We start from the raw sequence: 57671 nt of genomic DNA, 5'->3' as shown, positions 1-57671 counted from the left end.
CAAACGAAATTCAGCGCATGAAAGATTTAGCTCATATTTGTGGGCAACACGATCAAATTGATTACTCATCAGATTTACATATAAACTTTTTAACTGCTCGTACTAATGAAGAGATAAATGATTTCCTATTTTATGATAATACTCAATTAATCGGTGCATTAAGTATGTATGATTTTGAAAGACCGACAAAACTGGAGTTAATAGGGTTTGTTCATCCGAACTATAGGAAACAACATATAGGCACTACTCTTTTACAAACTGCAATGAAAGAAATACGAATCCGAAAGGCAGATGAAGCTCTTCTTATTATGAATGGGGATTCTGATTCTGGGAAAGAATTTGCAAGACATATGAAGTTACCTTATTTATATAGTGAATATAGTATGGAGTTCAAAGCAAAAGAAGTGCAAAAATCAACAAAGAATACTATACAGCTCACTCTTGCATCTTCAGGGTCACTTCTTGATCTTATTGAAATTTCCAGTAAAGCTTTTGGAGATTCAGCAAAAAATACCGCTACATGGTTACAAAAAATGATGAATTCCCCTTCCTATCAAGTTTACTGTGCTCTTATCGACGAAAAAGTGATAGGAACGATTACAGTTTCTGAGCAAGAACAATCTACTACACTATCAGGGTTCGCTGTTCATCCTTCTTATCAAGGTAAAGGATACGGAAAAGATATTCTTAGTTATATGGTACATACCCTTATTACAAAAGGAATTTCAACAATTGAATTAGACGTCGAAACGAAAAATAACCACGCTTTAAAACTATATACACAATGTGGTTTTGAAATGAAAAAGAAGCATAACTATTATAATGTAATGAATCTTGAGGTGAATACATATGTGTAAAAAACTAATTTATTCTGATTATGATATTTTTGCAGACATCTATAATAAACATTGGGGACATTTTGCTGAACACTCCTATCTACTTTTGGAAAAATTCGTTTTACAATATGCACCACCACATTCTCATATTTTAGATCTTTGCTGCGGGACTGGTCACCTTACTAAGAAATTAATTGATAATAATTTTGTAGTAACTGGTATAGATGGTTCTGCTCAAATGATTGAATACGCACGTCAAAACGCGCCAGACGCAACCTTTATCGTCGATGATGCTCGTTATTTCAATATAAATGAGCAATTTCACTATGTTATCTCTACTGGCGATAGCTTAAACCATATTTTAAAATTAGATGAATTAAAAAATGTTTTTCATAATGTTTACTCCGTATTACATAGCGAAGGTACATTCGTATTTGATATGAATATGGAGAAAGGTTTTCTTGAAAATTGGATTGCTTCATTTCATATTTCAGCGGAAGAATATGTATGTACAATTGATTCTACATATGATAACGAAAATAAAAAAGCAGAAATGAACTTTATACTATTTCAACATGACATAGATAATAATTGGACAAGAAGTGACTTTTCTTTTGAGGAAGCTTGTTATTCCAATGAAGAAATAATTTCTTCATTGGAATCTGTAGGTTTTAAGAACATTCAATTACACGGTACAAACAGAACATTTTTCATTTGTCAAAAATAAAAAAACTGAATCACAACGATTCAGTTTTTTCTTAGTATATTTACGACAGCAGCCGTTTCATTATTTTCTTTATAAACTCGTGGAATTCTTCTGTCTAACATACATGTAACTTCATAGTTAATTGTACCTAACATATCCGCTACTTCTTCTACCGCAATTTCTTCTTCACCTTGTTTACCGTAGAATACTACTTCATCCCCAACTTGTACTGGCATTGCTTTTGAAACGTCTAACATAAGTTGATCCATACAAACACGGCCAATAACAGGTACTCGAACTCCATTTATTAATGCATGCCCTTTATTAGATAACTGACGATTATATCCATCAGCATAGCCAATCGGTACAGTTGCAATCCATTCTTCACCAGTCGTTACATACGTATTCCCATAACTTACACCGCGATTCTTCTTCGCATGTTTAATATGAGCTACTTTTGATTTTAACGACAACGCAGGCTGTAAAGAAACGACTGCATGATCTACCTCTTTTGAAGGATACATTCCATATATTCCAATACCTACACGAACCATATTTTGAAATGTATTGCTAAGCTCCATTGAACCTGCACTATTTGAACTATGAATATATGGAATATGAATTCCTAATTCTTTTGCCGCATTGACAGCTTTCTCAAATAAACTTGTTTGCATATTCGTATATGATTTATCAATTTCATCTGCCGTAGAGTAATGTGTAAACATTCCTACTACCTCTACATACTCCATACGGTTCAATTCTTCTAAAAATGGCATAACCTCTTCTTCTTGTAAACCGATACGACTCATTCCTGTATCAATTTTCACTTGAATTTGCGCTTTCTTTTGAATACGGTTTGCGATTTCATTTATACCTTGTAAATCTTCACTTCTATAAACAGTCATCATAACGTCATATTGAATTGCCTCTTCAGCAGCCGCTACGGATGTATAGCCTAAAATTAAAATCGGCACGTTTATTCCTGCTTCTCTTAACTCTATCGCTTCATCTACAAATGCAACTGCAAGCTGATTTATTCCTGCTTCAATAGCAGCTTTCGCAACTTCAACTGCCCCGTGGCCATACCCATTTGCTTTTACAGCAGCCATCATTGCAATATTTTCATCATTCACACGTTTTTTAAATTCTTTTACATTATGTTTTACTGCATTTAAGTCAACTTCAATAATCGTATCTCTTCCATATTTCAAACTCATTGGTCTAACTCCTAACTCAATAATTGCATTCCATTCTATTTCACGTTTCATATGACCTTTTACAATATAATACTTTTCAATATGCTAGTCAAACTACTAGAATTTTCGGAATTTTGAGTATGATATAATACTCTTAAGAAACTATTATATACGGAGATGAGGAGAATTACAATGTTTGTTCAACCTGCCTTGCATCAACTACAAGTTGCTGTTGATACTTCTATTCAAATGCTTAACCAATACAATGAAGAAGATTTAAAAATATACCCCATTCACTCGAAGCGATCAGTATTTGAAATGTGTGCACATCTTTCTCTTATTTGCCATGCAGATTTACTCATTTTAAATGGTATTACGGAAAAAGAGTTACATACCTTTTATTTCGAACATACACCGGAAACAATTGCGTACATGCAACAAATAATGATTGAAGGATACAATCTTCTCTCTAAAACATTTCTTTCCTATTCCCCAGAAGAATTAGCAGAAGTTATGACTGCCTATTGGGGTGTTTCTTATTCTCGATTTGAATGGTTACTTGAAATTCTTTCGCATTTTTATCATCATCGTGGGCAAGTTCATATTTTATTATGTGAGCATACGAAAGATCCTCGCATTCCTTTATTTGAGTGATTTTCCACTCATTCATTATCCAATCTACATATCATCAAATACGTGTTCATCATTTATAAATAGAGAAGCTATAAAACCAATAAAAAGTATCATTCCTAATAAAATAAACGTTTGAGCATAACTTCCTATTTTCATAAGATAAATAGAAATGATGGGTCCTATACTAGTACCTAAAAATAAAATAAAAGTATAAATGGAAACTGCTATTCCCCTTGCTTTTCCTCCTAATTGGCCTACAAGAGAAACTAAAGACGGAACTGATATAGCAATACCTATTACAAAACAGACACTCATTATGACAAGTAGAGGCAGGTATGAAACAAAACCCATTGCACTTAGACTAATAATAGCGACCAACAATCCCCCCTGAAGAACTTTCCTTACTTCGAACCTCTTTGTTAAACGACCCGCAATCGGTGACAGCAACATACCAAACAGCCCCGCTAAGCGAAAATAAAGGATTTGTTCTGCAGTTAAAGTGTAAATAGGAGAGCTCAAATAATTCCCTAAAACAATATACATATTAACAAAAGCCATTAATAAAACAAATGCAATCATATAGCTCATTACTAAGCTTTTATGTGTAAAAACTTTACCCATTTGTTTAATTGGTCCCAAAATATCAGTATAGGATTGAGACGTCTCTCCTTTCGGAAGAGAATAATGAACCCATACAGCAGTAATCATATAGACAATGCTAAGAAGAAAGAACACCATATGCCATCCAAAATGCTGACTAACAACCGTACTGATTACCTGCCCTACAATTCCAGCTACTAAAAAACCGGTACTAACAAATCCTATTGTTGTAACCTTTTTTTCTACTGGAAACATTTCTACAACGTAGGCTAACGCTACCGGAGAAAATGTAGCTGCTGCGATACCCTGTAATCCTCTAAGAATAACAAGCCAAAATAAACTCCCTACAAACCCTAAGGAAAAAGAAATAATCGACAGAGCAAGTAATCCAATGAAGATCACTTTTTTTCGCCCATATTTATCAGAGATTGCCCCAAATAACAAACAACCTATAGCAAAGCCAACAGAAAATATACTGCCTGTAGCTGCAGATTGTGCTAGTGAAGCATTAAAAAAGTCTGAAAATAGAGCAATTAAAGGGATTGTTACATATAAGCTAGACATAACTACCATACCCGACCAACATAATACAACGGTCATTATTGTGTAATTCTTTTCACTATTTATTTCCTTTCCTATTTCCATCATAATATCTCTCCCTTATTATAATTTTTTTATCCACTTAAAACCTCTAAAGTACGCAAAATGGCATTTCTTTAACTGCTACTCGTTTTAAAAAATATGACTGTCTCTAAAGTTAGTTAAACATATAATAAGGTAAGCTAATTATATTTCCAAATAAATAAGTTGATCCTTATAATCAACTTATTTACCTACCTTCTCCTAATTTCACCTGCATAGTTACTTGCATTTTATTTAATAGCTTCTCTAAAACTTGACGCTCTTCTTGATTAAAGTCTTCAACTAACGAAGCGCAAGATAACCAAAAAGTTGGTAAAGATTGCGTAACTAGTTCTTTTCCTTTCGGGGTAATTTTCACTTTTAATCTTCTTCGATCTTCAGAATGATGGAGTCTTACAATTAACTCTCGTTTCTCCATCCAATCTAATAAACCAGTGACAGAAGCACGTGTTATCCCTAATCGACTCGCAATATCCGAAGGACTCATATTCACTTCTTCCCCATTTGATTCCATTTCACGCAAAATAAACAACAGTAAAAAATCTAGTTTACTTTCCGAAATACCAAGCGGAGCTAAATCTACGTCAACAGCATCAAGAACATTATCAGACGTCCATAACATTAACAAACCAAGTTTTGCTGCGATTGGATCCGTATCCGCTGATGCTGTCTTTTTTATTAGCTCTGCATACGGCCCAATCCCTAAAGGAAGAGAATCATTTTTCGAATTCATTCATCTTCACTCTCCTTTCCTTTTAGTTAATTAGCTTACCTAATTACTTTTCATTATACTCGCATTTTTCCTTTTATTGCAAGAATATTGTTAGACAAAAAAATCCTGCAATTCAAACAGGATTTTACAAACTGACTATCTATTATTTTTAAATCATACGAAACTTCTTTAAGGCAAAAGAGATACCACCTTCACTTGATTTCTTTGTAACGAAATCAGCTCTTGTTTTTAACTCTTCTCCACCATTCCCCATCGCAATCCCTAATCCTACATACTGCAACATCTCAATATCATTTCTACCGTCACCAAAAGCAACCGCTTCTGATTTACAAATGTTTAAGTGATCCAATACCTTTTGAATAGCAGTTAATTTTGATACTTTCTTATCTTCCAATACATTTATGACATAGCCATGAAAACGTTCAAATGTAAGCATTGGGTATTTTTCAATAAATTTTTGAGCTTCTATTTCATCCGCATACAGACATAGACAATAGACGTCTTCTGACAAATCCCTGCTTTTTTCAGGATACTTCCCTAAATGTAACGTCTCGCTAAGCGCTTGCATTACGCGCTCATTATCCCTGGCTATTCCATTCATTACAAATTCCTCTGTGAAATAAGAAATACCGTGACCATGTAATTCAGCAAACCCCGATATATCATGAATGATTTCACTTGAAAGTACTGATTTATGTATAACTGTTTCTCCACGCTTGATATGTGCACCATTTGCAGAAATAAACGTATTTATACCTAGTTCCTTAAATTGCGAGCATAAGCTATATGGTCTCCCTGTAGTAACAACTACATGAATCCCTTTATCTATTAATCTTTGTATCGCTTCTTTTGTACTATCGTGCATACTTCTGTCAATCTCACTTAAAAGCGTACCGTCAACATCAAAAAATACTACTTTATACATAGGTTTTTACATCCCGTCCAAATGATTCGTATCATTAATGAAATGTATCGTTTTTTGTTCAACATCAATTTCAATTAAACTTATTCCCGTATCTCCCATTTTAAAATAATAATCCATTGAAATTGGCATTTTGAAAAACGCACGTAATAGACTATTTATTACACCACCATGTGCAACGATTGCAATTCGGTCATATGTATTCTCTGTCACGATTTTAGAAAAGATGCCTTCTATTCTCATTCTAAATTCAATAAATGATTCCCCGTTTTCAAATCGATCATGAAGAAACTTTGGCTCTGGATATTTTTTTGCCTCTTCAAATGATAAGCCAGCTTGTACCCCATTATTAAACTCCATTAGTTCCTCTTCTAATTGAATTGGGCATCCAATTCCTTCTGCTAATGTTTCACCTGTTTCGCGAGCACGTTTTAATGTACTTGCCCAAATGAAATCTGGCGGAAAATCTGCTTTCACTTTCTGCATAAGCCTTTGCACTTGCCTTCTTCCTTTTTCTGTTAATTCAAAGTCTGCTCGTCCTTCATGTACGTTTAAGATATCAGCTTCTGATTCTCCGTGACGTATTAATAGTATTTGCATGTATTCTCCACTCCCCTGTTCAATATCCATAAAATCTCATTATACCATATTCTTAATCTTCCGAAACAAAATAGCTTTCTATAACAGTTGTTCAACTTAACATTTCCAAGCAGTCTAAACTTATTATTCTTTCAAACGGGCCATACAAAAAAGTCCTATCCATAGTAGCAAAGATGCTACTATTTTTTATTCAGCTCAAAAATAAAAAGAGAAACGGCTTACCATTTCTCTTTCCACTCTTATTGTTCGTTTGGTGTATCTGACGAAGGCAATCTCTTCGCCTGTTTTTCTTTAAAGATTTCTCCAATTGCCCCAAGAGTACCAAGTGTTTCAATTGCATTAGACGGAATAAAGACTTTATTTGCTGGTCCTTTCGCAACCTCAATCAATGATTCAAATGATTTGTAAGCAAGTACGCGTTCATCTAAATCTGCTGCACGAAGTAATTCAATTCGATTTTGTTCTGCTTTTGCAATTTCCTCAATCGCTCTTGCTTCCCCTTGCGCTTCTAGTTCTTTTGCTTCCTTTATACCTTCAGCTTCTCGAATACGTGCTTCTTTATCACCTTCAGCCATTAAGATTTTACTTTGCTTTTCACCTTCAGCACGAAGAACTTTATCTTGTTTTGCAGCTTCAGCTTCTAAAATAATCGCACGTTTATTACGTTCTGCTTTCATTTGTTTTTCCATCGATGCTTGCACATCTTTTGGCGGATTAATATCAACAACTTCAACACGCTCAATGCGAACGCCCCATTTTTCTGTTGCTTCATCAAGTGCTAAGCGAATTTCTGTTGAAATTTTTTCACGACCAGATAGCGTTTCATCCAGTTCCATTTTACCGATAATTTGGCGCATCGTTGCAGAAGTAATATTACGAACACCATATTCATAGTTCGAAATACCATATGTCGCAAGTTCTGGTTCCACAATTTGATAGAAAATGATTGTATCAATTTCTACTTGTACATTATCTTTCGTAATTACCTTCTGTGGTGGTACATTCGTTTGTTGAATACGTAAGTCATGATATACACGAACACGGTCTACAATTGGTATTAATAAATTTAATCCCGGCTCCATAATACGCTGAAACTTACCAAATCTTTCAACGACTCCAACTTTTTGCTGTGGAATAATTTTAATTGTTAATGCGATAAATGTAACAACAATTAGTGCGAAAATAATCGTTAATGTTAATGCTACTGCCATATTTATTCACTCTCCTTTTTTACTTGTAATATAGTACTATGCCTCTTTATAACAATTACTTTTTCTCCAGCATCAATTGGATCATCTGCAATAGCTGTCCAAATATCTCCATCCACCTTCACAATACCATTCGCTTCTTTTGTAATCGCTTGCATAACAATGCCTTTTTTACCGACAAGCATATCTACTGTATCAGTAAAACCTTTTGCTTCTCGAAAGTTTTTTGAAATTCTTTTCGTAAAGAAAGTCAATGTTAAACTTACAATCGCACCAGCAACAACTTGTAACAGTAGTGCTTCAGGAGCAAACAAAGCAATTAGACCTCCGACAACAGCTCCAATTCCAAGCCAAAGCATATAAAACGTAATCGACAACATTTCCGCAATAAATAAAATACCAGCTATTATAAACCAAATCACCCAAGCAGCCATATGCAACCCTCACTTTCTTTCTCATTTTCTATATGTATATGAAGAAAAGAATGGTTTATCCGCCCTTTCTTATACCAGGGCATTTACTACAAGCTATTGTACATATTCACTGTTATAAAAAGTATTAATAAAATACTATATTAATATATTCTTCATTATACATGAAAATCCCTTTCAAAAAGCGACAAAAAAATGAAATTCTTTCGAAAATTTAATTTTCAATTTATAATTATTTTAACTACTAAAATATTATTTTTTAGGAAGGTGGTGTGCTTGTTGCAAAGTCGTTCATTAACTTACTATTTAGGCTCTAAAATATGCATTACTCTCGCTGACATCGTATACATCATGATTATTACAACTCATATGTATATCACAACGAAATCAGCTACATTAACCGCTCTTTTTCCATTAGTACAAGTCATAACTAATCTTATAGCAAATACATCTGCACCACTTATAATGAATCGTTTTTCATCTTATTCATTACTTTTCACACTACAATGGACAAAAACTGCTCTATTATTTTTATTAGTGATATTATTCCCATCCCTGTCCACAAACATTGTAGCACTATTCATTTTCATTTTTTTCATTTCATTATGTAGCGGTTGGAGCGCGCCATTATTATACGGTATCCTTCCTCGCCTTACACGAAAAGAACAATTAGTAAAAGTAAATAGTATTTTTTCCTTTTCCACACAAATTGCGCAAGCCGCTGCTTATTCATTTACAAGTGTCATCGTTCTTCATATCGGTGCTACTTCTACACTCATGATGAATAACATTTTGATGATTTTTGGATGTGTTGCACTACACGTTTCATTACGCTCCATATATACTGAACGAGTAATAGAGCCTTCTTCTTCAAAAGGCGCTGCTTTATTGGAAGGTTGGAAACTCTTATTTCAGAACCCTTCTCTCCGTATCGTTACATGTATGGACTTAATTGAAACTTTCGCAGGGACAATATGGATCGGTGCTATTACAATGGCTTATGTAACGACTGTTCTTCATAAAGGAGAAGAATGGTGGGGATATATTAATACAAGTTATTATGTTGGGACGTTAATTGGCGGGATATTAGCATGGAAAATGAGTACATACATTCAAAACAATTTAATACGCTCCATGGCGATAGGCTCTCTTATGTTTAGTATTCTTACATTTTTATATGGTATGACAAGTAGCGGGTTTATTGCGCTTTTTCTATGCGTTCTAATGGGTCCATGTTATCAAATTAGAGATATTTCTCAAACGACAGTGCTACAATCAAGTGTTGCCCCTACTTTACTATCAAAAATGTATACAGCTCATGGTGCACTCCTCTCGACAGCTTCTGGTCTCTCTATGCTTAGCGTTGGAATTATTACCGATTTGTTCGGTGTTCGTACGATTTATATTCTCGCTTCTATCCTTATATTGTGCTCTGCTTGTTTATCATTTAACTTATTAAAATATGATAAAACAGAGCAAAAAGATATTTCACTTTAATGAACAAAATAAATAGGACAGGAATTCCTATCCTATTTATTTTATTCATGATAAGTTAGGGATTTTCCGATGCTTTGTCGCTTGTTCAAAAGCGTATGCTAGTTTAATCAAGGTCCCCTCAGAAAAAGCAGTGCTTGCAAGAGTAATTCCAAACGGTCTCCCGTTATCCATATATCCCGCAGGTATTGCTATAGACGGATAACCTGCTTTCGCACATATAGTGGAGCCTATATAAGAAGGGAACAGAATCGCATCAAGATTATATTTATCCAGTGCAAAATCAATGCCTTGTTCTTGAGAAAAATATATATCTTCTAATCTTGCATTTAAATATTCTGGATTTCTTAACGTATTAGGAACATCTTTTCTTCTCTCCAACTTAGTTTGTCCATATTTCAAAGCTCTTTCTGCTATATTTTCATTAAACTCCATTAACTCTGAAATAGAATGCACTGGAATAGTAGAAGGTAATTTTGAAAGATAGTTATCTAAACTATGCTTTAATTCATAGAGCGATACACCCCAGCTCCATTCTCTATGAAAAGACGGAATATTAATATCCTCTACTACTGTCGCACCCCCACTACGCAACACTTCAATCGTCTCCTTAAACAACTTTTCATCATACTCACCAGTTTCATAATAATCTTTTGGTGCATTGCTAAATACACCAATCTTCGCTCCATGTAAGCCAGTAACATCAAGATACTTTGTATAATCATGTTCTGCTATACCTTCACTTTTATGAGTAGCTACATCCTTCTCGTCTACCCCAGTTAAACTCCCTAGCAAAACAGCAGCATCTGTAACCGTTCTAGCAAATGGTCCCGCTGTATCCTGTGAATAAGTAAGCGGAATAATTCCCCTACGACTAATTAGACCAACAGTCGGTTTAATACCTACTACAGAGTTTTGAACAGCTGGACTCAATATAGAACCATCTGTTTCTGTTCCAACAGATACTACTGTAAAATTAGCGGCAACTGCTATCGCAGATCCTGTACTTGAGCCTCCAACAAACATATCATCCTCACCTGTACCATAAGGGTTTATTGTTTGCCCACCTCTTGCACTATATCCAGCCCACATGTCAAAAGACATTCCATTTGCTAATTCTGTCATATTTGTTTTTCCTATTATCACTACTCCTGCTTCTCGCAGCTTTGTTACGAGAAATGCATCTTCAATACTTATATTTTGTTCTAGAGCAATCGTACCTGCACTTGTATGCATAGAGTCGTTCGTTTCAATATTGTCTTTAAGTAAAACAGGTATACCGTGTAGTGGACCTCTTACACCTTTTGTTTTTCTTTCATGATCTAGCGCTTCTGCAATAAAGATAGCGTCCGGGTTGATTTCTAAAATAGAATTGATTTTTGGTCCGTCTTGATCATACTTTGCGATTCTATGAAGGTAATACATAACTAATTCTTTTGAAGTTAATTGCCCAGCTGCCATTGCTTTTTGTATATCATGAATTGTTAATTCTTTTTGTAACAGTGTATTGAACTGAACCTCCATCATCATTCTCCTTCTATAAAGCCTTTTATTGATTACATGTACCTATTAGTTTTTCATTTTCTCCGCTCCTCGCATATACAACTACAATCCTTTAAAAGAATTCAACTTACCAATATAAAAACCTTTTATTTCCTGAAAAATAAAAAAAGTCTGAAACGAATGAACTTTCGCTTCAGACCCTTTTATTACTTTACATATACTTCATCTAACAAATGTAAAAACTCACCTTGTTTCCCCGCTAATTCAGGGCATTTTGCAATATCAATCCATTCGTAGCAAAATACTAAACCTTCATCTTCCTCACCGGCACTTACAGTATGTTCCCAATTATCCTTTACATCTGTTGGTAACGTTACGTGGAAAAAATGACGTTTTTGATATTCCTTTTTCTCCTTTACATGTATGATGTAGTCGGCTAGGAATCGTTCTATGCATAAATGACGTAATCCAGACTCTTCTTGTACTTCACGTAACACTGCTGTTTCTAACGTTTCCCCTTCGTCAACTGTTCCCCCTGGTACTTGTATACCAGCTTCAGGTATATCACGATGTTTAAAAACAAGCAGTTGCATAACTCCCTCTTTTTCTCTTGTTACATACACGTGTACCTTTTTCTTATATAACACCGTCATAATCCTTCTCTCCCCTCAATTGATCACTCTGTTACTTCTTCAAGTGTCAGTTGATTTTCATATAAATATGTAGCTTGTGGATTTCCCACATACCTCACGTGCCATGGTTCAAATCGATAGCCCGTAAGCGATTCTTTCTCTTTTGTATATCGAATGACAAAACCAAATTTATGGGCATTTTCAGAAAGCCACTGCCCTTCTTTCGTTTCACCAAAAATTGTCTCTAACTGAAACTTAGCAGATTGCGATGTAATATCCATAGCTAGTCCAGTTTGATGTTCACTCGTTCCAGGAACTGCACTCGACATTGCTGTTTTTGCTTCTCCATCTTGTTTTTTATACATCGTATTTAATGCTTTTTGTCGATCAAAAGATCTAAATCCAGAGACTGCAAAAAGGAAAATACGCTCCTTATCAGCTTGCTGAAACATTTCCTCAAGTGCCCCTGCTGCCTCTTTCCTCATTTTTTTCTTTTCTTGATCACCTTCACTTGAGTAACGTACTTTCGGAATAACTAAATCTGGCGGTCTATACCCATCTGGCAAACGCCTACTTTTATTCACAAGCACAAGCATCGAATTCGGATTACTAATGACCGCAATATCACCATCCATATTCGCAATCGTTTCTTTCGCTTTCGGAAATATGTTATTTACATTTACCTCGCGCGCCTGCTTATCCTTATACATTTTATAATTGATTCCTGCTACTCCAACAATGAGTATCATCGCTACGATACCAAGTAGTATCCATCTTTTTTTCATATAACGACCTCTTATTTTAATAATTTGGCCATTTCATACTCATCGATGTTCTCTCCATCGATAATAAGAGCAGCTCTTTTGACACCTTCTTTCTCAAATCCAGCTTTTTTATATAGTGCCTGAGCTCTTGTATTGTGGGCCATTACCGTTAATTCTAAACGCCATACATCATGTAATCTTGCCCACTTCTCAACCTCTTTAAACAATCTCGTCCCAATACCTCGCCCGCTATACTCTTGCAAAATACCAATTACAATACCTGCTACATGTCTCTTTCTTTGAATATGATTTCCATTCACTAAAATAAACCCTACTATTCTCTCTTCTTCAACTGCTACAAATATTGTTGCATATTCATTTTCTATAAAGCGATGAATCATTTGTTCTTGTTGCTCGGCTGTAAATTTTCTTTCTCCTGGTTCGTATAACATAAATTTCGTTTCTTCGTCTAGTTGCTTACTTAATTGTAAAAATGGTGCTGCATCTTCTATTTTGATCTCCCTAATCACTTCAATCACCCTACCAATTTCATAATAAAAAGCTTTCCTTATAAAAAGATTTTCTCTACTTTCTCGAAAATCCCTTTGTAAATCTCGCAGTATAATTTGACAAATTTCGATATTACTATAACAACGACAAAATATGTCTATTCTGTGAAGTCTCATCATTACAAAAAAAACGCAAGCATTACACTCACGCTTTTTCAAAATGAATGTGAACTCATACTCATCAGCAGACTCCCCACTCATTTAAGTTTCACTTTATCCATTCACCTTTTCCGCCTGCCAGAAATATTCACCAAACGCTTTAGCAAGTGCATCAATCGATCGATTTAGTTCTTCCTCTGTATTATCTACGCCACCAACTTCAATTAATATCGCTTGTCCTGATAAGTCTTGATTGTAGACACCATTTCCTGTTTGGAATCCTTTTTGAATGACACCACGACTCACTCCTGGGTACTTCTTACTAATCGTCTCATGTAAAGCCGTTGCTAATTGTAAGTTCTTTTCATAATTTTTATTGCCTTTCCCTACTACAAACGCAAGCTTCGCATATGCTTTATCACCAATTGCTTTTGTCGTGACATTTTTCCGAGCACTATCACGATGTAAATCAAAAAAGTATTGTAGTTCTTTATTGCCGGCCATTGCTTCTTGTACAATTTCCCGTGACATTTTATAAGAACTATTACTATTTAACCCTTTACTAATCAACTTTTGACCGACATCAGTCTTGTCGTTAGTAGCTCCGATCCCTTCACTTGCTAATTGTTCACGAAATCGGTCGCCGACTATTGAAATATTCGTGACGGAACTTGTCGCTTTATTCGGATTTGGATCGTTTGTTAAATTGAGTAACGGCAAATAAGATTCCCAGCTATGCGAATGATAAATAAACGCAACTTGTCGTTTTCCTGTCGTTTGATCTGGTTGCTTTTTCTCTTTGTTCGTATCCGGCTTTGGAGCCTGTCCACCTTCTCCAGTCCGTTCTTTTACTACTTCTTCAAGCGGAACGCTCGACTCAATCGGTAAGTTAGAATAATTGGTCCCTTCACCCGCAATAACAATTTCTGTATCGTACTTACCAAAACCAGGTAGCTCTTTGCCGACAAAACTGCGTACATCATTAAAACGAATATTCGTAGCCATCGAAAAGAGAAACGAAGAAATCGAAAAATCCTGATTTAAATTTCGATACTCTTGTGTAAAATAATGATTCTCTTTCCCAAGAACATACATGTAACCATTCATTGATAACTCATTTAACCAATTATATAAATACATGGACTTTGTCTCTTTCATAGAAGTTACCATCATACTAATAAGAAAAAAAGTCGCAAGTACTGTAGCAATAATAAATAAAACTAACTTACGTACACTTGTGAACTTCACATAAAAAAAGCCTCGATTCATACTATCACCCTCTCTATTTCAAGTTATGTACAAGCTCTAGAGAATAGACCGTCTAAATTTCGGCTATATTGTTAATGAGGTGAAATGAATTGAAGCTACTAATAGGAACATTACCCATTGTACTATCATTTATTTTTTATTGGCTTGCTAAGTATCCTACAATCCGTGTTGCATTACATATTTCAGCGTACTTAGCACTTTATGTACTCGGTACAATTATTTCTATTCATATATATGATGTTTTAATACAAGATTTAGTTTTCATGACAAGCATTCATGGAATTTTACTAAATCCATTTTTTCTTATATCAGGAGCGTATATAGGAATATACACTTTGTACCTAATCATGTCTTACATTATTACAAAAATGAAAAATGGAGTGTAATGAAATGCAACCACCGTTTATCTGTCATATATGTAAAAAAAGAATTGCACGAAAGAAAGATCTTATTACTGCCACATGGTACTTCCGCTTTTATTTATTTCACAGTGATTGTTTTAAAAGGCAGCAAGTGTTCATCTCACGATTTATCCCTGTGAATACACTTTTTAATTTCTTTCTTATTATATATGGACTTATTTTTGGCGGCATTCTTATGATTACAGAACCATCTATCATTTGGTTTATTTTTTTATTCCCCATCTTATATCGGTTTCTTTCCTATTATTATGTTGAACGTTTTTTCTCTACATAACGTGCAGAATGTCCTCTAGGAATACTTAAACATTCCCACTCATTTTCTTTTAACATCTTCCCAATGTAAATAATCTGTCCAATATGCAAAGCATAATGAGAAATTTGTCTTTCAATTGCTTGCATGACAGTATGTGCTTCACCGCGAATATATACCGTCTGTAATAAATCTTCTGGCGTTAGCACATGCATCGTTTTCAAAACATATTCCCATCCTTCATTCCATGCTGCGAGAACCTCTTCCTTAGAATGATAACCATCTTCAAATTCAGCGTCTCGGTTACGATCTATTTTTTCACCATCAGATGTTAAAAAATCCGTCCATCTAGAACGCATATTACCTTGCAGATGCTTTATAATAACCGCTATACTATTTGTTGCTTCATGAGAAGACCATTCAATCTGTTCATATGATAATTGAGAAAGCACCCGTTCCCCTTGTTTCTTTGTTGCTTCAAAATTCGAAATGGCACATTGTAAATATTCTCGTCCAATATCCATGTTCCCCCGCCTTTACACTAACTAATTTTCGTTCCATTTGGTAATTCCATATTGGGCTGAAGTAATACGACATCACCGGCTTCAGGTACTCCCCCTAAAACAAGCACTTCTGATTTAAATCCAGCTACACGTTTTGGCGGAAAATTTACAACAGCAACGATTTGCTGACCGATTAAATCTTCTGGGGTATATCTCTTCGTAATTTGAGCACTTGACTGCTTAATTCCAAGCTCTCCAAAATCAATTTCTAGTTTAATCGCTGGAACTCTTGCTTCTTTAAATTCCTCTGCATGTGTTACAGTTCCAATTCGTAAATCCAAAGCTAAAAAATCTTCAAAATTAGCCATTTTATCATTCCTCCCATTTATTACTTAGACAAAACAATAAAATCCCCTTTAAAAAAAGAAAGGCGCCTAAGCACCTTTCTTTTGTAGTTCACTTGATTCATTTGATTTATAGAAGAAGAAACCGAGGATCCCGCCAATACATGATGGAATTAACCATCCTATTCCTTCATTATATAATGGTAACATTTGTAGTACATTAGAAATCGCGTCAATTTTAATGTTCGCACTTTCTAAACCGTTAAAGAAACTAATTAACAATGCGCCTAAAATAGCTCCAATATAAATGGTATTACGCTTCCCAATCCATTTATGGAAGTAAGAAAGTACGATTAATACGATTGCAACTGGATAAATGATCATTAACACTGGTAAAGTAACTGTGATTAATTGTGTTAAACCTAGGTTAGATACAATTAAACTAAACACACATACCATCGTTACAATCGCTTTATGCGAAAGTTTAGGGAATAAGTTTGTAAAGAAGCCAGCACAAGCTGATGTTAATCCAACAGAAGTTGTTAAACAAGCAAGTATAATAACGAGCCCTAATAAAATTTTACCACTTGTTCCATATAACTCATTTACAACATTCGTTAAAATAAGTCCACCATTCTCTGATACACCAAGTGATGTACTTGTTGAACCAAGATAAGCAAGTGATAAATAAATTAACGTTAAACCAAGTACTGCAATAATACCTGAAACTACTGTTATTTTTGCAACTTGACTACTTTCTTTTATTCCTTTAGAACGGATAACTTGTACAACGACAATTCCAAATACAAGCGCACTAATTGCATCCATCGTTAAATATCCTTGTATAAATCCACCAAAGAAAGCATTTTCTTTGTATGCTGCTAGCGGCGCAGCTGGTTCTCCAATTGGATCAATAATTGCCTTTCCAACAATAACAGCAACAATCAATACTAACAATGGTGTAAGAAATTTTCCGAACCAATCCACTAATTTAGATGGATTTAATGATAAATACCAAGTTATTCCGAAGAAAACTATCGTGAAAAGAAATAGCATGTACCATTCGGAAACCAATGCCTCTGATAAAAATGGCTTCATACCCATTTCAAATGAAACGGCTCCAGTACGCGGAATCGCGAAAAATGGTCCAATTGCTAAATAACTAATCAATGGGAAAATAAACGCGAATATTGGGTGAACTCTAGAAGATAGCGCTTTCAAGTCCCCCTCTACAAACGCGACAGCTGTTACAGCTAATAGGGGTAATCCGACTCCCGTCACAAGGAATCCAATTGTAGCAATCCAAACATTCTCTCCAGCTTGTTGCCCTAAAACTGGTGGGAAAATTAAATTTCCTGCTCCTAAAAATAGTGCAAATAACATTAAACCGATTGCTACCGTATCACCTGGCCTTAAACGTCCCTTCATACTTTTCATTTGCATAGCACTTTTTCATTGTTTATCTCTATTTTCACAATATGCTATGCATCCTCCTCTCTGCTCAAGCTGATAAAATATGCCCCTTACAAAGCAGTGTCTTTCTCCATAATTTCTCCATTCCCCTTATTTTTACTCTAATTATTAATTTTTAATTTTTGATTTTTTTGAATATTTAACTCATTAGAGTGGTATTGCGTGGAGTATAGTTGTCAGACCTCTTTGTTTTTATCACACATATAGTAACATATTTAGTTAAAAAATAAAAACATATTTTCAAATTGATTTTTTTGAAAATCAAAATTATCTACATTTTTTATTCTTTTACACAAATATTGTTACAATCTCGACTTTTATCCTATCATTATTTTTAAATAACTTTATTCACGTAACATAACAAAAACCATCCAACATAATTAGATGGCTTTTGCATGTTACTCTATCGTTTCAACTTCGCGTGGATTTTTCATCTCTTCCACATACACAACTCTAAATCCGTGATCTTCTAAATCTTTCAGTAACGTCTCTAATTCACCGTCGTTAAACTCTTCTCCTAATGTAAACATAATTCTCCGAACTAATAATGCATCATTATCAAAAGTCATTAAACTTTGGATACCTGTATATTTCTTTAATACTGTCGATAATTTTTGAATGGCCCCATTATAATCTTGTGTCCCAATCATGACAGAATATTTACTAGAATGAACGCCCCAAGCATCTTCTAATAACTCGAAAACCTTTTTATGCGTTAAAATTCCAAGAAAGACTCCATTTTCATCAACTACTGATAAATAAGGTAATTTTTTTATTGTAAAAAATACTTTAAAGAACGAAGAATCTTCTCTAACATAACCTTCTTTATCGTTTAATAATTGTACTACACTCTCTTCCAGCGAACCTTTATATTCTAAAATATCTACTTTGTATACATTCCCTAAATATTTCTCTTTTTTTTCATCTAAAACTGGTACACAACGATACCCAGTTTTATTTAAATGCTCCAGTGCTTCCCCTACCGTAATTGAACTTGAGCAAAATAAAACTTCCCTTTTCGGCACATAATTCCCTTTAATCCTCATAAACAGCCTCCTTATGTTAAAATACTTTCTGTGCCATAACTATATTATATTTTCAGAAAAAAATAAATAATTTATTTTACTTTTCTGAAAATTATTCATTTTCTTGTCATAATTTATTCACGTTTCATTCACTTATATCCCCTACAATACTAAATTTCTTTAAGAAAAATATATTGTAACTTACTCCGAAAAAAGCTAAAATAAGAATAAGAATTTTCTGAATATTCTAAGAGTAGGTGATTACATGTCTTTATTGCGCTCACATATATGTAAATTTATTGTTGGTGTTCTCATTATATTTATCATTAGTCCTATTCCTGCATTATTCATTACACATAAATACTCATACATAACTGGCTTTATAAGCATTTTTCATAACTTCGTACACCTTTCTTCTATGACAATTCCAAAGATCGATTGGATGCACGAATCTATCTTTTTCTCAGCAAATTCAATGGTTCATACTTCTAATCATTCAACACCGTTATTCCCTTACATATGGGAAATATATTTTTTATCGATTGTTCGTTTTACCTTTACTCTTGCGATTGGATTCTTTATCAGCTTAGGGATCGGCCATTTATTTTTTAAAGCACCTCAATCGGTTAAGAAGTTCACTTCTTTATTAAAATGGATACCTTACTCTTTTTGTACTGTATTATTACAATGTTCAGTCTTATTACTACTCCTATACATCGCAAAATTGATAAAGCTTCCTTACTACTCATCTTTTATCATCGTTTGTAGTACTTCCATGATTATCGTTATGCAAGCAATAAAAAAGTGGGTTCCTTTCTTAAGTAACACCAATGAGTATGAAATAAAACAATCTTCTTTTCTTGTAGATACATTGTTTTTAGCGCTTACTTCGAATCATAAATCTATTCTAGGTTCCATTATTCTTTCATTCGTTATTATGGAATGCGTTTTCCATGCAAGCGGACTATTGCAATTTATCGTTCAATTCGGCGGAAATGCACCTGTTATTGTTACAATTAGCTTATTACTTTTGTATATCCCGTATTGCATACTCTCTTTCCTTCAAACACTATGGACGACAAATCACGTTAAACAACAATCATACGCTTTAACGAGAAGTATTCCAAAACCTTAATTTGAAATAACCCTCTATAATCTGAAAGTAGGGGGTTATTCCTTTTGTATAGCGGACAAAATAACAGCAAATTCAAAAACAATTGCAGAAACATACCAATATTTACCCTTTTTCTTTGACTATTCTTTTCGTTTGGATTTATTATAAAAGTATAACATAATCGCAGGAGGTGACATCTTTATTCCAAACTACGGAATAGAGAACACACTTGGACATATTAAATATTTTTCTCATCTTTGTACTCATCCTTATTTCCGGCTTTTTCGTTGCATCAGAATTCGCTGTTGTAAAAGTACGAAAAAGTCGCATTGACCAACTTGCAAATGAAGGCAATAAACAAGCTTTAGCTGCAAGAAGTGTCCTATCTAATTTAGATGTTTATTTATCAGCTTGTCAGCTCGGGATTACGATTACTTCTTTAGGGCTTGGTTGGCTCGGTGAACCGACTGTGGAACATTTACTACGACCGCTCTTTGAAAAGATTAATATTACTGGAACAATGGCGAATACTTTATCCTTTATTATTGCTTTTAGTGTTATTACATTTTTCCATGTTGTATTAGGTGAATTAGTTCCAAAGTCTTTCGCCATTCAAAAAGCAGAAGCAATCACACTTAAGTTTGCACGACCACTTATTTTATTTGATAAAATTATGTATCCATTCATTTGGCTACTTAATAGTACGGCAATCTTTTTCACAAAACTACTCGGTTTAGAGCCTGCGAAAGAAAATGAACTTGCCCATTCTGAAGAGGAACTACGACTCATTTTAGGTGAAAGTTTCAAAAGCGGCGAAATAAACCAAACCGAATATAAATATGTAAATAATATTTTTGAATTTGACGACCGGGTCGCGAAAGAAATTATGGTCCCTCGTACAGAAATGATTTGCTTATCTACTGAAAATACGTTAGAAGAGAATATGGATATCGTCGCAACTGAAAAGTATACACGCTATCCGATCATCGAAAAAGATAAAGATGATATTATCGGTATGATCAATACGAAAGAAATATTTCACGATCAAACGAAAAACATTCATAAACCACTTGAATCTTACATACATCCAGTACTAACTGTATTTGAAACTGTTCCAATTCGCAAAACATTAGTACATCTACAAAAGAATCGCGTTCAGATGGCAATCGTTATGGATGAATATGGTGGTACTGCTGGACTTTTAACAATGGAAGATATTCTTGAAGAAATCATTGGAGAAATTCAAGATGAGTTTGATGCAGATGAATCACCTATGATTGAAAAACGTACGCCGAAGCTTACTGTTTTAGATGGGAAGGTGCTCATTTCTGAAGTAAATGATATGTTTGGCCTGCATATTGATGATAGCGATTTAGATACAATTGGAGGCTGGCTCCTCTCTCAAGCAGTTGATTTAAATATTGAAGCTGGTTATTCCATTGAATTTGCCGGTTTTCAATTTAAAGCACTAGAACTTGATGGACATCAAGTGAAAAAAATTGCGGTACATAAATTAGACACGAAGAAGGAGTTATAAAGTGACAGTATTATTAACAATCTGTATCATTGCCTGTTTCATTGTTTCATTTCTCGCCTTTATTTATCCTATCATTCCAGGCATCCTTGCTGTCTGGGCTGGATATTTAATTTACCATTTTGGTATAAATGGCGGAGAACTAACAACTTCCTTTTGGATTATTCAAGTCATTTTCACACTATTTATTTTCATTGCTGATTTTATTGCAAATGGATATTTCTTAAAGAAATATGGGAGTTCTAAATGGGGAGAGCGTGTCGGTATGATTTCTATCATTGTCGGATCTTTCTTCTTCCCACCATTCGGTTTAATTATCATACCGTTCTTATCGGTATTTATTACAGAACTAATGCATAAAAAAGCGCCAAAAGACGCCTTTCTAGTAGGAGTTGCTACTGTAGTTGGTTTTTTAAGCAGTACAGTAGCGAAAGCTATTCTCCAAATCATTATGATTCTCATATTTGTATGTTATATCATCTTTTAACCATCCCAATTTCGGGATGGTTTTTTAATATGAAATACCTACTCGACTATTCTCATATTTGTTTTCACTACACAGATTCCACGTAAATTGCGCTGTATCACCAACTGTTATTTTCGCTCCCCCTTCTGGTAATACATCTTTTTCAGTTCGATACACTCCTGTCACATCACCGTCTATTAAATGCGTCGGGCAAACGACCGTCCAACATAAATTACTACTACTAAGTATCTTATATGCAGCTAAATGATCTTCTGCTGCTGTTGTCATTTTCCTTTTTGATTCAGCTGATTGAAAACGATATAAATTTAGATTTGTTCTTGCTTGTAAAATACCTGCTGTTCCTATTGTAATGATTTTATGAACCCCTACTTCTTCCATTTTCTTTATAATATGTGGCATACTCTTCGCCAATGTCCCATTTTGATCCGTTCCAAGTGCACTAATTACTATATCGCTTCCTTCTATCACTTTCTTTATATCATTTTCATTCCATACATTACCTTCTATCACTCGTAACCTTTCATGATTTATTTCTATTCTATTTAAATCACGCGCTAGTGCAGTCACTTCAGCTGCATCCTTTAATGCTAATTTTATTATATTTGAACCTACTCGCCCAGTTGCTCCCAATATACATACTTTCATTTGTTTTCCCCCTTTTTCATTCTTTCTCTATTTTTTAATAATTTTAATCAATTTTCAACAAAAAAGCTTCCTCATATATAAGAGGAAGCTCTATTATTATTTTACCCCGCTTTAACGGGCAGTAAGACCCCACCTCAAAATTCAGTAAAAACAAAGAAGTTAGATGGGGATCAACTGCCCGTAAAAGCCCGATTGGTTCAACTAATAATCAGTGGGGGATGCCCCACTGATTAAAGTTTCACTTTATTTCTTTTCTTTAGAATCTGTAGACTTCTCAGTTCCACTTGTTTCTTTATCCTTTTTGTCCTCTTGTTGTGTTGTTGTATCGTCTTCTTTCTTCTTGTCCTCACCTTTACTACAACCTACCATTAATAAAGAACTTGCAAGTGCCATAGCAGTTAATGATTTAACCCATTTGTTCATTTGCGTTTCCTCCTTTAGATAGAATATGTACAATCCCATATTACTCTCTATTTTTAAAGGAAAGATTGAAAAATAGTAAATAAACGGTAAATATTTGTAAATTTTCTAATAATAAATATGGACACCTAGTCTTTTTTTCTCCATGAAAAGTAAAAAACTAAGGCGCCTATCTTTCCGCCTTAGTTTCTTATGCAAACTTCTCATTTTCATATACATGTTTAATCTTATACTCTTTCTTCACAACATATTGCCATACACTATAGGCATAACGATTCATTTTCAGGAAGCAATTTTCTAAAAACGAGCGGAATTCTGGATTCGCAACTTCAACTGCCACTTGAGCGAACTTTAGTGCTAACCGTTTTAAATGCGAAATATAACAAGTTGCAATATGGATATCCCCTGTATATTTACTATCAGTTTCCTTTTCCATTTCATGAAAATGAGATGAAATTGGTTCACAAGTTATATGCTGTACATTCTCTCCTTCTTGAAAATTCACTTGTTCATTATACGCTTGCAACATATATGGTAAATGATGCTGTAATAGCTCTTTTAATTCTTCGTCTCTTACCTCTCCTGTATACTCCCCAACCTTATAAATAAGCATATAACTATACCTCATTAATTCTTTCATACAATCCATGAAAATACCTCCCTTCTCTTTTGTCTATATGTTATAAATATGATGCTATAACATTTGCTATTCTTGCTAAAAACCAATCCCACTTACTAATTTTCTCAAAGTCTTCTTCTGAAAATCTTTTTGATTTATGAAAGTCTTCTTTTAATCGGTTCCATACGTCAGCAACAACTGTTGTATCATATATGATACAGTTAGATTCACAATTTAAATAAAAACTTCTATTATCAAAATTCGCTGTACCTATATCAACAATTTCTCCATCAATGATTGTTACTTTCCCGTGAAAAAAACCATTCCGATATTGATAAATCTCCGCTCCAGCATGGTTCATCTCTCTCAAATACGGATAGGCAGCTTGTTTTAACAATACTGCGTCGCTTTTAAATGGTACGAGAATTTCCACATTGACACCTCGGTTTAATGCACCTTTTAACTCTTTCATCATTTCTTTACTTGGTACAAAATATGGCGTAGCAATAATTAAAGACTTTTTAGCCTGCTTTAAAAGCGCTCCATATTTTTCCCATAACCCTTTTCCATCTGAAAATAAATATTGATATTTTACATGCCCAATTGCAGGTAGACTTTTATGTACAGGCATTTTTTCTCCCGTATCTTCTTTCCAGTCAGCAGCAAACTTTCTTTCCATATCCGTGGCGCCATTCCCCTTAACTCGTACATGATAATCACGCCACGGGCCAAATTTCGGATCTTGTCCAAGGTACTCCTTTCCAATGTTAAAGCCGCCGATATATGATACTTTTCCGTCAATCGTAACAATGCGTCTATGGTTTCGTTGATGCAACGAATAGAATAAATGTTTCAATTTAGGTTTTTTACTAAACGTAAACTGGACACCATTGCTTTTTAGTTGACGAATTATCTTTTTCTTCAGCTTATATCCACCTATTCGATCAACTGACAATTTTACTTCTACTCCACTCGATGCCTTTTTCTCAAGCAACTGCAAAAATTCTTTGCTTATTTCATCTTTACCTACAATATAAAAATGGATATATATGTACTTTTCTGCATTGCGTATATCCTCAAACAATTTCGTATATAACTCTTCACCGTTCGTATATAGTTGAAATTCACCTAATTGAACTTGTCCTAATTCATATTCACTAGCCATTTTTTTCCCCATTTCCACATCGATGTTCATCCAAATGAATACACCTATTAAACAAAGGATTACAACGAAAAAGTGTTTCATGGATATTTTCCTTCCTCCACTTACTGTTATTTCTATATCTTCCCTTTTTTAATACAATATCATTCAAGAAAATATGTCATTACATGATATATGTCCATATCAAACGATAGCTCATTTGCATATTGTATGTTGTATCTTAAAATAAAAGGAGGAAATAACAATGGGCTTCGCACATGGTAATGGATTCGCGCTATTAGTCGTATTATTTATCCTCTTAATCATCGTCGGTGCTGCTTGCTTCTGCTAAGTAGTTATCGTCATATGATATGTGGATGAAAAAACTATAAAAGCGGACACCTATTTTTAGGTGTCCGCTTTTCATATGAAAAACATTTCCGTTTGTTATTGTACCTTTAACGACTACATATTCAACTCAAAAAGTTAATAATGTAGCTACTTTCTTACTCTCCGCCTTACGTATATGGCGTTGTTCTGCACGTAACACTGCAATGCGATGTAATTCTTTCTCTTCTTCTGTTTCAGGGATAACTCGCGGCACAGGAACCGGATTATTTTCCTTACTAAGTGCAACAAAAGTAACAAATGACGTTGCTGCTATACGTTTCTCACCTGAAATTAAATCTTCTGCTACTACCTTCACAAATACTTCCATAGAAGTTCTACCCGTCCAAATTACAAAAGATTCATAACTAACACAATCTGAAGAGCGAACAGGATGTAAGAAATCTACCCAATCCATAGATGCTGTGACACATTCTTTTCTTGCGTGCCTTGTTGCCGAAATAGAAGCAACCATATCCATCTCGGCTAATATCTTCCCACCAAATAGCGTATTATGATCGTTTAAATCTGTTGGAAATACTCGGCTCGTTTTAAACACTCTAGACTCATTAGCTGTTTTCCCTTTTACTTCAGTCATTGTTATCACCTCTTTGATTATTTAACCCGCTATTTGCAGACATTAAGACTCCCACCACAAAATTCGGCTGGAGCAAAGAAGTTCGGTAAGAGTTCCATTTCCCATTAACACTAGAACGGTATGGGCTTACTATCACTACACGTTTAATATTAACAACATTCAGAACTCTTAGTCCATAAAAAAGAACCGATGTGATCAATCGGCTCCTCTAAATACATATTGTTCTTTTGGCGGTTCAACCTTATTCCATTTCGTTACTTCTAATACAGGGATATTCGCATGGAATGGCTGATAAAATTCCGTTGATATTTCTCCTTCAACTTGAATCCAATCATCATTTTTCCATTCTACCCCTTCTGGTTTTTTCACTAACATACCATATACACCAGAATCCGCTACACAATGTATAATACCAAAACGGAATAAGAAATATTGTTCTTTTTGAGAAGAGTCATCTTTGAAAACAAACCCTTTAAAAGATAATTTTTTCCCAGTAAACTCGCCAGGATAATTATAAATTGTTTCCATTCCTTTAAGAAAATTTTCATCGTTTAAAGTAATATTATCTTTCGTAACAAACTCTTTCTTCCCTTTTTCCATTACACCACGGTATCCTTCTTTTCCGTAATAAATACTTGTGTCTGGTCTTAGGAATTGCCTTGTCATAAACGGATCTTTACTTTCTGCTTGCGCAACTGGAAAGTGAAATCCTTTCGCTTTAACGATATCTGAATCTAACGTTGCAATTGGGAAAAATAATCCTGAGACTATCGGAAAACAAAACAATAAGTACGAAAATGCTTTTTTCCACCATGTATTCTCATCTTTTGAATGATCATGCCCGCAATGGCTATGATCACAACTACAATCTTGTTTTTCTTGTTCTTTCTGATGTTCTTTTTGGAATACGATAATAATTTGAACGACCGTTAAAAACCCTAAAATAATAGCTGCTGTTGTTGATAAATAAGCATACTTCATATTGATATACTTCGTAATATTACCGGAAATATGAAGCTGCGCGATTAAGATTGTAAAACCTAATAATATATATGCTCGAAACATAACCTACCACCCCATCGCATAAATGAGTAGTGAGCTTGCATAAACAACAAGTGTAACTGTAACAGTAACGACAATTACAAATTTCGTTTTAAACGTCGCAAGCATCATAAACATATTTTTAATATCCACCATCGGTCCATATACGAGGAACGCGACAAGTGATGCTGTTGAAAATGTACTTTGGAATGACGAAGCAATAAACGCATCCGCTTCTGAACAAAGTGATAAAATGTAAGCTAGTCCCATCATAACAGCTGGTGAAGAGAACGGCCCTTGTCCTATAGCAAGAAGTGTTGAAGTTTGTACGAACGTTTGAACTGCCGCTGCAATTAACGCACCTAATACTAAATATTTTCCCATCGAGAAAAATTCCTCAACAGCGTGTGTACATACATCCCACATTTTTTTACGTAATGGACGCTTATGATTCACTTCTGGGAAGTGATCATCTCGTAATTGATGTTCTTTAAACATAAATGATAATATAATTCCAACGATAATTGCTACGATAATCGCTACGATAGAACGATACCATACCATGTGCATACTACTTCCAAAGGCAACGTATGTTGCAAATAATACGACCGGATTAATAATTGGCCCAGTTAACATAAATGCAATCCCGGCATATGGTGGAACCCCTTTTCCGATTAACCGTCTTACAATCGGAACGATTCCACATTCACAACCTGGAAACATCATACCTAAAAAAGTAGCCATTAAAACAGACAGAAAACGGTTTTTCGGCATCCATTTCGCTACCATATCCTCTGTCACAAACATTTGAATGAATCCTGAAATAAATACACCAATGAGCACAAAAGGAAGTGCTTCGATCAATATGGAGATAAAGATTGTATTCATTTGCAGGAATGCTTTCGGTAATTGAAACAATTCCATGATGTATTTCCTCCAACTTTTCATTAACAATATGTAATTTTAACCCCATTTTATGAATTGGACAAGGCTTATACGGAATTCATTTCCTTCATATACATTACATTTTATAAGTTATATTCTATTCAAAACTTTCGATTTCATAGCAAAAAAGCTGCTCTAGCGCAGTTATATAACTATGCTAGAGCAGCTTTCTTCTCGTTAAAAGTAACGTTTCTTCCAAAAAACAAACGCTAATGTGAAAGATAGTGTTACACATATTATAAGTACAATTACAAAACCATGTGCTTCCCCTTCAAACGGAACCTTTACGTTCATTCCAAAGAAACTAGAAACCATCGTTGGTAATGATAAAATGATTGTAATAGACGTTAACAGTTTCATAACACTATTTAAATTATTTGATATAACGGAGCTAAAAGTATTCATCATTCCACTTAAAATGTGACTATATATTTCCGCCATTTCAATAGCCTGTTTATTTTCAATTAATACATCTTCTAATAAATCTTGATCGTCTTCATACATTTTTAAAAATGTACTGTTACGCATTAATTTTTGAATTACAATTTTATTCGCCTTTAATGATGTTGTAAAGTAAACTAAACTTTTTTCAAGGCCTAGCAATGTGAAAATCTCTTTATTTTTCATCGACTTATTTAATTGATGCTCTAAATCGATTGTTTTTCTGTTAATTTGCTTTAAGTATCTTAAATAATAAGTAGAAATCGTATATAAGAGCTGAAGTGCAAAGCGTGTCTTTTTAAACGTATAAAATTCTTTAATACGTTGATTAATAAAGCGTTCGAAAATTGGGTTTTCTTCTAAACAAATTGTCACAAAGCAATCTGGCATTACAATCATACCTATTGGAATCGTGTCATAAATCGAATTTCCTTCTTCATCATGTCTAACTGTTGGAATATCCACGATTATTAAAGTATTATTGTCTTCCTTTTCAATACGAGAGCGTTCTTCATCATCTAAAGGGTCTTTAATGAAATCTAAGTCTACATTTAAAGTTTGTACTAGATATTGAATTTCTTCTTCCGTTGGATGAAGTACATTAATCCAGCAACCCTTTTGCATTTCCTCAACCTCTTGTAGTTTTCCGTTTCGGTCTGTTAAATAAATATTTAACATACTATCACCCCGATTCTTTTTACATGTAGGAATCTACCTCTCTTACATAACAGTTTTTGAACCGCCATTCTCAGCATATGAAACATACGTTTAAATTTCAATAGAAAAATTATTTTGAAAACGTTTTTATAAGAAAAATATTCTAAACAAAGAAAAAGACAGAGTGCTCTCTGCCTTAAAAAGCTTATGTTGCCTTTATAACATATTTAGAAAGCATCCACAAGTTAAAGCCAACTGAAATCGTATAACCAGCGTATGTTGAAATAATAAAACTTACATAATCGAAATACGGAAGCAATACGATATTTAAAACTATCTTTACTATAATGCCAATACCTAATCCTAGCACTGTTTTCTGTTGCTGATTAATTCCTTGTAACATCGCAGCTGTTACTGTAAAAAGCGAAAATAGTATACAGGCAGGAGCATAATACTGTAAAATAACTCTCCCCATCTCCGGATCATTTCCGGCACCAAATAAAAGAGTATATACTGGTTTTGCTAACAACATCATTCCAATCGCCGCTGGTACCGTAATACCTACTACTAATACATTCGTTCTCGTAAAATGTTTGTACAGTAACTTCACATTCCCTGCTGTATAGGCTTTTGTCATCTCAGGTACGAGAGACATACTAAAAGCAGTCGCAACGGAAACTGGGATGAGTACAACCATCTGAACAAGACCAATTATTGCATTTATCTTCTCCGCTTCTCCTTGCATATACCCTATTTGTATAAGTAGTTTATTAATTGTAAATGTATCAATCGTCTGATACAACGGAATTGCTAAACCAACCACAACAAACGGTATTGAATATGTAAAGAGCTCCTTATACAGTGAGAAGAAAGATTTCGTTGTTTGCGGTATACTTGCCATCTCTTTTTTCTTTAAGTGCTTTCTCCTCCTTATGTAATACGCACTTAGAACTGTTAATCCACCTATCGCTCCCATAAAAGCACCGAACGTTGAAATACCAACAGCTAGCGAGACAGAAGCTTTTAAAATATATAAAACGACAAAGCTTCCTATTAAAATGGTTAAGACCCGAAAAAACTGCTCAACAACTACACTTAAAGCAGAAGGCCCCATCGATTGAAACCCTTGAAAGAATCCCCTTAATAAACTCATTACCGGTACAAGTATTAACGCAAAACTTACAATTTGGATATTAGTAGTGACCGCTGCTACACTATTCCCTGTTTGATCATTTCCATCGATTACAAGTTTAGCTAAATGTGGAGCTAATATATATAGCGTAAAACATGAGATTACTCCCATTATTAACATAAAAAAGATACCGCTCTTTAGCACTCTCTTAACCGTATGATAATCATTCAGTTGATCATATTTTGATACCATTTTTGAAACGGCAAGTGGTAGTCCCATCGTCGCAATGCTGAGCATAATCGTATATGGGCGATAAGCATACGTGTATAAAACGTACCCACTCGTACCGACCATTGCTGTAAACGGTATAACATATATAAATCCTAACATTTTAGATATCATCGTTGCCATCGTTAAAAATATCGTTCCACGTATAAACGGTGACCCTTTCATCACATTCCTCCGCTACGCTTTATTATTACACATTATGGACAACTCCTTTTTTTTAGAACCGAAACAAATAAAAAAGCCAATGAAAAATCATTGACTTTAACGCGCTGCTTTTTTCTTTTTTAAATACTTTAAACCGAAGTATAGAGCAACAAAGAGAACAGCTCCTATAATTATGTAATGTGTGTAATCAGATGCATACTCTTTAATGTGTCGCCAATTTCCACCAAGCTTTTCACCTAAGTATATAAATAGTATTGACCATGGAATAATCGCAACTACTGTATATAGTGTAAATAGTTTTAACGGCATTTTAGCTAATCCTGCTGGAATAGAGATTGCATGACGTACGACTGGGATAAAGCGTGCAGAAAAGATTACTCCTGCTCCGTAACGCTTAAACCAACCTTCTGCTATGTCTAAATGGTGTTTATTAATAAGTAGATATTTCCCATATTTCTCTACAACCGGACGCCCTCCGTAATATCCAAGCCAGTATAAAAAGATTTGGGCTAAAGTACCACCAATAGTTCCGGCGATAACTGCACCAACAAAACTAATTTTACCATCCGCTACTAAAAATCCAGCATACGAAAGTACAATTTCACTCGGGATAATTTCAATCATTAAAGCTAGCGCTACTCCAAAGTAACCTAAGCTTGCAAAAAATTGCAATAACTGATCTATTATGCTTGCTAACATTTTATTTTCTATCTCCTTTTTTCTTCACATACCATACCATCCCATTATTACATAAAGGTCGCATTCTGCCAATATCTTCATTTCAACAATATTATCGGCATAAGCATAATTAATCTATTAATGTTTCTTTTTGAGGTTCTTTCATGTAGGCAAACATTTCTTTAATTTGCTCTTCTGTATTTCTAGCAATCGATAAATTAGGCAATTCATTCTCACCAAAAAACTCCACATCTTCTGTTTCAATACTAGTTTTCTTTTCGCCACCAATAATCTTACAGCTAATAAAAATTTTATATACGTGTGTTGCTGAAGGCGATGGTTGATGTTTTTCTTTATCAAATATAGCGAGTAGATTAAAATCATCTACTTCATAACCCGTCTCCTCTAAAACTTCTTTTGCCGCTACTTCTGTTGGCGTATAACCGATATCGGCCCATCCACCTGGTAATGCCCATTTCCCATCACTTTTTTCTTTCACAAATAATAACTTTTCATTTTGAAAAACGACTGCTCTTATATCAACTTTAGGTGTTTGATAGCCTGTCTCACTTGCAAATAACTTCTCTACTATTTCCCAATCTGTCTTTGTGTAATGTGACATCATTGAAATGGAAATATCTCGTAATTGTTGGAAACGCTCTATATCATACACATCTTTAGAATACGTTAAACCCGCTTGGGCTATAGCTTGTATTTGTTTTACCCAATCAATCCATTTTACCGTCATGTTTCCACATCCCCCATACTCTTTTAAGTGAATAGTAAGTCAGTTTTGTTGATACATCTTTATTATACAAAAAAAGAGATTGATAATGTTCCAATCTCTTTCAAAATTAATCCAATTCATGTAAGTGGTCTTGTATATACTTTCTTCTTTTATTTATATATTCATCGATCATATCAGCTTCTTGATCAAATGTTTCTAATTTTTCTTTCATATATGGATCTTGTAGTAAATATGGACGAATCGATTCACACAAACTTTCAACTTTCGGCATCATAAATGAAACGGTAAATTGTTCTTCTAATATTTCTTCCAAAATACTTCGGTATTGCTTTCTAAATACAGGTATATCTAACAATCTTGCACTTAACGTGTTATAACCTTGAATACGAATATATTCATGATTAAGTGGTCTCCCTTGGACATCTCGCCCCCAAGTCGCATCATAATCCCACGGTATCACTTCAAATAAATTCGTTTCATCGTTATGATATAGTGCATAGTTATGAACGAAACCATCAAAGTTTTGTGTAAAAATAATGCCAGCTAACCATCGTAAATATTTATCAACATGCAAAAACTTCCCAATTTCTTTTTCATAAGATTCCCTCGACAAAGTATTCGCTTGGAATACAAATTCACTCAATTGTTCTTCACTATTTTTATTCGAATATTTAAATTCATAACCCGCAAATAGCTCGGTCTTAACATCTTTATCTCTCTCACTCATTAAAGAAAAATTCGCATCATCATCTATCGCATAATAAATAGAACCACTTGGTAATCCTCTATTTTTCAAAAAGTTTTCATCAACTGATTCTAACTGTAAATATACACCTTGAATTTGACCATTAATTTTTATAAACACATGTTGTGATTTTGGTGAAAGTACACCAATATCATGAAAAAAATCTAACGATAATTTATTTCGTATAAGAGACGGATCCATAAACTCAGAATTTAAATGAATCTCTTTCGCACCTTGAAATTTTTTCGGTTTATAAAACATAACATGATAAGACTTTTTCTCAAATTCACGAATATGAGCACCCCGGTATACGATATCAATATCATACTTCTTTTTTCCATAAGTTAATTTTGCTGGCACTGGACTATCTGACCAAATGTCTTTTTTCAATTCCACTAAGTACATTGGATGAATAAAAAAATCATATGAAGGCAGCATGTTTTCTCATCCCTTCTCAGTTCTCTTCATTCAATGTATGCGCCTTGTCTTGTCCATACATCCGCTATCAACTATTTATATAAAATTACACTCTTGTCCTGTTCAGAAAGACTTCATATCTCATATCATGTTAAGGAAAAAGAATACCTTTTCAACTTAATACATGATAAGGAGGATTTCTATGAAACGTGATATTAGAAAAGCGGTTGAAGAAATCAAAAGTGCTGGGATGGAGGATTTCTTACACCAAGATCCAAGTACTTTTGAGTGCGATGATGATAAATTCTCTCATCATCGATGTACAACAGGATGTAAATGTACAACTGGGGGTAAATGTCCAAGAACAAGATGTACTCGCGTGAAACATTGTACGTTCGTTACAAAATGTACGCATGTAAAAAAATGGACATTCGTTACGAAATGTACTCGTGTACGCGTTCAAAAATGGACGTTCGTTACGAAAGTAACGCGTAGAAAAGAATGCGTTTTAGTTACAAAACGTACTCGCAGAAAGCATTGTACTTTCGTTACAAAATGCATACGCTTTGAAAAGAAATTTTTCTGGACAAAACGCAGTTTCTGTAAAAAATGCGAATTCTTCCCTCACGGACACGGTAGATCTTGCGATGATGATTGTGATCATGGTAAAGACTGTCACGATGACGGGCATAAGTGGAATGATTGCAAAGGCGGACATAAATTCCCATCTTGCAAAAACAAGAAATTCGATCACTTCTGGTATAAAAAACGTAATTGCTAGTTTTTATGCCTACAAAAAAAGGCCGTTTTGCGGCCTTTTTTACGTTTATTGAAAATGACTTATATCTGCAAATTGCTTCACTGCACCTTTTCCTTCTTCAAATTCTATTATACTAAGACTAGCACTATGCATAAATGGATCATCCCATACATTTTCTATTTCAATACCCGCAAAATGTCCTACAAGTAATTTTGCCGCTGCCGCATGGGAGACAATTAATATACTTTCTCCTTTATGCTTTTCTAAAAGGAACTGTATCCCCTCCATTACCCTATTTTGAACAGCCTCAAAATTTTCTCCTGATGTGGATTGAAAAAGATGTGGCTCATACCAAAATAACTGTATTTCGTCTGGGTATTGGCTTTCTATATCATCAATTGTCTGTCCTTCCCATTCACCCATGTTAATTTCATAGAAATGCTCATCCGCGATTATCGGTATATCACGATCGCCCTTTATTAACTCTGCAGTATGTAGGGTTCTTTCACTTGGACTACTATAGATCGCATGGATAGATAAATCTTTCATTCGGTCTCCTAATTGCTTTGCTTGTAACATACCATTTTCAGTTAAAGCAGAATTTTTCCGCCCTTGCATTCGTTTCGCTACATTCCATTCCGTCTCACCGTGCCTTGTTACATATACAGTTGTTTTCATTTCACATTCCCCCTTACCATGTTGGCCGCAATTCCCACGGTTCTACTCGTCCTACAATCCATTCATCACATTTACTCTCAATTCCTTTTATTACCCCATCCGATATTTCTTCATAGGTAAGCCATCTCCCGTATGTATCTTCTAATATAAAACCTAATATTATTCTATGGTAGCTACATCGCGTACCACCTATTTTTTGTGCGGGTATACGCGACGCTTTACTACCTAAAATATGAAAAACGTTGTATGTTTCAGACGACAAGTCTAATTCTTTACAAACGAGTGATAACGCATCCTTTGCGCTTGCGTGTATCCATGCGACAACTAATGTTATTGGGCCATTCCTCTCAATTGTACGTTTAATAGCTAACTTTACATCTTCATCATTATGATAATCTAACGGAAGGCATGTGATACTTTCTGGTGTAGCACTCTCTCGCTTAACATTTTCTAATTTCCCTTCATCTCTTCCAATAATGGAAACATGAAACCCTTGCTCACAAAGCCACATAGAAACTCTCTTTAGCATTCCTGTTCCACCAATTACTAGCACATGCAACGTCTTCTCCCCTTAGTAAAATGTTATATGAGGTTTATCTTCCCTATAATAATTAAGTCGGTCTTGCAATGTCCCTGAATGAAATTCAAACTTATGGCCGTCTGGATCAACAAAATATATAGACTCACAATCCCTTACATCTCGTTCTCTTCCTTGTAAAATATGAACATCGTTTTCTTCTAATCTCTGCAGTAGACGTTCAAAGTCTTTCTGTTCAACTGAAAACGCAATATGCGTATAAGATTGATGAATCTCATTTCTCGGAATATGTGTTTCTTCATTAAGTGCTACCCATACCCCACATATATTAAAATATGCAAGTTTTCTCCCTTTAACTAATAATTCTCCTTCTAGTACTTTTTCGTAAAATGTAATAGATTTTTCTAAATTAGACACTGAAAAACAAAGATGATTGATTCCCTTTACCAACTCTAATTCCTCCTATACAAATAAAAGATAAGTGAAAATTCACTCATCTTTTATTATACTATTTCTTTGTAACATATGCCCATTTATAACTGAAGTCCCCACCAAACGTATGATTCGCAATACCTTTTACGTATGGTTTCTCTAAGTAAGCCGTACTTTGTTGGTACGTAGGAGAAATGGCAGCATCTTGACCAATTAAGATTTTTTCAGCTTCTGCAAGTGCATTCCAGCGTGCTTTATCATCTTTTAATAGCTCTCCTTTTGATTTCGCTACTAAATCATCATACTTCGGGTTAGAATAATCCATTTCATTAAATGAACTTCCAGTAACAAACATATCAATATAAGTCATTGGATCTGGATAGTCCGGACTCCATGCTGATAATGAGAATTCATATTCAAATTTCTTTTCTAACTCTAGCTTCTGCTTATATGGTTGTTGTTTCAAATTCACTTTAATACCAGGTAAATTCTTCTCTAACTCTTCTTTAATAAAGTCGCCCACTTTTTTACGGCTACCGTTATCATCATTTAGAAATTCTACTGTAATTGTATCTTGGCCAAGTTCTTTCTTCGCCTCTTCCCATAATTTTTTTGCTTTTTCTGCATTGTCTTTACTATCACGGAAATTTTTATTTACAGAACGGAAATCTTTCCCATCTGGTCCTGTCGTAAATTTTTCAGGTACTAAGAAATATGCTGGTAATGATCCGTCATTTAAAATAACATTTGCAATTCCTTTTTTATCATATGCCAGATCAATCGCTTCACGAACTTTTTGGTTTTTGAACGTTGCATTTTTTTGGTTAAAGCGCAAGAAATACATACGTGGATCTAACTTCGTTTTAAATTCATCTGGCTTATTCTTTTTATATTTATCAACAAATTCAGAACTTAAAATAACACGGTCCGCTTGATCACTATCATATAAATTTACTCCCGTGCTCGTTTCCTTCACAATATTTACATTAATTTCTTCTAACTTCACAGTATCTTTATCCCAATAATTAGGGTTTTTCTTTAACTGATAACTTCTTTCATGTTTCCATTCACTCATCGTAAATGGTCCATTGTATAATAGTTTATCTGCTTCTAATGCATATTTATCCCCTTGTTCTTTCACATATTTTTCATTTAAAGGGAAAAATGTAGGGAATGAAGTAAGCTCAAGGAAATATGGTGCTGGCTGTTCTAATTCTACTACTAACGTTTTATCATCCTTCGCTTTCACTCCTAATTGATCTAGCGGTAATTCTCCTTTATTTACTTTCTGTGCATTTTTCACATCAAATAAAATAAATGCATACTCTGCAGCCGTTGCTTTATCTAATGCGCGTTGCCATGCATAAACAAAGTCTTGCGCTCGAACTGGATCACCATTAGACCACTTTGCGTCTCGTAATTCAAATGTATATGTCTTTTTATCCTCACTAACCTTCACATCTTTTGCCATACCTGGAGTTGGTTTATTATCCTTATCTAAACGATATAACCCTTCCATTGCATTTACAAAAGCACGGAATGATACAGAGTCTGTTGATTTTGACGTATCCATTGAAGGAATTTCTGCTGTTTCTAGTAAGTTTAATACTTGCTTCTCTGCTGCTCCCTTACCTGCTTCTTTCTTCGTTGTAGATGCCTTCTCCCCATTTCCGCAACCTGCAACTAATACACTAGTCGATAATGCAACTGCAGCAATCATTGTTACTTTTCTTTTCATTCTTCCTTCCCCCAATCTATATGTATAAATGAAAGCCAGTATAATATATATTATTATACAAAAGATTCAGATTATTTCAAATATTATTTTTGTACAGTAAAAAAAGAAGCTGATAGAACACTCTTCTATCCACTTCTTTTTCTATTTCTTTTACTTGTAATCCATCCTCTATATCAAATGGGTTTTGAACTTTAAATATTTCGTCCATTATCTTCAAAAATTCTTCCTCATTTTTAGATTCGCCGTTAATCGTAAGTGAGTACGGCTCAATCTCACCCAATTTATAATCAACAACAAATTGGATTTTCACCTTCTTCCTTGGCATATCAGGACTAACCCCTTGGAATTCTACTAATTCTAATCCTTCCGTTCCACGATAATATATCCAACCTGGATTTCTAAAGTAACTTTCAAACGATTCACCAATGGAAAAGAACGGATATTCATAAAGCGAGCTTGTACGAACTTTTTGAATAATATCTCGATCTGTCGGGAAAAAGAAATGGCTGAAAAAGATACTAGCAACCGCTAAAATCGTAACGATTGTCGCTCCTACATTACTCGTTCCACCACTATCACGAATGAGATAGTTTTCAACCGATGCATCTTGAATTCCCCGTGCTTTTATTCGATATATACGTCTTTCTGCAAATTGATAATATAATCCATTTGCAAAAATCCCCATCCCAAACAGAATAAAAATGAGTAACAGAAACGTAAGAGGCACCATATTAATGATTGGTAATGCTACGTTGAAGCCCATATAATAAGAAAACGCATCACATGCTACTAATAACAGTAAAAATAATGCTGCAGGTACATAATACTTACGATATCCAAGCCAACCCACATTGAAAATAGCAGCCCAACCATTCCAGCTCCACCTAGCAATCCGCTTATCCTCAAGTTCCCATTTCCTTTTGTAATACCGATATTGTCTACCTACATATACTTCTAATTCCTTGTCTATTAGCGAGCATCCTTCACCTTGTTCAGTATGCAAAGTCCGCTGGCAACTTTCACAATTCAACCGATCTCCCTCGCAAATTTGCCCACAATTTATACATTTCAAAACAATCCCTCTTCCCATCCATACGTCATTTCAAAATACCTTCGTGATTTAATAACCACTCTTTCCTCCATAAACCGCCCGCATACCCAACAAGCTTCCCGCTCTTTCCTATTACACGATGACACGGAACGATAATTGAAATTGGATTACGACTATTTGCTCCTCCTATCGCTCGTACAGCTTTCGTATTTCCGACCTTCTCTGCAATATCTAAATATGAAGCACTTACGCCATAAGGGATAGTATAGAGCACATCCCATACATTTTTTTGAAATGCTGTTCCCTCAGCAGACAGTGGGACCGTAAACTCTCTTCTTTTCCCCTTAAAATATTCATCTAGCTCATTTATACATTGATCTATCATTTCATTTTTATGTTCTTCTTGTCTCTCATCAACAAATATAACAGACGTAATTCCTTTATCGTTCGCTGTAATTTCCAGCAAGCCTAATTCACTTTCATAATAAGCCTGGTACATATGTCATCCTCCAATTCAATTCATATTAATTATTGTAACACGAATAGACAAAATTTTTCGTATAAGCGTTTTATTAGGGAAACAAAAACAAGAATGATAAAATGTAAGAAAATTAAATCTAGGAGGCTATTGGATGAATTCTGAACTTTTTTCACCTTATACAATTAAGGACGTTACATTAAAAAACCGTATCGTTATGTCACCTATGTGCATGTATTCATCAGAAAACGAGGATGGCCAAGTAACTAATTTCCATCACGTTCATTACGGAACAAGAGCTGCTGGTCAAGTTGGTTTAGTTATGATCGAAGCAACAGCCGTGTTACCTGAAGGAAGAATTTCTAATAAAGACCTAGGTATATGGGATGATAGCCTAATTGAAGGCTTACATAAAACGACAACTTTTATACATGATAACGGCGCAAAAGCCGCCATTCAACTTGCTCACGCCGGAAGAAAAGCTGAATTAAAAACGGATGCTCTCGCTCCATCCGCAATTCCGTTTAATGAAACTATGAAAATCCCAGTAGAAATGAGTATACAGCAAATAAAAAAGACCATATTAGCTTTTCAAGAGGCTGCAATGCGATCCAAACAAGCTGGATTTGACGTTATTGAAATACACGGCGCTCACGGTTATCTTATTAATGAATTTCTTTCTCCACTTTCTAATAAACGGACTGATGAATATGGAGGTTCACCTGAAAATCGCTATCGTTTCTTACGTGAAATCATTGACTCAATAAATGAAGTTTGGAACGGACCGTTATTTGTTCGTATTTCAGCAAACGATTATCATCCTGACGGTTTAACGGTTCAAGATTACGTTCCATATACAAACTGGATGAAAGAACAAGGAGTAGATTTAATTGATTGTAGTTCTGGAGCTGTTGTTCCGGCACACATCGATGTATATCCCGGGTATCAAGTGCAATATGCTAAACATATTAAAGAACATGCTAACATTGCAACTGGGGCTGTTGGTTTGATTACGACTGGAGTACAGGCAGAACAAATTTTAAATAATAACGAAGCAGATTTAATTTTTATCGGACGTGAGTTACTTCGCAATCCTTACTTTCCAAGAATAGCCGCCAATGAACTTAGCTTTGAGTTAGAAGAACCGTATCAATACAAACGAGCACCGGGGAAAATCATTACAAATAAATAAAACCGAGAAGTCATTCTTCTCGGTTTTATTTATTCTATCGTTGTAATTTCATTTGAATTATAAATATGGATACCCGATTCTTCTCGCAATGCAGTTATATACATTCCTTTCGCCACATCTTTAGCTGAAATAGGTTTATACTTTTTGAAAGCCCCTTTAAATATAAAAGGAATGATACGAGATAACTTTTCAGCCATTCGTTCACCGAAACGAAATTCTTGTCGATTTCCTACTAATAAAGATGGCCTAAAAATGTGAATACCACCAATGACTAACTTTTGTAATTCCTCTTCCATTCTCCCTTTAACTTGCGAATAAAAGAAAAACGATTTAGGTTTTGCTCCCATTGAAGACACAACAAGGAAATTTTGTACCCCTTGTTTTTCAGCTAAACAAGCAGCTCGTAACGTATATTCATAATCTACCTTTTTGAAATTTGCCTTTGTTTTTGCTTTTTTGATTGTTGTTCCTAGACAACTAAATACGTCATCTACAGCAAAAAACTCTTTATATTCCTCTAACATCGAAAAATCTATTTGCTTTTGCTGTAACTTTTCATGTTGCCATTGCATTGGTTCCCTTACAAAAATAGTAACCGAATCGTAGTAATCTGATTCAAGTAATAGACGCGTTATCTCTTGTCCAACTAAACCACTTGCACCAAGTACTAACGCTGTTCGCTTATTCATATATGCATATACCTCTTATTTTACTTTTCTCTCCTTCAGTAAAATACAACTTTTAGGAGTTTCCTGCTCTCATTTTACCACAAGTAAAGCACTATGCGTACGCATAGTGCTTTACTCACTCTTTTTTCTCATCTTTCTCTCGCAATTTTGTTACTGTTGATGCATCTCCTAAATTACTTATTAATCTTCTTAAAAAAATTAAGACTAATGCTAATGGTAATACTACCGCTAATATCAATAAAATAGCTTCCATTAAGTAACCCAAACACTCATCCCCCTCTACACCCTCCTTTCAAATATATGAACGTAGCGTTGTCACATATGCATGCATTCCTAAAAATAATACATCCAAATTTGACAACTTTATAACAAAAACAAATCGGAATGATTATTATTTATTGCAACTTTATAAAAGATGTATTATACTAAGTTCGCAAACTAAAACGTAATTATTCCGTTTTGCATTAAAATGATATTTTTCTTCTATAATTGGGGAAAATATATCCGTAAAAAAAGAAAAGAGGAGAACTTCATGCCTAAAAGATTGACTATATTTTCATTCTTACTTATTTTCACTTTAATTTTTACTGGCTGCTCAAATAAAAAAGAAGGTAATGCCAAGAAAGACGGAAAGCTAACTGTTTATACTACTATTTTTCCTCTTGCAGATTTTGCAAAAAAAATTGGTGGCGACTATGTAACTGTTGAAGCGATTTACCCACCTGGTGCAGATTCACATACATTTGAACCAAGTCAAAAACAAACAGTACAAGTTGCAAAAGCAGATTTATTCGTTTATAACGGTGCTGAATTAGAACCATTTGCTGAAAAAATGGAAAAAGCATTACAAAAAGAAAATGTTAAAATTGTAAATGCATCAAAAGGTATTGAACTGCGTACTTCTACTGAAGAAGAGCATCATGATCACGGAGACGGTCATAAAGAGGATGAACATCATCACGATAAAGACCCACACATTTGGTTAGATCCTACTTTAGCAATGAAACAGGCAGAAAAAATTAAAAATGCACTTGTAGAATTACAACCTGATCATAAACAAGAGTTCGAAAAAAACTTCGCAGCACTTCAAACAAAATTTACTGATTTAGACGATCAATTTAAAGCAGCAGTTGCGAATGCAAAAACGAAAGATATTTTAGTTTCTCACGCAGCTTATGGATACTGGGAACAACGCTATGGCCTGAAACAAATTGCTATCGCTGGTATTTCAGCTTCTGATGAACCATCTCAAAAACAGCTTGCTGACATTACAAAAACAGTAAAAGAACATAATCTACAATATATTTTATTTGAAACATTCTCTACACCAAAGGTAGCGTCCGTAATTCAAAAAGAGACGGGTACAAAAATTTTACGCTTAAATCACTTAGCTACTATTTCTGAAGACGATGCGAAAAATAATAAAGATTACTTCACTTTAATGGAAGAAAACGTAAATACATTAAAAGAAGCTACTAACTAATCAAATTTTTAAAAGAAGCTGAATATGTCATTCAGCTTCTTTTTTATTTGTTCTTACTTGACTTGACCAAAATAACAAGTAAAATTATCCATATTAGCTTTTAAGCTATATTAATTTAGAAGGTGAGTTGGAATTATGACTCTTCACATTTGTGAAGTTACAGCAAAAAATTGGCGTTCGGTAGCTGCTTTAAACGTCGCAAAAGACCAGCAGCAATTTATTGAAAGCAATGCGTTTTCTCTAGCAGAAGCATTATATGAGGGAAACGGAACGTCAGTAGGTTTATATGATGGAGAAACACTAGTAGGATACGCAATGTATGGATGGTATTGGGAAAAACGTAAAAGTGTGTGGTTAGATCGCTTTATGATTGACGAGCAATATCAAGGAAAAGGATACGCAAAACGTTTCCTTCGCATACTCATTCAATTCTTACAAGATAAATTTGAATGTAAAATAATTTATTTAAGTTTACATCCAGACAACAAACTCGCAATGGGATTATACGAGTCATTTGGTTTCCGTTTAAATGGTGATATTGATGACGAAGGTCCAGTTGTAGGTGTTGTAATGGAGTTACTATTAGATGAACATACAAGCCTGTGAAAACGGGCTTTTTATTATCCTTCGTCTTTTGCAATCTAGCATTTTTCCATAGGGTACTTAGTTAATTCCAAAAAATAAGCCTGCAATATATGCAGACTTATTTCACACACTCCTCAAAATGTTCTTGGAACCATTCTTTATTAATATCTTTTCCGATAAACACGACTTCACTTACTCGTTCTTCGCCCTCTTGCCACTCTCTATCGTATGATGCAGCAAACAATGTATGCACACCTTGGAAAACGATACGTTTATCTACTCCATCAATCGATAAAATTCCTTTGTAGCGATATAAATATTCACCTAGTTCTTGAACGACAGCTGACATCCATTCATTTAGTTTTTGTAAATCTAACGGACGTTCTTCACGCAGTACAAACGATTTTACACCTTCTAGATGATTATGCTCTGTATGGGGATAAATTTGTAACGTATCTTTCGTTTTAAACGTCTGAATTTGTAGTAACGATTGAATATCCACATCACAGTTAGTCGCCTCGATTAACTTTGCAGTTGGGTTAATACCTTGCAGTTCCTGCAAGAGATTTTCCTTTTCACTTTCACCCACTAAATCTAATTTATTTACTAAAACGACATCAGCAAATGCAATTTGTTCCTTTGCTTCTAGTCCTTTTTCAAAATGTTTATGTATATGATAACTATCTACTACTGTTACAACGCCGTTAATTTGGTATGCAGATTGAATAACAGGATCTAGAAAGAATGTTTGAATAATCGGACCTGGATTTGCAAGACCAGTCGTTTCAATTACTAATCCATCAAAATCCATTTTCCCTTCTGCTTTTACGTCCAGTAATTGTTTTAAAGCGACGAGTAAATCTTCACGTACAGTACAACATAAACATCCATTCGTCATCTCCATAATCTCTTCTTCTACATTCATAATCAACTGATTATCAATACCAATTTGCCCTATTTCATTTACGATCACTGCTAATTTCTGACCGTGATTCTCTGATAAAATACGATTTAATAATGTCGTTTTTCCTGACCCTAGAAAACCCGTTAATATTGTTACTGGAATCATCCATTACATCTCCTTATAGCTATATGTTTCTACATTATAGCATATAGAGAAAATCGTTTTTGTAGCAAAACATATTTGTTGTATGTACGATACTGTAACTATATAATAATATGTAGCAAGAAAGCCTTTTCAAAAAATGATTCATTCATCAAGGAGGTACTTATAATGGAACGAGTTCAAATGGCCGAAACACTAGAATTTTCTCGTATTATTCAAGGTTTTTGGCGTTTAGCAGAATGGAATATGACAAAGCATGAGTTACTTTCTTTTATGGAAGCTTGTATGGATATGGGAATTACTACTTTCGATCATGCTGATATTTATGGCGGCTATACGTGTGAAGGATTATTTGGAGAAGCGTTACAACTCAAGCCTTCCTTACGCGAAGACATGCAAATTATCACAAAATGTGGAATCGCTCCCCCATCACCAAAATTTCCAGAGCGATATGTTGCGCACTACAATACTAGTGCTGAACATATAATAAAAAGCGCGGAAGACTCATTACAAAACTTACATACAGATTATATTGATGTACTGCTCATTCATCGCCCTGATCCATTTATGGATCCAAATGAAGTAGCAGAAGCGTTCTCACGCTTAAAGCAAGAAGGAAAAGTCCGTCACTTCGGTGTATCTAACTTTTTACCTTCACAGTTTAATATGTTAAGTTCTTATTTAGATTTCCCGCTCATTACAAATCAAATTGAAGTATCTGCGATGCAGCTTGAACATTTCGAAAAAGGGACAATTGATTTATGCCAAGAAAAGCGAATCAATCCTATGATTTGGTCGCCTCTTGCTGGCGGAGAAATCTTTACTGGTCAATCAGAACGTGCCATACGTGTACGTGAAACGTTACAAAAGGTTGCCACTGAACTAAATGTTACTAGCATCGATACAGTTATGTATGCATGGCTGCTTGCTCATCCAGCTAACATGATGCCAATCGTTGGATCTGGTAAACTAGATCGTGTTAAAACAGCCGCTCTTGCTACAAAAGTTAATTTAGATCGTCAACAATGGTTTACAATTTTCGAAAGCTCTAATGGACATCCTGTACCATAATACACAAAAAGAAGAGCTGTTTCTTTACAGCTCTTCTTTTTCATATGTATTTCTAGTCATGGCAAATACACACATATCCCTTAACCCATTTCCATCTACCGCTACACTCGCACTTTCCAATGTACCTTCTAACTTAAATCCTAATTTCTCAGGTATCGCTCTACTCTTCTTATTTAAAGAATCACATCGAATTTCTACGCGGTTTGCTTTCAGCTCAGAAAAAGCATAATCCGTTATACCCTTTGCAGCCTCTACCATATAACCCTTTCCACTAAACCTTGAATCAATCCAATACCCAATTTCAAATTGAGGTATATCCCAATTAATACGATGCAATCCAGCTGATGCAATAAATTCACCTGTTTCTTTCGAAAAAACTAGTAATCTTAAATCCTCACGCTGCAAAAATTGAATATGCGATTTTCTAATGCTCACTTCTACTTCTTCCTCTGTTTGCTCTTTTTGTGCAAAAACCATCCAAGGTTTTAATTCTTTCATAGAAGCTTGAATTGCATCGTATACAGCTTTACCGTCACCCGGTTTCGGCATTCGAATAAATAGCCTATCAGTATAAAATTCAGAAGGAAAATCGAATAATAACGGATTCACTTTCAACACTCCTTTTAATTCTTTTATATATAATAATATCCATCTCAAACCATACAGTAAAGAAATTTCTGAATTTTACACATTTTAATCATTTACCTCTACCGCTACACGAACTCCAGATTCAATTGCACCTTGTATCCATCCGTGATATAACGTTGTATGATCACCTGCAAAGTATAATCTCCCCTCTGGTTTTATAATCGCTGGTTGTAGCTCAGATTCTTGCCCTGCCTGAAATAGCGCAAACCCTCCAAGTGCATATGGATCCAATGTCCAACTTTTTGATATGCCAGACATGAACTCATCATATACTTGACCGCCTAGTATTGTCGCTAAATTTTGTAGTGTGTAATAAATACGATCACCTTTTGATAACCCATCCCATAACACCGCATCATAAGACCATGTATAGCTTCCTAACATCATAGCAGGCCCTTTTTCTCCAATTCCGTGACTTGGATAATAGGCGTAACGAATTGGTAAATCCGTTATAATCCTGCCACCTAACTGTCCTTGTTCTTCCCAAAATCGACTTTTAAATTGAATTCCTATTTTTGTCGCTGGCATATAATGCAATTCACGAATTGCTTTCCATTTTTCATGAGATATAGAATCAAATGGATCTACTTCCACAAAGCGCATTGTCGAAAATGGAATTGTAATAATAACTAAATCCCCTGTAATACTACTATATTCAAAAGTTTCCTCGTTTCGATAAAAAGCTGTCACACCATTATCGTGTTGATGTAGCTTCATTAATTTTTGATTATATATAATATTTTCTTCTAATTGTGGTAAGAAAGACTTTGGTAATCTATCATTTCCGCCTACTATTTCACAAAATCCACTCTCCTCCTGCATAATGTATAAAAAGCGTAGTGTCTCAACAAATGACCTTTCCAAAAAACCTTCCAAATCTAATAGAACACCGATCATCTCAATTGTTACTGGCGAGAAATACGTATTATATTGATAAGGATGATACTTTAAAAATTGTCCTGTAGAGTACCTCCCAAAATCCTTTACTACAACATCCCAGTTTTTCTCTGGGTTCTTTTTTATAAAATTTATAATGGGCTGTACCGCTAACAATAATAGCTCCTCAGACGTTTTTCCGACTTCATTCATTTCTACAGGATACTTTAATATATTTGGATCTTTTTCGTATTGTTTTAATGTCGTTTTCCGGCCATTTACGAAAATGATATCAGTCTCATTCCTATTAATAAACGGGCTCACCTGTAGCCCAAATTTTCTTATATATGCCATCGTTAATGTGTGCGAATACGGAATTCTCATTGCCCCAACATCTAAATATAATCCGGTATCTTCCATTCTAACCGTCTCTATGCGGCCACCTACCCGGTTGTTTGCTTCAAAAATCTTCACATCATGTCCTGCAGCCTTTAATAATGATGCCGAAACCAACCCAGCCATACCAGCCCCTACTACGATAATTTGCTTCGGGTTCGTCGTCTTCTTTAATCCTTTATTTATAACTTTTAACGTTTCATCCATGTCAGTGTTATACATTATATCTTTCTGCACAATTCCACCCCTTACTTCATAAAGTGAAACTATAATCAGTGGGGGTTCTTCCCCCACTGATTATTAGTTGACCAATCGGGCTTTTATGGACAGTAAAACTCCCACCTAACTTCTTTGCTCCAGCCGAATTTTGAGGTGGGAGTTTTACTGCCCGTTAATGCGGGATAAAATGGGCATTAGTGGTTTAGTGCATTTTATTCATAAATTCCTATAAACATAACAACATAGCAAGTGGAATATTCACTAAAAGTACATAAGAGTTAGCTTTCACACCTCATCACGCTTCGTATAATATAGCAACGGCAAAGAAGGAGTGGTTGAAAATGAAACAAACTTACGACTACCACGCTACAAAGAAGTATTTAGAAGGAAAGAAACACCAACTATGCAACAAACTTAGTAGTAAACAACTATCTAAAAAAGAGCGTGAACAACTAAAACTTGAGATTGATAACTACGAATATATATTAAATTTAGTCGAAATGAATCATTATGAACGAGGCTTTCCTCGTTAAAAGTGGATAAGTGGTTTATCCATTTTTTATTTTGAGCATTTTATTACGCATTTTTCGTAAGTAAATATATAATAGGATGTACATTAAGATTGCGAGGTATATTCTATGATCAAATTAAGTGTGTTAGACCAATCCCCTATTTCAGATGGTAGTACAGCAGCCCAAGCTTTTTCACATACAGTTACACTTGCACAAGAAGTTGAAAAATTAGGATTCACACGTTTTTGGGTATCTGAGCATCACAACTCTGTCAGCCTTGCTGGTTCAAGTCCTGAAATACTTATTTCACATATTGCAGCAAAAACAGATCGTATGAGAGTGGGTTCAGGTGGTGTTATGTTGCCACACTATAGCCCATATAAAGTGGCTGAGAATTTCCGTGTTTTAGAAGCGCTTTATCCAAATCGTATTGATCTTGGTGTCGGCAGAGCACCTGGTGGTATGCCCATTGCAACTCGCGCACTTCAAGAAGGCAAAATGGTCTCACTTGATCAATACCCAGAACAAATTGCAGATGTTGCAATGTACTTACATGATCAAGTACCAGAAAACCATCATTATGCAAATTTAAAGGCTACTCCTGTCATTCCAACATCTCCCGAGATGTGGATGCTTGGTTCTAGCGGAGAGAGTGCAATGATTGCCGCAAAACAAGGTGCTTCTTTTGCATTCGCACAGTTCATTAACGGATACGGTGGCCCTGAAGTAATGAATGCTTATCAAGAACAGTTCCAACCTTCTTATTTAGGAGATAAACCAAAATCAATCGTCTCTATTTTTGTTATTTGCGGAGAAACGAATGAAGAGGCGGAAAAAATTGCTTCTAGTTTAGATTTATCAATCTTATTACTAGAACAAGGAAAGCGTACAACTGGTACTCCTTCTATCGAAACTGCACAAAATTATTCATACAGCGCTTATGATTTATTCCGTATAAAAGAAAATCGTCAACGTATGATCGTCGGTGATCCATCTTCTGTGAAAGAACAAATCGTAAACTTAAGCAAAGCGTACAATACTGATGAATTTATGATTGTCACAATTACTCATCGATTTGAAGATAAATTGAATTCTTATCGCTTACTAGCAAATGCTTTTCATTTATAATGACAAAAGGGAGATACATCAATTATGATGTATCTCCCTTTTTTACTACTTATTATTTTTGTCGTCTAAATATTCAATAGCTTCTTTTAATAGTTCATCAAAACCCTTAGGATAATCATGATTTAAATTGGGTACAACTTTAAACTCATATTCTATATTCTTATCTCTTAATAATTGTACAAATTGCTGCGTACATTCGAAACAATCTTCATCTTGATCCCCGCACACTATATATCCCTTTATATTTTTATTCTGTAGCACTCCCAACAACTCATTCCATTCTTCAATCTCTGGAAGCCACGGCGCCACAAAAATAAAACCATCTACATCTATATCTTTTTGTAAAATTGTATACAAAGCTACTCTTGCGCCAGCAGAAAAACCACCAATTATTACACTTTCTACTGTATGATTTTCTATAAACGTAACGTAATGCTCTTTTAATTCTTCTTTCCCTCTATGTATATCGTCCCAAACAAATCCATCTGAAAACTGAATTTGCGAAGATTGTGGTAAAGCTAACGTATAATCTTGTGTCAAAACAGATTTCCAATATGGTTCTATTATTTCTATATTTTCTTGATCCCCGTGCATTGCAATGAATAGTTTTCCTTCTTTATTGCTGTCTAAATATTTCACGTCTGCTCGTTCTGTTTTCTTTGCTAATTCTTCTCTTTCTTTACATAATTGAACCATTTTATGAAACTCTTCAAATTTATGTAGTGGTGTTAAATCATCGTCCGAAATTAAATACTCATTTCCGTACCAAAATCCATTGTCCATAATAGCTTCCTTCATTATCTGTAACGCTTCTTCTTCAAGCCCCGCTGCACTCGCTAGCGCATATTTAAAATTATATATTTGCGCTTTATTCCCCACTACACCTTTAGCATGCTCCATTATATAAGTGTACGCTTCCAAACTCCCTTTATTTGTGTAACAATGTAACGTTTCATTTAATAATTGAATGTAAGTCATACTATTTTCCATACACCCATTCCCCCGTAATCTTTTATAATATTTATTTCTCAAACCTTTATACCATTCTGTAATCACTGTATATAACTCACGCTAACAATACTTAATCATTACTTCTCTTCGTCCAATAAGTTTAGTATAAAGTTTAATAAACAGAAAAATCAATATTTTTAAAAACAAAAAAAGACAACAATATATTTATTGTTGTTCTCAATACATCTACCCACTCTTTTGTTTTTTTCTGTCCGGTTTACTTGAAACTAAATAATGTTTTTCTGAAATATATAGGTCTCTTTTTAATATACGCTTCAAATATGGTCCTAATTTTATCCCGCATATAAGACGCTCTTCACTACCTTCAACAAGTGGAAACATTTCTTTTTCTGTTACGTACTGATCTACTGCTTTTTGTACGATATCAATTTCTTTAACTAGGTTTAGATTTTCTTCTGTATGTTCAAATACCTCAAGCGTTTCCTTCGTAATAAGAAAACTATTTGTTGGAAATGCAAGTAAATACGGCTTTAACAAATCATAATTTACTGTATAATCATCATTTACTAATACTGTATAAACGATATTAGCATTCGTTTCTAGAAACTTAGCCATCGCTTGTTCTAATTCATCTTTCGTAATTTCACGCTCTTCTTTTCCAGTTCTGAAAAAGCGAAACATTGCATCGCCTCCTTTTTACTATATTATAGCATAAAAGAAAACTGAAAAATGACAAAAAAAGCCATTGAACGAATTTTTCAACGACTTTTTTCTTAATATACTTATATTTATTTTAAGAACGCACTTAGCATCCATACATGTTGTTCTAATGTTGTATGAATCGCTAACAACATGTCTGCTGATGTTTCATCGCCAGCTTCGCCAGCAACTTCCATACCTTCTTTTAATTCTTGAATAAGTGCAGAGTAATCATTCACTAATGTTTGCACCATTTCTTCTGCAGATTCCTTGCTTGTCCCTTCACTCACACTAGATGTTGCAAGATATTCTTTCATTGTCGCTAGCGGTTTACCTTCCAACGCTAAAATACGTTCTGCTAATTCATCAATATTTGTTCCAGCTTCATTGTAAAACTCTTCAAATTTCTCATGTAACGTAAAGAAGTGTGGTCCTGTCACATACCAGTGATAATTATGTAGTTTTACATATAACACATTCCAGTTTGCTACCTGCTTGTTTAATACTTCAACAACATTTGTTTTCGTACTCATACAATCCACTCCTCTTATCATTTCATAATGTTTATCTTTTCATAACCTAGTTACATGTTACCATACATTTCCTATCCTTTCGAACGATTGGCTCATATGTAACAAAGTTTTAACACCTTTAATACTTCCCTAATATCTTTTAATTCATGTATGTTTTCAAACACTTCATACGTCTAATTGTCCAAGCTCATACATATGCATAATAGTAAATCAAGCTCATCGTAGTAGAAAGAGGGATAACATGGACAATCAACAATGGCAAGTAGCAAAGAAGGTCGCTGCTACTTATATTGGAACAGTCGTTGGAGCTGGATTTGCTACTGGACGAGAAATCGTTGAATTTTTTACAGTGAACGGATTATATGGAACAATTGGCATATGTGTAAGTGGATTTTTTTTTATTTGGCTTGGCACAAAGATGATGTTACTTTCATCACAAATCGGTGCATTTTCAGCACAAGAATTTAACAAATATTTATTTGGGGATGTATTTGGCAATGTTGTAAACACACTATTATTACTCGTATTATTTGGTGTAACGAGCGTTATGTTATCAGGAGCTGGGGCGGTATTTGAAGAGCAACTTCGTTTACCAAGACAACTTGGTATTTTCATTATATTGATCGCCTGTCTGATTATAGGTAGTCGCGGATTACAAGGGGTTTTTGAAGTTAATACACTTGTCGTACCTATTATGATGATTTTTATTATCGGACTTGCTATTACAACTTTTTTTCACGGTACAACTCCTATTAGTGACACTATTCCTGCAGAAAGCTGGAATATGAAGTGGATTACTAGTCCTATTACATATGTCGCCTTAAATCTTTCTCTCGCCCAAAGCGTTCTCGTCCCGTTAGCCAGTGAAGTAAAGGATCGAAAGGCCATTTTATGGGGCGGTATTTTAGGCGGTGCAGGACTTTCTTTAATTTTATTATGTAGCCATTTAGCTATTTTATCAGTCGATCAATTTTATCAATATAATATCCCAATGGCTGAAGTCATAAGAAAATTCAATGCAACTTTTCACTTTTTCTTTGTTCTTATCATTTTCGGTGAAGTGTTCACAACTTTAGTTGGTAATGTGTTCGGAATGACAAAACAAATGCAATCCATCACCGGATGGAAAAGTAACAATATTATTTTCTTCATTTTACTAATTAGTTATTGCTTTAGTTACATTGGTTACAGTGAATTACTCCACATTCTATATCCTATAACTGGATGGGTCAGCATCATTTTACTGCCAATTATTGCTTTTAAACAACTTCAAAAAACATAAAAGAAGCATCCATGTTATCGGATGCTTCTTTTATGTTCATTCACAATCATCGCATACTTCCCAGTACGGCCCCATTTCGAGTGCTAAATATGGCTTTAATTGCAACCGAATCATCCGACTAGGCATACGCTCTAAAACGAATTGAATTCCTTCTTCCTCTTCGTCTAATTCAACTTTTGAAATCGCAATTCTTTGCATAGTAGAAATAGGCATTCCATCTTTATATAAAGTGATTTTCACCTCATCATATTCATTAAAATACAATTCAACACTCATTTGATTTTTCAACAGTTCATCAACAATTTCATATTTATCATTTCGTTCCTGGATTATATATTTCCAGCCGCCTCTACCTTCTTCTTTCGGAGCTGCTTGAAATAATGTCATCAAATCCTCGTATAGCATAAGATAACCCCTCTCTTACTAAAAAACGATGAGTATTTTATATACCCTTTATCTCTATCACTATCCATATGTATTGTACCATATATCGTCATTTTTACCGTATTCATTTGCTTCATAATTGCATGTAAAACACCTGATTCTCTTCATTATTATATGAATTGTCTCTCATTATATTTCTTAATATGCTTCTAACGCTTTCCAATCATATCAAACATAAGTAAATGCACTCTTTGTCCATCCTCCGCTTAGTATTTCCTTACAATAACAAAAAAGAAGAGTGACTTTTATCACTCCCCTTAAAAGAATTTCCCCGTAGCTACTAACGCTAATACTAGTATTAAAATTGTAAATAATAATGATACAATGAAACTAAAAATAGGTAATGCTTTCTTTTCATTCTTCTTAAAGAGTAACTTTAAACTAAGAAAGATGTTTACTGGTACAAGTATAAAATAAAAATATTTAACAATTTGCACCGAACTATTCGAAAGTGTTTTTAAAATAAACACTTCAATTAAAAAGACAATAAAAAATGAAATACTTAACCAAAATGAGACATAACTAAGCCAAGAATGTCTTTTGGTACCCCAATAAACTCCCATAGTAATCTCCTTTATTTGCATTTTATACGATTATAATTATACACAAAGCAAACAAATACCTCTATTTTTCGACAAATATTATACATGATATACCTTTAAACATCATAAAAATACTCTCTATCCCATTCCATGTTACATAATAAAAACAGACTACTCCAAAATCGCATACTGCTATTTTGGAGTAGTCTGTCCTCTGTTACACTTTAAATCTTTCAATTAACCCTTGTAACTCTTCAGCCATTTGAGATAATGTACCAGCCGCCGAACTAATCTCCTCAATGGACGCTAGTTGTTCTTCTGCTGATGCTGCAACGTTTTGAGTACTCGTCGCATTGTTCTGTGCTGTCATTGCAATTTGACCTACTGAAATAGACACTTCATTTGCACCTCTTGACATCCCATTAGCCGTTTCAACCATCGTTTTAATTTGATCTGCAATTTCATTTGTAGATAGTAAAATCTCAGTAAAGTTTTGCTTCGTTTCATTCGCAATAACAAGTCCAGATTGAACTTCTTCATTTACATGCCCCATAGATTTTACCGTCTTACTCATGTCATCTTGTATTTCACATATTAATTTACTAATTTCACTAGAAGATACACTAGACTTCTCCGCCAATTTACGTACTTCATCTGCAACAATTGCAAATCCTCTTCCGTGCTCTCCTGCTCTTGCAGCTTCAATTGCCGCATTCAAAGCTAGAAGATTCGTTTGATCTGCAATATTTTGAATGACTTCTAGTATGTCACCAATTTGTTTTGATTTATTATTTAGCAACTGTATAACTTCATCTGATTGTGAAACAGATTCTGCAATAGACTGCATTTGATTTACTGTTTTTCCGACTAGTTTCCCGCCATCTTCTGCTTTTTCACGAGTATGAGCAGAAGCGGTACTAATTGATGATGAACTATTTGCTACATGCTGAATTCCTTCTGTTACATCAAATAATAACATTGCACCATTTTCTACGCTCGTTGTTTGCGTTGTTGCCCCGCTCGATATTTCATCCATTGCCATTGTAATTTGCTCAGTCGCTTCACTCGCTTGTCTTACACTTGCCGTTAGCTCTTCTGATGATGCTGCAACATGTCCAGCCGAAGTATTAATTCTTCCAATTAACGTTCGCAATGCATCTGTCATCTCATTGAATCCTTTTGCAAGTTGGCCAATTTCATCATTAGAATGAATCTCGATTGTTTGCGTTAAATCTCCCTCACTTATTTCTTTAGAAGTGGCAACTAATCTTTTTAATGGCTTCGTTATAGAAAGTGTCACAAAATAAATAAGTGCTCCGCCTATAACTAATGAAATGAACATAACAATTAACATATTATAAAATACAGGCTGCGCAGCTTCAATTATTTCATTTGAGTACATCGTTCCACCGATTTTCCAACCTGTTTTTACATTTGTAGCAAATACCATTTGTTTTTCGCTGCCATCATACATATATGAAAAAGCACCATGGTTATCCTCATAAATTTTCTTCGCCCAAGAATCAGCTGCTTTTTCCCCAGATTTTTCTTGAGGATGTGCAATTATTTTTTGTTTTCCATCTAAAATGAAAGCATATCCCTTTTTACCGATATTGATTAACTTTGTTGTTTTTAATAAATTATCTAAACTTAAATCTATTGCTACAACACCGTTTTTATCTTCTGCTTGTTTTGCAATTGTTACGACAATATGTCCATTTCCTTGCGCCTTATACGGCTCAGTAACGACAATACCCCCTTGTTTTGCCACTGCATCTTTATACCAAGAACGTTCTGTTGGATCATAGTCTGCTGCCATTTGTATATTTGGTTCTTGCACAAATTTCTTATCATTCCCACCAACGTATACTTGTTCAACATCTTTATTCAAATTAATATATTGAGATAACATTTTTCTTAATTCATCTTGATTATCCCCTTGATACATATTACCTTGAATCACTCGTGCAAAATTATTTACATCGTTAAATTTCGCCTCAATCATTTGATTGATTAAATTATCTAATATTTTTATATTGTCGTGAGCACTGCTCGTAATTTGTGATTCAAAATTCTTTTTAGCTGTTTGATAAGACATGCCTCCAATAATAGAGACAGCCGCAATTAAAATGACAAAAAACGAAATTAGCAGTTTTTTTGCTACTTTCATATCACGAAACCAATTTAATAGTCTACCCATTACAAACCTCCTGCTTTTCAATTTCAATAGTTAAATCTAGCGAGTTGTAAACATTCCCCATCCCTAAATTATTATTTTCATAATCTATTACGATGAATACCTTGTAAAGTTTAAACAATTAAATTCCCTTTGTCTATATATTTGAATAATATTATTATAAAATTTACAAATGCAAAAAAAGCCAAAGGGAACCACCCTTTGGCTTTTCATATTTTTTTATGCTGTTTAGAAATCTTTTTCCACTTATCACGCTCTGCTCTCGCAAGAATAGCATCTTGTTTTCTCATAAAATACGCCAGTTCTCTTTGTAATTTTTTATAGCTTTGCAAACGATTTATCGTAATAATTCCGTTATCAATTGCATTATGCACTGCGCACCCTGGCTCATTTTCATGTTTACAATCCCTAAAACGGCACGTTTTTGCTAATTCTTCAATATCAGAAAATGTTGTTTGAATTGCATCGCTTCCTTCCCAAAGCTGTAGCTCCCTCATACCCGGAGTATCAATAACTAAACCACCACTCGGTAATCGGAACAATTCACGATGAGTTGTCGTATGCCTTCCTTTACTATCTTCCTCACGAATATCTCCCGTTTTTGCTACTTCAAGTCCTATGAGTGCATTTAACAAAGTGGATTTTCCAACCCCCGATGACCCGACTAAAGCAATTGTTTTTCCTGAAGAAACAAATTGCTGCAACGATTCAATACCAGTATGCTTTAAACTATCAACGACGAAGATCGGAACACCAATTGCCACAGCTTCCGTTTCAACAATTTTCTGTTCCACGTCTTCACATAAGCTACTCTTTGTTAAAACAATAACAGGCATTGCACCACTTTCATACGCTAATAGTAAATAACGTTCTATTCTTCTTACGTTAAAATCATGGTTAAGCGCATTTACTAAAAATAGATAATCTACATTTGCTGCTATTACTTGTTCTTCCGTTCGATTACCAGCCTCTTGTCTAGAAAAAGAGCTTCTTCTTTGAAAAATACGATGAATAATTGCTTTCTTTTCATTCTCTATTTTCTTTATATACACCCAATCACCAACCGCTGGATAATCTCCCTTCGTTACTGCTTCATGCCGAAACTTTCCAGACAGCTCTGCCATATATTCACCATCATTACAAATAATTCGATATATATGTTTATGCTCTAGTAAAATACGCCCTACTTCAAAGTTCTCTACAGCTTGTTCTTCAAAAAAAGAATCCCAGCCGAATGATTCTAAAATATTTTGATTCAAATTGATATCCTCCCTAGTTTAAGCTAAGCGGAAGGATCGTGCGCTCACTTATACAGTCTCGCCCTTTCCATCCACCTTTGTATTTGGTTTATGATTCATATACGTTATTTTCGCCATAAAACATCACTCCGTTCTCATTTTAATTACTCTCATTATATGGAATATTTATTTAAAAAGCTACCTTATTTAACGCAATTTTCAAATATTTTATTTTTCATCATTCTAATTTGTCCACGGTGACTAACCTCATCTTCTAGCACATGAAACCACAGATAGTGTTGGTTATGCACTACACCGTTAGGCCACTTTCTTTCTGACATAAGCCATTCATCATCTTGTTCACTCAAATACTTCAGAGATTCTTCTCGAACACTTTGTAGAAGTTGTACATAATACTGTATTTCATTACCACGGATTGTTCTCCCCGCTTCCCCTAAATACAGTCCGTCTTCCCATATTTCTAATTCTTCTTTTGTAAAGTCGCGCTCTTGAAATGAAATAAGTTGATGGGCTTTTTCTATAGCTGCTATATGCTTTAGTAACGCTCCGATGGAATTCCCTCCACTCGTCATAATGAAATCTAATTGCTCAACAGATAGATCGTTTATTTCCTGTAATGTTACAGCCCTCGTATGCTCCAGCATGCTTACTAATTCCCCTATATTTTTTGTATAACCATCTACACTTCTTATTCGATAATCTATATTCATATCACGCACCTCTTTCTACATTCATATTAAGGAATAACCGCTTCATATAATAGACTTAAATATATCAGATTTTTCTGTTATAATTAAATTGAATACGTAATAAACCCAAACAAACTTTCTCAATATGCTTCTATGAAATATTAAAAGGAATCAATATAAAAGAATCGAATCTTATTCACTAAAAGGAGTGGATTCGATGGAAATGTATCAATGGCTAACTGCTGTTCTCGTTGGTGGCATTACCGGTTTCGTTTCCCATCTTATCAATAACCAAGGCAAGTTATTGCTTCCACGCCGTTTGAAAACTTTTTTCCACTTTGGGTTTTTGACTGATATTTTCACTGGTAGCTTAGCTGCACTTCTTGGACTCGTTTTATTCGATGTCACCTTAATAAAAGAAATTATAAAAGTATCCATTGTGACTGCTATTTCCGGTC

At 34.6% G+C, this 57671-nt stretch carries 66 protein-coding genes and 1 pseudogene (2 of these 67 running past the window's edge); 19 read left to right on the top strand and 48 right to left on the bottom strand.

Features of this window, described 5'->3' with window-relative positions; all coding sequences use genetic code 11:
• Together DN392_RS18095 and DN392_RS18090 are read left to right on the top strand one after the other, a co-directional pair.
• A protein-coding gene (locus tag DN392_RS18095; RefSeq protein WP_001019656.1) for a GNAT family N-acetyltransferase crosses the window boundary here: on the top strand, positions 1 to 857 show its 3' portion. 31 nt of this gene lie to the left of the window's left edge; the window shows 857 of its 888 coding nt (coding positions 32-888); its start codon lies beyond the left edge, outside the window; the stop codon is at positions 855 to 857.
• Positions 850 to 1563 carry a class I SAM-dependent methyltransferase gene (locus DN392_RS18090; protein ID WP_000335144.1) on the top strand — a complete coding sequence of 238 codons (714 nt, stop codon included), beginning with the start codon at positions 850 to 852 and terminating at the stop codon, positions 1561 to 1563. The genes DN392_RS18095 and DN392_RS18090 overlap by 8 nt, the downstream gene beginning before the upstream one ends.
• 20 nt (positions 1564 to 1583) lie before the next feature.
• On the opposite strand, the gene alr is transcribed toward DN392_RS18090, so the two are convergent.
• Positions 1584 to 2759, bottom strand: coding sequence for an alanine racemase (gene alr, locus DN392_RS18085; RefSeq protein ID WP_033658872.1), 1176 nt, complete (start codon positions 2757 to 2759; stop codon positions 1584 to 1586).
• A gap of 171 nt (positions 2760 to 2930) precedes the next feature.
• Here alr and DN392_RS18080 point away from each other — a divergent pair, with 171 nt between their 5' ends.
• A complete protein-coding gene (locus DN392_RS18080) occupies positions 2931 to 3392 on the top strand; it encodes a DinB family protein (RefSeq protein WP_048566531.1) in 462 nt (153 codons plus the stop codon).
• A 24-nt stretch (positions 3393 to 3416) separates the two neighbouring features.
• Here DN392_RS18080 and DN392_RS18075 read toward each other — a convergent pair whose 3' ends face one another.
• The 6 genes from DN392_RS18075 to DN392_RS18050 all read right to left on the bottom strand — a co-directional run bounded on the left by DN392_RS18075 (position 3417) and on the right by DN392_RS18050 (position 8510).
• The gene (locus tag DN392_RS18075; RefSeq protein ID WP_048566600.1) at positions 3417 to 4616 is read right to left on the bottom strand and encodes an MFS transporter; all 1200 of its coding nucleotides are present in this window, start codon (positions 4614 to 4616) and stop codon (positions 3417 to 3419) included.
• Positions 4617 to 4800: 184 nt separating this feature from the next.
• A complete protein-coding gene (locus tag DN392_RS18070) occupies positions 4801 to 5346 on the bottom strand; it encodes a MarR family winged helix-turn-helix transcriptional regulator (RefSeq protein ID WP_048566532.1) in 546 nt (181 codons plus the stop codon).
• 148 nt (positions 5347 to 5494) lie between these two features.
• Positions 5495 to 6271, bottom strand: a complete 777-nt coding sequence (locus DN392_RS18065) for a Cof-type HAD-IIB family hydrolase (RefSeq protein WP_048566533.1) — start codon at positions 6269 to 6271, stop codon at positions 5495 to 5497.
• Between the two features lie 6 nt (positions 6272 to 6277).
• Complete coding sequence (locus DN392_RS18060; protein ID WP_088321509.1) at positions 6278 to 6868, bottom strand: histidine phosphatase family protein; 591 nt, start codon at positions 6866 to 6868, stop codon at positions 6278 to 6280.
• Between the two features lie 239 nt (positions 6869 to 7107).
• Entirely contained in the window at positions 7108 to 8079 is a 972-nt protein-coding gene (locus DN392_RS18055; protein WP_048566535.1) for an SPFH domain-containing protein, read from the bottom strand.
• A gap of 2 nt (positions 8080 to 8081) precedes the next feature.
• Complete coding sequence (locus tag DN392_RS18050; protein ID WP_000741980.1) at positions 8082 to 8510, bottom strand: NfeD family protein; 429 nt, start codon at positions 8508 to 8510, stop codon at positions 8082 to 8084.
• A 276-nt stretch (positions 8511 to 8786) separates the two neighbouring features.
• Here DN392_RS18050 and DN392_RS18045 point away from each other — a divergent pair, with 276 nt between their 5' ends.
• On the top strand, positions 8787 to 10004 hold the full coding sequence (locus tag DN392_RS18045) for an MFS transporter (RefSeq protein ID WP_061671851.1): 1218 nt from the start codon (positions 8787 to 8789) through the stop codon (positions 10002 to 10004).
• Between the two features lie 45 nt (positions 10005 to 10049).
• Here DN392_RS18045 and DN392_RS18040 read toward each other — a convergent pair whose 3' ends face one another.
• From DN392_RS18040 to spoIIP, 5 genes are all read right to left on the bottom strand, one after another.
• Positions 10050 to 11525, bottom strand: a complete 1476-nt coding sequence (locus DN392_RS18040; protein WP_000453673.1) for an amidase family protein — start codon at positions 11523 to 11525, stop codon at positions 10050 to 10052.
• A 185-nt stretch (positions 11526 to 11710) separates the two neighbouring features.
• On the bottom strand, positions 11711 to 12157 hold the full coding sequence (locus tag DN392_RS18035) for an NUDIX hydrolase (protein WP_016088209.1): 447 nt from the start codon (positions 12155 to 12157) through the stop codon (positions 11711 to 11713).
• Between the two features lie 23 nt (positions 12158 to 12180).
• Positions 12181 to 12921 (bottom strand): M15 family metallopeptidase, encoded by a 741-nt coding sequence (locus DN392_RS18030; protein WP_000747667.1) that lies wholly within the window; start codon positions 12919 to 12921, stop codon positions 12181 to 12183.
• Between the two features lie 11 nt (positions 12922 to 12932).
• Positions 12933 to 13430: a GNAT family N-acetyltransferase gene (locus DN392_RS18025; protein ID WP_033658874.1), complete on the bottom strand. Its 498-nt coding sequence runs from the start codon at positions 13428 to 13430 to the stop codon at positions 12933 to 12935.
• 252 nt (positions 13431 to 13682) lie between these two features.
• Positions 13683 to 14837 carry a stage II sporulation protein SpoIIP gene (gene spoIIP, locus DN392_RS18020; RefSeq protein WP_088321510.1) on the bottom strand — a complete coding sequence of 385 codons (1155 nt, stop codon included), beginning with the start codon at positions 14835 to 14837 and terminating at the stop codon, positions 13683 to 13685.
• A gap of 89 nt (positions 14838 to 14926) precedes the next feature.
• Between spoIIP and DN392_RS18015 the strand changes: the two genes are divergently transcribed.
• Positions 14927 to 15223: a hypothetical protein gene (locus tag DN392_RS18015; protein WP_088321511.1), complete on the top strand. Its 297-nt coding sequence runs from the start codon at positions 14927 to 14929 to the stop codon at positions 15221 to 15223.
• 4 nt (positions 15224 to 15227) lie between these two features.
• Positions 15228 to 15533 (top strand): hypothetical protein, encoded by a 306-nt coding sequence (locus DN392_RS18010; RefSeq protein ID WP_002108476.1) that lies wholly within the window; start codon positions 15228 to 15230, stop codon positions 15531 to 15533.
• Here the strand turns inward: DN392_RS18010 and DN392_RS18005 are convergent.
• From DN392_RS18005 to cbpA, 4 genes are all read right to left on the bottom strand, one after another.
• Positions 15506 to 16033 carry a DUF1572 domain-containing protein gene (locus DN392_RS18005; protein ID WP_048566537.1) on the bottom strand — a complete coding sequence of 176 codons (528 nt, stop codon included), beginning with the start codon at positions 16031 to 16033 and terminating at the stop codon, positions 15506 to 15508. The two genes, DN392_RS18010 and DN392_RS18005, sit on opposite strands and share 28 nt — an antisense overlap.
• Positions 16034 to 16050: 17 nt before the next feature.
• The gene (gene csaA, locus DN392_RS18000; protein WP_046954946.1) at positions 16051 to 16380 is read right to left on the bottom strand and encodes a chaperone CsaA; all 330 of its coding nucleotides are present in this window, start codon (positions 16378 to 16380) and stop codon (positions 16051 to 16053) included.
• 66 nt (positions 16381 to 16446) lie between these two features.
• Positions 16447 to 17784 carry a branched-chain amino acid transport system II carrier protein BrnQ4 gene (brnQ4, locus tag DN392_RS17995; RefSeq protein ID WP_395940407.1) on the bottom strand — a complete coding sequence of 446 codons (1338 nt, stop codon included), beginning with the start codon at positions 17782 to 17784 and terminating at the stop codon, positions 16447 to 16449.
• A 443-nt stretch (positions 17785 to 18227) separates the two neighbouring features.
• Positions 18228 to 18875 carry a cyclic di-AMP binding protein CbpA gene (gene cbpA / locus DN392_RS17990; RefSeq protein ID WP_001220516.1) on the bottom strand — a complete coding sequence of 216 codons (648 nt, stop codon included), beginning with the start codon at positions 18873 to 18875 and terminating at the stop codon, positions 18228 to 18230.
• A gap of 244 nt (positions 18876 to 19119) precedes the next feature.
• On the opposite strand from cbpA, the gene DN392_RS17985 reads away from it, so the two are divergent.
• The 3 genes from DN392_RS17985 to DN392_RS17975 all read left to right on the top strand — a co-directional run bounded on the left by DN392_RS17985 (position 19120) and on the right by DN392_RS17975 (position 21989).
• Positions 19120 to 19989, top strand: coding sequence for a hypothetical protein (locus DN392_RS17985; RefSeq protein ID WP_088321512.1), 870 nt, complete (start codon positions 19120 to 19122; stop codon positions 19987 to 19989).
• A 208-nt stretch (positions 19990 to 20197) separates the two neighbouring features.
• On the top strand, positions 20198 to 21505 hold the full coding sequence (locus DN392_RS17980; RefSeq protein WP_000353741.1) for a hemolysin family protein: 1308 nt from the start codon (positions 20198 to 20200) through the stop codon (positions 21503 to 21505).
• Position 21506: 1 nt separating this feature from the next.
• Positions 21507 to 21989, top strand: a complete 483-nt coding sequence (locus DN392_RS17975; RefSeq protein ID WP_000217333.1) for a DUF456 domain-containing protein — start codon at positions 21507 to 21509, stop codon at positions 21987 to 21989.
• A gap of 24 nt (positions 21990 to 22013) precedes the next feature.
• Here DN392_RS17975 and DN392_RS17970 read toward each other — a convergent pair whose 3' ends face one another.
• From DN392_RS17970 to cls, 4 genes are all read right to left on the bottom strand, one after another.
• The gene (locus tag DN392_RS17970) at positions 22014 to 22634 is read right to left on the bottom strand and encodes an NAD(P)-dependent oxidoreductase (RefSeq protein WP_000861614.1); all 621 of its coding nucleotides are present in this window, start codon (positions 22632 to 22634) and stop codon (positions 22014 to 22016) included.
• Between the two features lie 243 nt (positions 22635 to 22877).
• Positions 22878 to 23057 (bottom strand): hypothetical protein, encoded by a 180-nt coding sequence (locus tag DN392_RS17960; protein WP_001045960.1) that lies wholly within the window; start codon positions 23055 to 23057, stop codon positions 22878 to 22880.
• A 187-nt stretch (positions 23058 to 23244) separates the two neighbouring features.
• Positions 23245 to 23703 (bottom strand): spore coat protein, encoded by a 459-nt coding sequence (locus DN392_RS17955; protein WP_000340548.1) that lies wholly within the window; start codon positions 23701 to 23703, stop codon positions 23245 to 23247.
• Between the two features lie 31 nt (positions 23704 to 23734).
• Positions 23735 to 24919, bottom strand: a complete 1185-nt coding sequence (gene cls, locus DN392_RS17950; protein WP_061671848.1) for a cardiolipin synthase — start codon at positions 24917 to 24919, stop codon at positions 23735 to 23737.
• A 160-nt stretch (positions 24920 to 25079) separates the two neighbouring features.
• On the opposite strand from cls, the gene DN392_RS17945 reads away from it, so the two are divergent.
• Positions 25080 to 25166: a YjcZ family sporulation protein gene (locus tag DN392_RS17945; RefSeq protein WP_000505094.1), complete on the top strand. Its 87-nt coding sequence runs from the start codon at positions 25080 to 25082 to the stop codon at positions 25164 to 25166.
• Between the two features lie 126 nt (positions 25167 to 25292).
• Here the strand turns inward: DN392_RS17945 and DN392_RS17940 are convergent, their stop codons facing one another.
• The 8 genes from DN392_RS17940 to cotH all read right to left on the bottom strand — a co-directional run bounded on the left by DN392_RS17940 (position 25293) and on the right by cotH (position 33077).
• Entirely contained in the window at positions 25293 to 25799 is a 507-nt protein-coding gene (locus tag DN392_RS17940) for an acyl-CoA thioesterase (RefSeq protein ID WP_000141167.1), read from the bottom strand.
• Positions 25800 to 25994: 195 nt separating this feature from the next.
• Entirely contained in the window at positions 25995 to 26864 is an 870-nt protein-coding gene (locus DN392_RS17935; protein WP_000488061.1) for a TIGR03943 family putative permease subunit, read from the bottom strand.
• Between the two features lie 3 nt (positions 26865 to 26867).
• On the bottom strand, positions 26868 to 27764 hold the full coding sequence (locus DN392_RS17930; protein WP_000418724.1) for a permease: 897 nt from the start codon (positions 27762 to 27764) through the stop codon (positions 26868 to 26870).
• Positions 27765 to 27962: 198 nt separating this feature from the next.
• Positions 27963 to 28904: a magnesium transporter CorA family protein gene (locus DN392_RS17925; RefSeq protein ID WP_000932392.1), complete on the bottom strand. Its 942-nt coding sequence runs from the start codon at positions 28902 to 28904 to the stop codon at positions 27963 to 27965.
• Between the two features lie 184 nt (positions 28905 to 29088).
• Positions 29089 to 30468 carry a putative polysaccharide biosynthesis protein gene (locus tag DN392_RS17920; protein ID WP_002108481.1) on the bottom strand — a complete coding sequence of 460 codons (1380 nt, stop codon included), beginning with the start codon at positions 30466 to 30468 and terminating at the stop codon, positions 29089 to 29091.
• Positions 30469 to 30564: 96 nt separating this feature from the next.
• Complete coding sequence (gene uptA / locus DN392_RS17915) at positions 30565 to 31167, bottom strand: undecaprenyl phosphate transporter UptA (RefSeq protein WP_000881203.1); 603 nt, start codon at positions 31165 to 31167, stop codon at positions 30565 to 30567.
• Between the two features lie 109 nt (positions 31168 to 31276).
• Entirely contained in the window at positions 31277 to 31894 is a 618-nt protein-coding gene (locus DN392_RS17910) for an NUDIX hydrolase N-terminal domain-containing protein (RefSeq protein WP_000216908.1), read from the bottom strand.
• Between the two features lie 106 nt (positions 31895 to 32000).
• Positions 32001 to 33077: a spore coat protein CotH gene (cotH, locus tag DN392_RS17905; protein WP_000937988.1), complete on the bottom strand. Its 1077-nt coding sequence runs from the start codon at positions 33075 to 33077 to the stop codon at positions 32001 to 32003.
• 181 nt (positions 33078 to 33258) lie between these two features.
• Here cotH and exsB point away from each other — a divergent pair, with 181 nt between their 5' ends.
• On the top strand, positions 33259 to 33837 hold the full coding sequence (gene exsB, locus DN392_RS17900; RefSeq protein ID WP_000817495.1) for an exosporium protein ExsB: 579 nt from the start codon (positions 33259 to 33261) through the stop codon (positions 33835 to 33837).
• Between the two features lie 45 nt (positions 33838 to 33882).
• Here exsB and DN392_RS17895 read toward each other — a convergent pair whose 3' ends face one another.
• The 6 genes from DN392_RS17895 to DN392_RS17870 form a co-directional block, all read right to left on the bottom strand.
• Positions 33883 to 34494 carry a phosphoserine phosphatase 1 gene (locus DN392_RS17895; protein ID WP_000859187.1) on the bottom strand — a complete coding sequence of 204 codons (612 nt, stop codon included), beginning with the start codon at positions 34492 to 34494 and terminating at the stop codon, positions 33883 to 33885.
• A 13-nt stretch (positions 34495 to 34507) separates the two neighbouring features.
• Complete coding sequence (locus tag DN392_RS17890; protein WP_088321513.1) at positions 34508 to 35053, bottom strand: short-chain dehydrogenase; 546 nt, start codon at positions 35051 to 35053, stop codon at positions 34508 to 34510.
• Between the two features lie 12 nt (positions 35054 to 35065).
• On the bottom strand, positions 35066 to 35482 hold the full coding sequence (gene fosB, locus DN392_RS17885) for a FosBx1 family fosfomycin resistance bacillithiol transferase (protein ID WP_048566540.1): 417 nt from the start codon (positions 35480 to 35482) through the stop codon (positions 35066 to 35068).
• Positions 35483 to 35540: 58 nt separating this feature from the next.
• Positions 35541 to 37202 carry a peptide ABC transporter substrate-binding protein gene (locus tag DN392_RS17880; protein ID WP_000824537.1) on the bottom strand — a complete coding sequence of 554 codons (1662 nt, stop codon included), beginning with the start codon at positions 37200 to 37202 and terminating at the stop codon, positions 35541 to 35543.
• Between the two features lie 76 nt (positions 37203 to 37278).
• Positions 37279 to 38292, bottom strand: coding sequence for a DUF2628 domain-containing protein (locus DN392_RS17875; protein ID WP_081113510.1), 1014 nt, complete (start codon positions 38290 to 38292; stop codon positions 37279 to 37281).
• A gap of 7 nt (positions 38293 to 38299) precedes the next feature.
• Positions 38300 to 38752 (bottom strand): methylated-DNA--[protein]-cysteine S-methyltransferase, encoded by a 453-nt coding sequence (locus DN392_RS17870; RefSeq protein ID WP_000283889.1) that lies wholly within the window; start codon positions 38750 to 38752, stop codon positions 38300 to 38302.
• A 133-nt stretch (positions 38753 to 38885) separates the two neighbouring features.
• On the opposite strand from DN392_RS17870, the gene namA reads away from it, so the two are divergent.
• On the top strand, positions 38886 to 39923 hold the full coding sequence (gene namA / locus DN392_RS17865) for an NADPH dehydrogenase NamA (protein ID WP_001083630.1): 1038 nt from the start codon (positions 38886 to 38888) through the stop codon (positions 39921 to 39923).
• A gap of 29 nt (positions 39924 to 39952) precedes the next feature.
• Here namA and DN392_RS17860 read toward each other — a convergent pair whose 3' ends face one another.
• Positions 39953 to 40612: an oxidoreductase gene (locus DN392_RS17860; RefSeq protein WP_001042748.1), complete on the bottom strand. Its 660-nt coding sequence runs from the start codon at positions 40610 to 40612 to the stop codon at positions 39953 to 39955.
• A 115-nt stretch (positions 40613 to 40727) separates the two neighbouring features.
• Positions 40728 to 40877: a hypothetical protein gene (locus tag DN392_RS30450; RefSeq protein WP_000540925.1), complete on the bottom strand. Its 150-nt coding sequence runs from the start codon at positions 40875 to 40877 to the stop codon at positions 40728 to 40730.
• A gap of 267 nt (positions 40878 to 41144) precedes the next feature.
• Here DN392_RS30450 and DN392_RS17855 point away from each other — a divergent pair, with 267 nt between their 5' ends.
• On the top strand, positions 41145 to 42095 hold the full coding sequence (locus tag DN392_RS17855) for a metal ABC transporter substrate-binding protein (protein WP_001126160.1): 951 nt from the start codon (positions 41145 to 41147) through the stop codon (positions 42093 to 42095).
• A gap of 135 nt (positions 42096 to 42230) precedes the next feature.
• Entirely contained in the window at positions 42231 to 42701 is a 471-nt protein-coding gene (locus DN392_RS17850; RefSeq protein WP_000172415.1) for a GNAT family N-acetyltransferase, read from the top strand.
• Between the two features lie 97 nt (positions 42702 to 42798).
• Here DN392_RS17850 and DN392_RS17845 read toward each other — a convergent pair whose 3' ends face one another.
• Positions 42799 to 43749, bottom strand: a complete 951-nt coding sequence (locus DN392_RS17845) for a CobW family GTP-binding protein (protein ID WP_000613442.1) — start codon at positions 43747 to 43749, stop codon at positions 42799 to 42801.
• Between the two features lie 165 nt (positions 43750 to 43914).
• Here DN392_RS17845 and DN392_RS17840 point away from each other — a divergent pair, with 165 nt between their 5' ends.
• Entirely contained in the window at positions 43915 to 44817 is a 903-nt protein-coding gene (locus DN392_RS17840; protein ID WP_088321514.1) for an aldo/keto reductase, read from the top strand.
• Positions 44818 to 44841: 24 nt separating this feature from the next.
• On the opposite strand, the gene DN392_RS17835 is transcribed toward DN392_RS17840, so the two are convergent.
• Both DN392_RS17835 and DN392_RS17830 read right to left on the bottom strand, forming a co-directional pair.
• A complete protein-coding gene (locus DN392_RS17835; RefSeq protein ID WP_001068733.1) occupies positions 44842 to 45426 on the bottom strand; it encodes a GNAT family N-acetyltransferase in 585 nt (194 codons plus the stop codon).
• An 84-nt stretch (positions 45427 to 45510) separates the two neighbouring features.
• The gene (locus DN392_RS17830; protein WP_061671843.1) at positions 45511 to 46974 is read right to left on the bottom strand and encodes a flavin monoamine oxidase family protein; all 1464 of its coding nucleotides are present in this window, start codon (positions 46972 to 46974) and stop codon (positions 45511 to 45513) included.
• A 323-nt stretch (positions 46975 to 47297) separates the two neighbouring features.
• On the opposite strand from DN392_RS17830, the gene DN392_RS17820 reads away from it, so the two are divergent.
• Complete coding sequence (locus DN392_RS17820) at positions 47298 to 47489, top strand: DUF3896 family protein (RefSeq protein WP_061671842.1); 192 nt, start codon at positions 47298 to 47300, stop codon at positions 47487 to 47489.
• Positions 47490 to 47594: 105 nt separating this feature from the next.
• Positions 47595 to 48596, top strand: coding sequence for an LLM class flavin-dependent oxidoreductase (locus DN392_RS17815; RefSeq protein WP_000594048.1), 1002 nt, complete (start codon positions 47595 to 47597; stop codon positions 48594 to 48596).
• A gap of 45 nt (positions 48597 to 48641) precedes the next feature.
• Here DN392_RS17815 and DN392_RS17810 read toward each other — a convergent pair whose 3' ends face one another.
• From DN392_RS17810 to DN392_RS17800, 3 genes are all read right to left on the bottom strand, one after another.
• Positions 48642 to 49586 (bottom strand): alpha/beta hydrolase, encoded by a 945-nt coding sequence (locus DN392_RS17810; protein WP_088321515.1) that lies wholly within the window; start codon positions 49584 to 49586, stop codon positions 48642 to 48644.
• 207 nt (positions 49587 to 49793) lie between these two features.
• Positions 49794 to 50249 carry a DUF3939 domain-containing protein gene (locus DN392_RS17805; RefSeq protein ID WP_000488201.1) on the bottom strand — a complete coding sequence of 152 codons (456 nt, stop codon included), beginning with the start codon at positions 50247 to 50249 and terminating at the stop codon, positions 49794 to 49796.
• Positions 50250 to 50356: 107 nt separating this feature from the next.
• Positions 50357 to 50800: a Dps family protein gene (locus DN392_RS17800; protein ID WP_000105195.1), complete on the bottom strand. Its 444-nt coding sequence runs from the start codon at positions 50798 to 50800 to the stop codon at positions 50357 to 50359.
• Between the two features lie 241 nt (positions 50801 to 51041).
• Here DN392_RS17800 and DN392_RS17795 point away from each other — a divergent pair, with 241 nt between their 5' ends.
• Positions 51042 to 52082, top strand: coding sequence for a YkvI family membrane protein (locus DN392_RS17795; RefSeq protein WP_088321516.1), 1041 nt, complete (start codon positions 51042 to 51044; stop codon positions 52080 to 52082).
• A gap of 36 nt (positions 52083 to 52118) precedes the next feature.
• Here the strand turns inward: DN392_RS17795 and DN392_RS17790 are convergent, their stop codons facing one another.
• The 6 genes and pseudogenes from DN392_RS17790 to DN392_RS17770 form a co-directional block, all read right to left on the bottom strand.
• Positions 52119 to 52487, bottom strand: a complete 369-nt coding sequence (locus tag DN392_RS17790) for a DUF3979 family protein (RefSeq protein WP_000965083.1) — start codon at positions 52485 to 52487, stop codon at positions 52119 to 52121.
• Positions 52488 to 52783: 296 nt separating this feature from the next.
• Positions 52784 to 53089 (bottom strand): hypothetical protein, encoded by a 306-nt coding sequence (locus DN392_RS17785; protein ID WP_000539573.1) that lies wholly within the window; start codon positions 53087 to 53089, stop codon positions 52784 to 52786.
• Positions 53090 to 53285: 196 nt separating this feature from the next.
• Positions 53286 to 54104 carry a methyl-accepting chemotaxis protein gene (locus DN392_RS31390; protein ID WP_412678040.1) on the bottom strand — a complete coding sequence of 273 codons (819 nt, stop codon included), beginning with the start codon at positions 54102 to 54104 and terminating at the stop codon, positions 53286 to 53288.
• A 123-nt stretch (positions 54105 to 54227) separates the two neighbouring features.
• Positions 54228 to 55166: pseudogene (locus tag DN392_RS31385) on the bottom strand (HAMP domain-containing protein); the annotation flags it as partial.
• 308 nt (positions 55167 to 55474) lie between these two features.
• Positions 55475 to 56524: a ribosome small subunit-dependent GTPase A gene (gene rsgA / locus DN392_RS17775; RefSeq protein ID WP_001073065.1), complete on the bottom strand. Its 1050-nt coding sequence runs from the start codon at positions 56522 to 56524 to the stop codon at positions 55475 to 55477.
• Positions 56525 to 56706: 182 nt separating this feature from the next.
• Positions 56707 to 57234 carry a DinB family protein gene (locus DN392_RS17770; protein WP_001018111.1) on the bottom strand — a complete coding sequence of 176 codons (528 nt, stop codon included), beginning with the start codon at positions 57232 to 57234 and terminating at the stop codon, positions 56707 to 56709.
• Between the two features lie 196 nt (positions 57235 to 57430).
• Between DN392_RS17770 and DN392_RS17765 the strand changes: the two genes are divergently transcribed.
• Positions 57431 to 57671, top strand: the 5' portion of a protein-coding gene (locus tag DN392_RS17765; protein ID WP_000426319.1) for a DUF4257 domain-containing protein. The gene runs 107 nt beyond the window's last position; only the first 241 of its 348 coding nucleotides appear in the window; the start codon lies at positions 57431 to 57433; the stop codon falls past the right edge of the window.

Origin of the sequence: Bacillus sp. BB51/4 (assembly GCF_008368845.1) — a bacterium.
GTDB lineage: Bacteria > Bacillota > Bacilli > Bacillales > Bacillaceae_G > Bacillus_A > Bacillus_A wiedmannii.
The sequence above is the reverse complement of the archived record's forward strand: the minus strand, read 5'-3'. Positions and strand labels throughout refer to the sequence as shown.

What these genes read in the sequence shown, in the direction of transcription:
- DN392_RS18090 (WP_000335144.1), top strand. Translation starts at nt 850, where the DNA reads ATGTGTAAAAAACTAATTTATTCTGATTATGATATTTTTGCAGACATC.
- alr (WP_033658872.1), bottom strand. Translation starts at nt 2,759, where the DNA reads ATGAGTTTGAAATATGGAAGAGATACGATTATTGAAGTTGACTTAAAT.
- DN392_RS18080 (WP_048566531.1), top strand. Translation starts at nt 2,931, where the DNA reads ATGTTTGTTCAACCTGCCTTGCATCAACTACAAGTTGCTGTTGATACT.
- DN392_RS18075 (WP_048566600.1), bottom strand. Translation starts at nt 4,616, where the DNA reads ATGGAAATAGGAAAGGAAATAAATAGTGAAAAGAATTACACAATAATG.
- DN392_RS18070 (WP_048566532.1), bottom strand. Translation starts at nt 5,346, where the DNA reads ATGAATTCGAAAAATGATTCTCTTCCTTTAGGGATTGGGCCGTATGCA.
- DN392_RS18065 (WP_048566533.1), bottom strand. Translation starts at nt 6,271, where the DNA reads ATGTATAAAGTAGTATTTTTTGATGTTGACGGTACGCTTTTAAGTGAG.
- DN392_RS18060 (WP_088321509.1), bottom strand. Translation starts at nt 6,868, where the DNA reads ATGCAAATACTATTAATACGTCACGGAGAATCAGAAGCTGATATCTTA.
- DN392_RS18055 (WP_048566535.1), bottom strand. Translation starts at nt 8,079, where the DNA reads ATGGCAGTAGCATTAACATTAACGATTATTTTCGCACTAATTGTTGTT.
- DN392_RS18050 (WP_000741980.1), bottom strand. Translation starts at nt 8,510, where the DNA reads ATGGCTGCTTGGGTGATTTGGTTTATAATAGCTGGTATTTTATTTATT.
- DN392_RS18040 (WP_000453673.1), bottom strand. Translation starts at nt 11,525, where the DNA reads ATGGAGGTTCAGTTCAATACACTGTTACAAAAAGAATTAACAATTCAT.
- DN392_RS18035 (WP_016088209.1), bottom strand. Translation starts at nt 12,157, where the DNA reads ATGACGGTGTTATATAAGAAAAAGGTACACGTGTATGTAACAAGAGAA.
- DN392_RS18030 (WP_000747667.1), bottom strand. Translation starts at nt 12,921, where the DNA reads ATGAAAAAAAGATGGATACTACTTGGTATCGTAGCGATGATACTCATT.
- spoIIP (WP_088321510.1), bottom strand. Translation starts at nt 14,837, where the DNA reads ATGAATCGAGGCTTTTTTTATGTGAAGTTCACAAGTGTACGTAAGTTA.
- DN392_RS18010 (WP_002108476.1), top strand. Translation starts at nt 15,228, where the DNA reads ATGCAACCACCGTTTATCTGTCATATATGTAAAAAAAGAATTGCACGA.
- DN392_RS18005 (WP_048566537.1), bottom strand. Translation starts at nt 16,033, where the DNA reads ATGGATATTGGACGAGAATATTTACAATGTGCCATTTCGAATTTTGAA.
- csaA (WP_046954946.1), bottom strand. Translation starts at nt 16,380, where the DNA reads ATGGCTAATTTTGAAGATTTTTTAGCTTTGGATTTACGAATTGGAACT.
- brnQ4 (WP_395940407.1), bottom strand. Translation starts at nt 17,784, where the DNA reads ATGAAGGGACGTTTAAGGCCAGGTGATACGGTAGCAATCGGTTTAATG.
- cbpA (WP_001220516.1), bottom strand. Translation starts at nt 18,875, where the DNA reads ATGAGGATTAAAGGGAATTATGTGCCGAAAAGGGAAGTTTTATTTTGC.
- DN392_RS17985 (WP_088321512.1), top strand. Translation starts at nt 19,120, where the DNA reads ATGTCTTTATTGCGCTCACATATATGTAAATTTATTGTTGGTGTTCTC.
- DN392_RS17970 (WP_000861614.1), bottom strand. Translation starts at nt 22,634, where the DNA reads ATGAAAGTATGTATATTGGGAGCAACTGGGCGAGTAGGTTCAAATATA.
- DN392_RS17960 (WP_001045960.1), bottom strand. Translation starts at nt 23,057, where the DNA reads ATGAACAAATGGGTTAAATCATTAACTGCTATGGCACTTGCAAGTTCT.
- DN392_RS17955 (WP_000340548.1), bottom strand. Translation starts at nt 23,703, where the DNA reads ATGGATTGTATGAAAGAATTAATGAGGTATAGTTATATGCTTATTTAT.
- cls (WP_061671848.1), bottom strand. Translation starts at nt 24,919, where the DNA reads ATGAAACACTTTTTCGTTGTAATCCTTTGTTTAATAGGTGTATTCATT.
- DN392_RS17945 (WP_000505094.1), top strand. Translation starts at nt 25,080, where the DNA reads ATGGGCTTCGCACATGGTAATGGATTCGCGCTATTAGTCGTATTATTT.
- DN392_RS17940 (WP_000141167.1), bottom strand. Translation starts at nt 25,799, where the DNA reads ATGACTGAAGTAAAAGGGAAAACAGCTAATGAGTCTAGAGTGTTTAAA.
- DN392_RS17935 (WP_000488061.1), bottom strand. Translation starts at nt 26,864, where the DNA reads ATGTTTCGAGCATATATATTATTAGGTTTTACAATCTTAATCGCGCAG.
- DN392_RS17930 (WP_000418724.1), bottom strand. Translation starts at nt 27,764, where the DNA reads ATGGAATTGTTTCAATTACCGAAAGCATTCCTGCAAATGAATACAATC.
- DN392_RS17925 (WP_000932392.1), bottom strand. Translation starts at nt 28,904, where the DNA reads ATGTTAAATATTTATTTAACAGACCGAAACGGAAAACTACAAGAGGTT.
- DN392_RS17920 (WP_002108481.1), bottom strand. Translation starts at nt 30,468, where the DNA reads ATGAAAGGGTCACCGTTTATACGTGGAACGATATTTTTAACGATGGCA.
- uptA (WP_000881203.1), bottom strand. Translation starts at nt 31,167, where the DNA reads ATGTTAGCAAGCATAATAGATCAGTTATTGCAATTTTTTGCAAGCTTA.
- DN392_RS17910 (WP_000216908.1), bottom strand. Translation starts at nt 31,894, where the DNA reads ATGACGGTAAAATGGATTGATTGGGTAAAACAAATACAAGCTATAGCC.
- cotH (WP_000937988.1), bottom strand. Translation starts at nt 33,077, where the DNA reads ATGCTGCCTTCATATGATTTTTTTATTCATCCAATGTACTTAGTGGAA.
- exsB (WP_000817495.1), top strand. Translation starts at nt 33,259, where the DNA reads ATGAAACGTGATATTAGAAAAGCGGTTGAAGAAATCAAAAGTGCTGGG.
- DN392_RS17895 (WP_000859187.1), bottom strand. Translation starts at nt 34,494, where the DNA reads ATGAAAACAACTGTATATGTAACAAGGCACGGTGAGACGGAATGGAAT.
- DN392_RS17880 (WP_000824537.1), bottom strand. Translation starts at nt 37,202, where the DNA reads ATGAAAAGAAAAGTAACAATGATTGCTGCAGTTGCATTATCGACTAGT.
- DN392_RS17875 (WP_081113510.1), bottom strand. Translation starts at nt 38,292, where the DNA reads ATGGGAAGAGGGATTGTTTTGAAATGTATAAATTGTGGGCAAATTTGC.
- DN392_RS17870 (WP_000283889.1), bottom strand. Translation starts at nt 38,752, where the DNA reads ATGTACCAGGCTTATTATGAAAGTGAATTAGGCTTGCTGGAAATTACA.
- namA (WP_001083630.1), top strand. Translation starts at nt 38,886, where the DNA reads ATGAATTCTGAACTTTTTTCACCTTATACAATTAAGGACGTTACATTA.
- DN392_RS17860 (WP_001042748.1), bottom strand. Translation starts at nt 40,612, where the DNA reads ATGAATAAGCGAACAGCGTTAGTACTTGGTGCAAGTGGTTTAGTTGGA.
- DN392_RS17855 (WP_001126160.1), top strand. Translation starts at nt 41,145, where the DNA reads ATGCCTAAAAGATTGACTATATTTTCATTCTTACTTATTTTCACTTTA.
- DN392_RS17850 (WP_000172415.1), top strand. Translation starts at nt 42,231, where the DNA reads ATGACTCTTCACATTTGTGAAGTTACAGCAAAAAATTGGCGTTCGGTA.
- DN392_RS17845 (WP_000613442.1), bottom strand. Translation starts at nt 43,749, where the DNA reads ATGATTCCAGTAACAATATTAACGGGTTTTCTAGGGTCAGGAAAAACG.
- DN392_RS17840 (WP_088321514.1), top strand. Translation starts at nt 43,915, where the DNA reads ATGGAACGAGTTCAAATGGCCGAAACACTAGAATTTTCTCGTATTATT.
- DN392_RS17820 (WP_061671842.1), top strand. Translation starts at nt 47,298, where the DNA reads ATGAAACAAACTTACGACTACCACGCTACAAAGAAGTATTTAGAAGGA.
- DN392_RS17815 (WP_000594048.1), top strand. Translation starts at nt 47,595, where the DNA reads ATGATCAAATTAAGTGTGTTAGACCAATCCCCTATTTCAGATGGTAGT.
- DN392_RS17810 (WP_088321515.1), bottom strand. Translation starts at nt 49,586, where the DNA reads ATGGAAAATAGTATGACTTACATTCAATTATTAAATGAAACGTTACAT.
- DN392_RS17805 (WP_000488201.1), bottom strand. Translation starts at nt 50,249, where the DNA reads ATGTTTCGCTTTTTCAGAACTGGAAAAGAAGAGCGTGAAATTACGAAA.
- DN392_RS17800 (WP_000105195.1), bottom strand. Translation starts at nt 50,800, where the DNA reads ATGAGTACGAAAACAAATGTTGTTGAAGTATTAAACAAGCAGGTAGCA.
- DN392_RS17795 (WP_088321516.1), top strand. Translation starts at nt 51,042, where the DNA reads ATGGACAATCAACAATGGCAAGTAGCAAAGAAGGTCGCTGCTACTTAT.
- DN392_RS17790 (WP_000965083.1), bottom strand. Translation starts at nt 52,487, where the DNA reads ATGCTATACGAGGATTTGATGACATTATTTCAAGCAGCTCCGAAAGAA.
- DN392_RS17785 (WP_000539573.1), bottom strand. Translation starts at nt 53,089, where the DNA reads ATGGGAGTTTATTGGGGTACCAAAAGACATTCTTGGCTTAGTTATGTC.
- DN392_RS31390 (WP_412678040.1), bottom strand. Translation starts at nt 54,104, where the DNA reads ATGGATGAAATATCGAGCGGGGCAACAACGCAAACAACGAGCGTAGAA.
- DN392_RS17770 (WP_001018111.1), bottom strand. Translation starts at nt 57,234, where the DNA reads ATGAATATAGATTATCGAATAAGAAGTGTAGATGGTTATACAAAAAAT.